The 57,671-nt window shown below is 46.0% G+C and carries 49 protein-coding genes and 1 pseudogene (1 of these 50 cut by a window edge); 28 read left to right on the forward strand and 22 right to left on the reverse strand.

The annotated features are described in order from the left end of the window. Window positions 1-212: 212 nt before the first annotated feature. On the forward strand, window positions 213-1,175 hold the full coding sequence (locus QFZ77_RS33090) for a phosphatidylglycerophosphatase A family protein (RefSeq protein WP_171644827.1): 963 nt from the start codon (window positions 213-215) through the stop codon (window positions 1,173-1,175). 450 nt (window positions 1,176-1,625) lie between these two features. Here QFZ77_RS33090 and QFZ77_RS33095 read toward each other — a convergent pair whose 3' ends face one another. The 3 genes from QFZ77_RS33095 to QFZ77_RS33105 are packed head-to-tail and all read right to left on the reverse strand — an operon-like array spanning window position 1,626 to window position 4,069. After that, on the reverse strand, window positions 1,626-2,606 hold the full coding sequence (locus QFZ77_RS33095) for an MBL fold metallo-hydrolase (protein ID WP_307446778.1): 981 nt from the start codon (window positions 2,604-2,606) through the stop codon (window positions 1,626-1,628). A gap of 10 nt (window positions 2,607-2,616) precedes the next feature. Further along, window positions 2,617-3,348, reverse strand: a complete 732-nt coding sequence (locus QFZ77_RS33100) for a class I SAM-dependent methyltransferase (RefSeq protein ID WP_307446781.1) — start codon at window positions 3,346-3,348, stop codon at window positions 2,617-2,619. A gap of 19 nt (window positions 3,349-3,367) precedes the next feature. Then, window positions 3,368-4,069, reverse strand: coding sequence for a DUF6483 family protein (locus QFZ77_RS33105; RefSeq protein ID WP_307446783.1), 702 nt, complete (start codon window positions 4,067-4,069; stop codon window positions 3,368-3,370). A 194-nt stretch (window positions 4,070-4,263) separates the two neighbouring features. Here QFZ77_RS33105 and QFZ77_RS33110 point away from each other — a divergent pair, with 194 nt between their 5' ends. Together QFZ77_RS33110 and QFZ77_RS33115 are read left to right on the forward strand one after the other, a co-directional pair. After that, window positions 4,264-4,485, forward strand: a complete 222-nt coding sequence (locus tag QFZ77_RS33110; protein WP_028556998.1) for a helix-turn-helix domain-containing protein — start codon at window positions 4,264-4,266, stop codon at window positions 4,483-4,485. 201 nt (window positions 4,486-4,686) lie between these two features. Further along, window positions 4,687-4,872, forward strand: a complete 186-nt coding sequence (locus QFZ77_RS33115; RefSeq protein WP_307446793.1) for a hypothetical protein — start codon at window positions 4,687-4,689, stop codon at window positions 4,870-4,872. Between the two features lie 644 nt (window positions 4,873-5,516). On the opposite strand, the gene QFZ77_RS33120 is transcribed toward QFZ77_RS33115, so the two are convergent. Beyond that, window positions 5,517-7,538: an S-layer homology domain-containing protein gene (locus QFZ77_RS33120; RefSeq protein WP_307446796.1), complete on the reverse strand. Its 2,022-nt coding sequence runs from the start codon at window positions 7,536-7,538 to the stop codon at window positions 5,517-5,519. A 162-nt stretch (window positions 7,539-7,700) separates the two neighbouring features. Further along, a complete protein-coding gene (locus QFZ77_RS33125; RefSeq protein WP_307446801.1) occupies window positions 7,701-8,477 on the reverse strand; it encodes a hypothetical protein in 777 nt (258 codons plus the stop codon). A gap of 195 nt (window positions 8,478-8,672) precedes the next feature. Here QFZ77_RS33125 and QFZ77_RS33130 point away from each other — a divergent pair, with 195 nt between their 5' ends. From QFZ77_RS33130 to QFZ77_RS33175, 10 genes are all read left to right on the forward strand, one after another. After that, window positions 8,673-13,025, forward strand: coding sequence for a DEAD/DEAH box helicase (locus QFZ77_RS33130; protein WP_307446804.1), 4,353 nt, complete (start codon window positions 8,673-8,675; stop codon window positions 13,023-13,025). A gap of 163 nt (window positions 13,026-13,188) precedes the next feature. After that, window positions 13,189-15,486, forward strand: coding sequence for a helix-turn-helix domain-containing protein (locus QFZ77_RS33135; RefSeq protein WP_307446807.1), 2,298 nt, complete (start codon window positions 13,189-13,191; stop codon window positions 15,484-15,486). A 187-nt stretch (window positions 15,487-15,673) separates the two neighbouring features. Further along, on the forward strand, window positions 15,674-18,319 hold the full coding sequence (locus QFZ77_RS33140; RefSeq protein ID WP_307446810.1) for an exo-rhamnogalacturonan lyase family protein: 2,646 nt from the start codon (window positions 15,674-15,676) through the stop codon (window positions 18,317-18,319). Window positions 18,320-18,322: 3 nt separating this feature from the next. Beyond that, entirely contained in the window at window positions 18,323-19,426 is a 1,104-nt protein-coding gene (locus tag QFZ77_RS33145) for a glycoside hydrolase family 88/105 protein (protein WP_373462698.1), read from the forward strand. 215 nt (window positions 19,427-19,641) lie between these two features. Beyond that, on the forward strand, window positions 19,642-20,607 hold the full coding sequence (locus QFZ77_RS33150) for an ABC transporter permease (protein WP_307446815.1): 966 nt from the start codon (window positions 19,642-19,644) through the stop codon (window positions 20,605-20,607). Between the two features lie 19 nt (window positions 20,608-20,626). Beyond that, window positions 20,627-21,508 carry a carbohydrate ABC transporter permease gene (locus tag QFZ77_RS33155; RefSeq protein WP_307446818.1) on the forward strand — a complete coding sequence of 294 codons (882 nt, stop codon included), beginning with the start codon at window positions 20,627-20,629 and terminating at the stop codon, window positions 21,506-21,508. A gap of 131 nt (window positions 21,509-21,639) precedes the next feature. After that, on the forward strand, window positions 21,640-23,196 hold the full coding sequence (locus QFZ77_RS33160; protein ID WP_307446821.1) for an extracellular solute-binding protein: 1,557 nt from the start codon (window positions 21,640-21,642) through the stop codon (window positions 23,194-23,196). A 114-nt stretch (window positions 23,197-23,310) separates the two neighbouring features. Then, window positions 23,311-24,510, forward strand: a complete 1,200-nt coding sequence (locus QFZ77_RS33165) for an oligogalacturonate lyase family protein (protein WP_307446823.1) — start codon at window positions 23,311-23,313, stop codon at window positions 24,508-24,510. Further along, window positions 24,507-26,093 (forward strand): sulfatase family protein, encoded by a 1,587-nt coding sequence (locus tag QFZ77_RS33170; protein ID WP_307446826.1) that lies wholly within the window; start codon window positions 24,507-24,509, stop codon window positions 26,091-26,093. The genes QFZ77_RS33165 and QFZ77_RS33170 overlap by 4 nt, the downstream gene beginning before the upstream one ends. A gap of 33 nt (window positions 26,094-26,126) precedes the next feature. Further along, window positions 26,127-26,828, forward strand: a complete 702-nt coding sequence (locus QFZ77_RS33175; protein WP_307446829.1) for a DUF1961 family protein — start codon at window positions 26,127-26,129, stop codon at window positions 26,826-26,828. Window positions 26,829-26,910: 82 nt separating this feature from the next. Here the strand turns inward: QFZ77_RS33175 and QFZ77_RS33180 are convergent, their stop codons facing one another. From QFZ77_RS33180 to QFZ77_RS33195, 4 genes are all read right to left on the reverse strand, one after another. Beyond that, window positions 26,911-29,019 (reverse strand): molybdopterin oxidoreductase family protein, encoded by a 2,109-nt coding sequence (locus QFZ77_RS33180; RefSeq protein ID WP_307446832.1) that lies wholly within the window; start codon window positions 29,017-29,019, stop codon window positions 26,911-26,913. A gap of 77 nt (window positions 29,020-29,096) precedes the next feature. Continuing rightward, window positions 29,097-29,447 (reverse strand): nitrite reductase small subunit NirD, encoded by a 351-nt coding sequence (gene nirD, locus QFZ77_RS33185; RefSeq protein WP_307446835.1) that lies wholly within the window; start codon window positions 29,445-29,447, stop codon window positions 29,097-29,099. Window positions 29,448-29,479: 32 nt separating this feature from the next. Further along, the gene (gene nirB / locus QFZ77_RS33190; RefSeq protein WP_307446838.1) at window positions 29,480-31,897 is read right to left on the reverse strand and encodes a nitrite reductase large subunit NirB; all 2,418 of its coding nucleotides are present in this window, start codon (window positions 31,895-31,897) and stop codon (window positions 29,480-29,482) included. A gap of 265 nt (window positions 31,898-32,162) precedes the next feature. Next, entirely contained in the window at window positions 32,163-33,404 is a 1,242-nt protein-coding gene (locus QFZ77_RS33195; protein WP_307446841.1) for a nitrate/nitrite transporter, read from the reverse strand. Between the two features lie 455 nt (window positions 33,405-33,859). Between QFZ77_RS33195 and QFZ77_RS33200 the strand changes: the two genes are divergently transcribed. Both QFZ77_RS33200 and QFZ77_RS33205 read left to right on the forward strand, forming a co-directional pair. Further along, the gene (locus QFZ77_RS33200; protein WP_307446844.1) at window positions 33,860-34,510 is read left to right on the forward strand and encodes an ANTAR domain-containing response regulator; all 651 of its coding nucleotides are present in this window, start codon (window positions 33,860-33,862) and stop codon (window positions 34,508-34,510) included. Further along, entirely contained in the window at window positions 34,507-35,538 is a 1,032-nt protein-coding gene (locus tag QFZ77_RS33205; RefSeq protein ID WP_307446847.1) for an anthranilate phosphoribosyltransferase, read from the forward strand. The genes QFZ77_RS33200 and QFZ77_RS33205 overlap by 4 nt, the downstream gene beginning before the upstream one ends. 37 nt (window positions 35,539-35,575) lie before the next feature. On the opposite strand, the pseudogene QFZ77_RS33210 reads toward QFZ77_RS33205, so the two are convergent. The 4 genes and pseudogenes from QFZ77_RS33210 to QFZ77_RS33225 form a co-directional block, all read right to left on the reverse strand. Then, window positions 35,576-35,794, reverse strand: a pseudogene (locus QFZ77_RS33210) (nitroreductase family protein); the annotation flags it as partial. 661 nt (window positions 35,795-36,455) lie between these two features. Further along, window positions 36,456-37,394 carry a glycosyltransferase family protein gene (locus QFZ77_RS33215; RefSeq protein WP_307446850.1) on the reverse strand — a complete coding sequence of 313 codons (939 nt, stop codon included), beginning with the start codon at window positions 37,392-37,394 and terminating at the stop codon, window positions 36,456-36,458. 213 nt (window positions 37,395-37,607) lie between these two features. Then, window positions 37,608-38,366: a peptidoglycan-binding protein gene (locus QFZ77_RS33220; RefSeq protein ID WP_307446853.1), complete on the reverse strand. Its 759-nt coding sequence runs from the start codon at window positions 38,364-38,366 to the stop codon at window positions 37,608-37,610. 367 nt (window positions 38,367-38,733) lie between these two features. Beyond that, complete coding sequence (locus QFZ77_RS33225) at window positions 38,734-39,138, reverse strand: hypothetical protein (protein ID WP_307446856.1); 405 nt, start codon at window positions 39,136-39,138, stop codon at window positions 38,734-38,736. Between QFZ77_RS33225 and QFZ77_RS33230 the strand changes: the two genes are divergently transcribed. Together QFZ77_RS33230 and QFZ77_RS33235 are read left to right on the forward strand one after the other, a co-directional pair. Next, window positions 39,121-39,678 carry an IclR family transcriptional regulator gene (locus QFZ77_RS33230; RefSeq protein ID WP_483874779.1) on the forward strand — a complete coding sequence of 186 codons (558 nt, stop codon included), beginning with the start codon at window positions 39,121-39,123 and terminating at the stop codon, window positions 39,676-39,678. The two genes, QFZ77_RS33225 and QFZ77_RS33230, sit on opposite strands and share 18 nt — an antisense overlap. Before the next feature lie 149 nt (window positions 39,679-39,827). Continuing rightward, on the forward strand, window positions 39,828-40,817 hold the full coding sequence (locus QFZ77_RS33235) for a ketoacyl-ACP synthase III (RefSeq protein ID WP_307446859.1): 990 nt from the start codon (window positions 39,828-39,830) through the stop codon (window positions 40,815-40,817). Here the strand turns inward: QFZ77_RS33235 and QFZ77_RS33240 are convergent. The 6 genes from QFZ77_RS33240 to QFZ77_RS33265 form a co-directional block, all read right to left on the reverse strand. Then, complete coding sequence (locus QFZ77_RS33240; RefSeq protein WP_307446862.1) at window positions 40,797-41,081, reverse strand: hypothetical protein; 285 nt, start codon at window positions 41,079-41,081, stop codon at window positions 40,797-40,799. The two genes, QFZ77_RS33235 and QFZ77_RS33240, sit on opposite strands and share 21 nt — an antisense overlap. Continuing rightward, entirely contained in the window at window positions 41,081-41,428 is a 348-nt protein-coding gene (locus tag QFZ77_RS33245) for an alpha-helical endospore appendage domain-containing protein (protein ID WP_307446866.1), read from the reverse strand. Before QFZ77_RS33245 ends, QFZ77_RS33240 begins: the two co-directional genes overlap by 1 nt. An 11-nt stretch (window positions 41,429-41,439) precedes the next feature. Then, window positions 41,440-41,730, reverse strand: coding sequence for a nucleoside-diphosphate sugar epimerase (locus QFZ77_RS33250; protein WP_307446869.1), 291 nt, complete (start codon window positions 41,728-41,730; stop codon window positions 41,440-41,442). A gap of 85 nt (window positions 41,731-41,815) precedes the next feature. Next, the gene (locus tag QFZ77_RS33255; protein WP_307446873.1) at window positions 41,816-42,544 is read right to left on the reverse strand and encodes a glycosyltransferase family 2 protein; all 729 of its coding nucleotides are present in this window, start codon (window positions 42,542-42,544) and stop codon (window positions 41,816-41,818) included. Between the two features lie 6 nt (window positions 42,545-42,550). Continuing rightward, window positions 42,551-43,648, reverse strand: coding sequence for a glycosyltransferase family 2 protein (locus QFZ77_RS33260; protein ID WP_307446877.1), 1,098 nt, complete (start codon window positions 43,646-43,648; stop codon window positions 42,551-42,553). Window positions 43,649-43,652: 4 nt separating this feature from the next. Further along, window positions 43,653-44,447: a glycosyltransferase family 2 protein gene (locus tag QFZ77_RS33265; protein ID WP_307446880.1), complete on the reverse strand. Its 795-nt coding sequence runs from the start codon at window positions 44,445-44,447 to the stop codon at window positions 43,653-43,655. A gap of 849 nt (window positions 44,448-45,296) precedes the next feature. On the opposite strand from QFZ77_RS33265, the gene QFZ77_RS33270 reads away from it, so the two are divergent. The 9 genes from QFZ77_RS33270 (at window position 45,297) to cysC (ending at window position 53,011) form a co-directional block, all read left to right on the forward strand. Continuing rightward, on the forward strand, window positions 45,297-46,283 hold the full coding sequence (locus QFZ77_RS33270) for a polysaccharide biosynthesis protein (protein WP_307446883.1): 987 nt from the start codon (window positions 45,297-45,299) through the stop codon (window positions 46,281-46,283). Then, a complete protein-coding gene (locus tag QFZ77_RS33275; RefSeq protein ID WP_307446887.1) occupies window positions 46,280-47,146 on the forward strand; it encodes a dTDP-4-dehydrorhamnose reductase family protein in 867 nt (288 codons plus the stop codon). The genes QFZ77_RS33270 and QFZ77_RS33275 overlap by 4 nt, the downstream gene beginning before the upstream one ends. After that, window positions 47,143-48,138: an NAD-dependent epimerase/dehydratase family protein gene (locus QFZ77_RS33280; RefSeq protein WP_307446889.1), complete on the forward strand. Its 996-nt coding sequence runs from the start codon at window positions 47,143-47,145 to the stop codon at window positions 48,136-48,138. The genes QFZ77_RS33275 and QFZ77_RS33280 overlap by 4 nt, the downstream gene beginning before the upstream one ends. Window positions 48,139-48,162: 24 nt before the next feature. Next, window positions 48,163-48,888 carry a glycosyltransferase gene (locus tag QFZ77_RS33285; protein WP_307446891.1) on the forward strand — a complete coding sequence of 242 codons (726 nt, stop codon included), beginning with the start codon at window positions 48,163-48,165 and terminating at the stop codon, window positions 48,886-48,888. 26 nt (window positions 48,889-48,914) lie between these two features. Further along, the gene (locus tag QFZ77_RS33290) at window positions 48,915-49,493 is read left to right on the forward strand and encodes a hypothetical protein (RefSeq protein WP_307446894.1); all 579 of its coding nucleotides are present in this window, start codon (window positions 48,915-48,917) and stop codon (window positions 49,491-49,493) included. Window positions 49,494-49,904: 411 nt separating this feature from the next. Further along, on the forward strand, window positions 49,905-50,630 hold the full coding sequence (locus QFZ77_RS33295) for a glycosyltransferase (protein WP_307446896.1): 726 nt from the start codon (window positions 49,905-49,907) through the stop codon (window positions 50,628-50,630). Window positions 50,631-51,029: 399 nt separating this feature from the next. Further along, window positions 51,030-51,665, forward strand: coding sequence for a glycosyltransferase family 4 protein (locus QFZ77_RS33300; protein WP_307446900.1), 636 nt, complete (start codon window positions 51,030-51,032; stop codon window positions 51,663-51,665). Window positions 51,666-51,982: 317 nt separating this feature from the next. Continuing rightward, a complete protein-coding gene (locus tag QFZ77_RS33305; protein WP_307446903.1) occupies window positions 51,983-52,390 on the forward strand; it encodes a hypothetical protein in 408 nt (135 codons plus the stop codon). Window positions 52,391-52,477: 87 nt separating this feature from the next. After that, window positions 52,478-53,011: an adenylyl-sulfate kinase gene (gene cysC, locus QFZ77_RS33310; protein ID WP_307446906.1), complete on the forward strand. Its 534-nt coding sequence runs from the start codon at window positions 52,478-52,480 to the stop codon at window positions 53,009-53,011. Between the two features lie 63 nt (window positions 53,012-53,074). Here cysC and QFZ77_RS33315 read toward each other — a convergent pair whose 3' ends face one another. Further along, window positions 53,075-54,145 (reverse strand): glycosyltransferase family 4 protein, encoded by a 1,071-nt coding sequence (locus QFZ77_RS33315; protein ID WP_307446909.1) that lies wholly within the window; start codon window positions 54,143-54,145, stop codon window positions 53,075-53,077. A 189-nt stretch (window positions 54,146-54,334) separates the two neighbouring features. On the opposite strand from QFZ77_RS33315, the gene QFZ77_RS33320 reads away from it, so the two are divergent. Then, entirely contained in the window at window positions 54,335-54,457 is a 123-nt protein-coding gene (locus QFZ77_RS33320; protein WP_307446912.1) for a hypothetical protein, read from the forward strand. A 405-nt stretch (window positions 54,458-54,862) separates the two neighbouring features. Further along, the gene (locus tag QFZ77_RS33325; RefSeq protein WP_307446915.1) at window positions 54,863-55,558 is read left to right on the forward strand and encodes a sulfotransferase family 2 domain-containing protein; all 696 of its coding nucleotides are present in this window, start codon (window positions 54,863-54,865) and stop codon (window positions 55,556-55,558) included. A 258-nt stretch (window positions 55,559-55,816) separates the two neighbouring features. Here the strand turns inward: QFZ77_RS33325 and QFZ77_RS33330 are convergent, their stop codons facing one another. Beyond that, on the reverse strand, window positions 55,817-56,839 hold the full coding sequence (locus tag QFZ77_RS33330) for an SDR family NAD(P)-dependent oxidoreductase (protein WP_307446917.1): 1,023 nt from the start codon (window positions 56,837-56,839) through the stop codon (window positions 55,817-55,819). After that, window positions 56,829-57,671 carry the 3' portion of a non-hydrolyzing UDP-N-acetylglucosamine 2-epimerase gene (gene wecB / locus QFZ77_RS33335; protein WP_307446920.1) on the reverse strand. It continues 252 nt past the right edge of the window, so only the last 843 of its 1,095 coding nucleotides appear in the window; its start codon lies off the right edge, out of view; the stop codon is at window positions 56,829-56,831. Before wecB ends, QFZ77_RS33330 begins: the two co-directional genes overlap by 11 nt.

Consider the following 57,671-nt stretch of genomic DNA (forward strand, 5'->3'; position numbering starts at 1 on the left):
ACTGCTTTTTCGTATTATTATGTATACGAGGCTTTGTCCGATTTATAACTACTTTTTGTCCCAATTTGAAAAAAAGTCATGCACCTGGATTTAAACCCTGCGCCCGTTGGACATAGCAACAAGTAAAATCTTGGGAGTTAACTTCCTTCGGCATCTTTTAAAGATATGCTATACTCAAAAATAAAGAATTGACCTAATTTGGAGGCGCTTCAATGAGAACATTCCTTAAAGAAAAAGCAAACATTTTCAACGAATTCCGTGAAGAGGTTTTCAGTCACTATTCCCAAGCCGTCATCGAAGAAGCCGTTGCTCGCTTACTCGTCGAAATCAAAGGAATTAAGAAAATTCCCTATGAAACGATCACAACGACTCTACTTGGTGTATTAAGTAAAACAGAAACCTATAACGTTATGTCCACGCTCATGGAGCTCCAAAAGAAGGTCAAACATGATTCCGAGCTTCTAGCTAGCATGAAGGACCCAGCCTATAATGTTCATCGCACCATTGCTATGTCCATCTGCGGACTATATGGCAGCGGGGCGATTTCTCTTTTTGGATTTATGGATTGTAAATTCCGTTTCTTCTTTCCGACCAAACGTCCTAAATCTTTTATTTCCAAAGGGATCTGTGCCATTGTTGCATCAACTGCAAGTTCAATCATTTCTGAAAATGTGAAAGAGGACTATACAGCGCGTAACCTGGCTCTGTTCGAGTCGAGAGGCGTGGCTTTGGAGGATATGGTGGATATTCTGGATCAGCTTCAACGCCCCTACAATCCGGATATGGAGCGCAGCCTTTGTGAAGAGCATGTGCTTGCCGTATTACGAAAACAACAAACGTTCCACGCCCTTCAATTGGCGATCAAAATTGATACAGCCGTCGAAGCAGGAGAATTCAACCCCCAATATAATCATATTGTCGGACAAGACGAAGGGCTTTTTGGGGTTGATGAAAGTATAGCAACAGCTGTCCCACTCATGTATGGGACCATTGCACTCACGAATTTCGGATACCTTGACAAAGAGAAAATCGGGATTATTAAAGACCTCGATAGCGATCATTCCGAGGGAAAATGCAATACATTTATCGATGATATGGTATGTGGAATCGTAGCTGCCGCCTGTGGCCGTTTGGCGCATAATAATATTCCTACCTATAGTAAGCCTTTGAAGTGAGTAAAATGCTTTATTGAAGAGTTGCCGTAGAGTGGTGAGTTGTTGGGAGAATTGAATTTAGTTTTGTAAGGAATCGAGCGACGGGCTTCAGCAATAGCCAAGGATACTGACTAGTGTTAGTCGGAACTCTATTAACGGAACGTGAAAGCCTTATTTGCCGTAAAACGCCTATTTTTATGAGTAAGAGGAACGAGGATTCGCTAATTCACTGTTTTTCATCCGAACAGCCTAATTTTCTTGGAAATAGCGTCCTCTAGTTCCGTTAGCCATCGAGATACGTAGAATTTCCTAAAAATAGCGGATTCTGGTTCCGCTAGAATAGAAATACGTGCGTTTCTCCAAATATAACGGATGCTAGTTCCCCAAAATGTAGTGGACTGGACGATGCACTTCCCCTGAAAGTAATAAAGCCTCCAACCACTAAATCTGTGGTTGGAGGCTTTTCGGCTGCTACTTCGATATCGCGATATATTGAATGAGCTCCGCGGTTGGGTCTACCTGCTGGATCCGGCCTTCTACTTCTAACAGGATGAGGTGAGCGATCGTCTCCGACAGCGCGAACCTCATCTGATGTATGCTCAGCCGGTCGCCGAACGTCGCCCGGCACACCTCATAAGCGCTAAGCGGCGCGCTTAGCTGCCCCTCCATGAGCGCAAGCCGCTCATGATGATGGCGCACAAGCTCCTCTGCGCGTGCGCCAAAGCCGGACCATGGCTCCCGGTGCCCCGGGTAAGCCATCTTCACAGGCAGCCTGCCAATCTCCTGCAGGCTGCTGAGGTACGCGCCGAGCGGGTTTTCTTCCACCTGCGGGAGGAAGGAAACGTTCGGCGATATTTGCGGCAGCACATGGTCGCCGCAAAAGATCACCTCCGCCGCGGCGTCATAGAAGCACAGATGACCCGCGGCATGGCCGGGGGTATCGATGGCTTCGTACACGCGGTCCCCGAGGCGCACAGGCCCTTCACGCAGCACCGTCGTCATCAGTGGCTGCGGCGACACCAGCGAGACGAAGCTCACCATGTGCTTCGTCATCTCGATCAGCCCGGCTTCCGGGAAGCCGTGCCGGGCAAAGAGCGTCAGGAGCAGCGCCGACATCGGCTGCTCCGGGCCCCACAGGAGCTGCACCTGCGCTAGTCCGGTCTCCGAGAGGAGAACCGGCGCGCCCGTGCGCTCCTGGAACCAACCTGCCATCCCATAGTGGTCAGGATGGTGGTGGGTGAGCACGATCTGTTCCACGTGCTTGAAACCGATCCCGCGCTCCTGCAGCACCTGCTCCCAGAGCGCTTCCGCATCCGGGGTATGAAGCCCCGGATCAATCACGGTATACCCGTCGCTACCTCGAACGAGGTAAGCATTCACCCACCGCAGAGGAAAGGGCAGCGGAACTTTCACTTGCGTGATCTCATCCGTATGTTCAGTCACGATGTTCATCTCCGAGTACTCATCCTTCCTTATGCCCCACAAAAATTAACCGGCTAGATGCTTCAGCATCATAAGCCTGTCCATCATATTCACCGTATACATGGTCAATATGTAAACCAGTTTTTAACAGCATAGCTTCAAACGCCGTTCGATCATACAACTTAACCTGCTCCAGATAATGCCGATCAGCCGTACCCTTTTGCGAAATCACAATCCGTTTACGCACACAACCATCTTCAATGGTTCTTGCTTCACGAATCAATAGATCTTCTTCCGTTCGCTCCGATTGAGGAACGAGATTCGACTGAACGTAAACCGGATTCAAGAAATCGATGATGAAACGGCCGCCCTCTTTTAGAAGCCGATGAATTTCATGAAGCACCTTCTCATTTTGTTCATCCTCATCAAAATAGCCAAACGAAGTAAACAAATTCACGACAGCATCGTATTGCCGGTCGAGAGGTACCTCACGCATATCTCCGCGCAGCCATGTTACTTGCTTTCCTTCATCTAGCTTAACCGCCTCATTCAAAAGCACCTCGGACAAATCCACGCCCGTTACATCGTAACCGAACTCAGCCAGCGCCATCGAGTGGCGGCCCATCCCGCAGCATAAATCAAGCACTTCGGCCCCTTGCTTCAGTCCCAACCAATCAATCATCTTCTTCACTTCATGGTAAGCACCTTGCAAATCTCTGTGTTTATAAACAATTAAATAATCATTCCCAAAACTTTCCTGATACCAAGCCATTTCTTCACACCTTCAATTTCTACGATTTATACAGGTTAGGAATATCAAATGATTGCAATTTTTGCTTCACAATACGCAAACCATCGAACACTTCTTCTTTGCTAAAATTGCCTGCTTGCAGGAGTTCTTCTTCCATATCCATTAATTTCTCGTAAAAGATTACACCTTGTTCGAGTATTACGGATCGGCCCGGATGGTCTTCCATATAGTGGAATAAAACATCCTCTACTTTGGCGTAATTGCCCTGTTTTTCATAATGCGCGAAAAGAAGCCTCTTGATCTCCTCCGGGATGATCCATCCTTGAAGACGTTCCAAGCTCTGATTCAAACGGGACTTGATCTCATCGTTCACTTCATCCATAGGTTCAACTTCGGATGAGAGCGAAAGGTGAAGCAGCAAATCAACGGATTTCAGATAAGCATGATAAGCTTCATCAGTCTGGTCATGCCGCTGAAGCAGGTCACCTTGTCCTACAAACATATCGCTAAGCACCAGTGCTTTGGCGGTATCCAAGCTGCCATGATAGGACAATAATTCAAGGATATCCTTACTCGATAATGCTTGCAAAGAGCGAATATTCAACCCCAATAGATGGCGACTTGCTTCATCCAGCTGCTGCTGGGCATCTTCTAAAGGGATGTGTTCCTTATTAAAAAGTATGCGATGCAGCACCACGGTCATTTGCTCAATCTGCCGCATAAAATAATCACGCTTGAACATCTTTTGAGCCTCCTTTGTTCAAAGAAATGCTTCATTTTAGCTTACCACGCCTCGGAAAGAAACTCAAAAGCGGATATCGCCTATTTTTAAGCATATACCGCACCATTGACAACAGCCCTTCATAAACTAATTTTGACTGTATCCCTAAACCTTGTATTTCCCAATACCCGAGCAAGGAGGGGTGACACACATCCATGGGCAGCGACCACAAAAACAAATTTCTACTTACTAACCGCGAAAGAGAAGTATTCGAACTCTTAGTACAAGACAAAACCACGAAAGATATCGCGCAGCAGCTTTTCATAAGCGAAAAGACTGTGAGAAATCACATTTCTAACGTCATGCAAAAGCTGAACGTAAAGGGTCGTTCACAAGCGGTTGTAGAACTGATCAAGCTTGGGGAATTAAAGATCTGATTCCATCAGCAGAGGGATCCATGTAAGCCTTTGAGCCTCCTTATGGAGGATTCAAGGGCTTTTATGTTTGGCAGAATGGTTAAAAGCCATATATAGCACCAAATATTGAAATTTTTGTTAACCCGACATTTCGACAACAAGTGACTTCAAGCATGTACTATGATACATATACAATTCACTCTAAGGAGGTAATTATGCTAAATGGTTGAAGCAACCAATGATCAAAAAAACATTTTTTCACTTTCAACGCTTTTGAACATAGATCCCAAAATTCTGCTTAGACTCTGTAATTATATTGAATCTAGAGGATATTTCTTTACGAAAACAGAAGAAGGTACCCTTCAATTTAATGATAGAGATATCGCTGTTATCTTAGCCCATTATTGAAGGGCTTTTTTCGTTGTGCTTCCATGTAAAAAGAATATCGTAATCTTAATAGTCCTTCTTAAGGGCCAATTAGTTTCGCAATATATAGATTGAACATTCCAATCTAATAAAACTTATAGCACGAGCTGAAGCTCGTCGACAGAGTCTGAGAAGCCGGAAATCGGCTTCTCGGCAGACTGTCTCGCGCGTCCATGCAGATTAAGCTCGGAAAACGCGCTTAATCTGGAGCGCCCGAACAATTAAGCGCGAAAACCGCGCTTAGAGTGAGAGCTCTGCGAGCCGAAGCCCGCCCACAGAGTCCGAGAAGCCCGAAATCGACTTCTCAGCAGATCATCCTGCGCGTCCATGCTGATTAAGCTCGGAAAACGCGCTTAATCTGGTTCGCCCGAACAATTAAGCGCGAAAACCGCGCTTAGAGTGAGAGCTCTGCGGAGCCGAAGCCCGCCCACAGAGTCGAGAAGCCGGAAATTGACTTCTCGGCAGACCGTCTCGCGTGCCCTTGCTGATTAAGCTCGGAAAACGAGCTTAATCAGGTGCGCCTGAATAAATAAGGGGTAAGCTTTGCTTACCCCAAACCCAAAACATTAAATTCTTATATGTTAAAAAAAGAAGCCCCATTATGATGTGGGCTTCTTTTGTGCATATTATTTGATCGTAATGGAGGTTACGAGCCTATTAACACCTTTAAGCTGTATTAGATTCCCTTCCTTAAATAAGGCCAAGTTGCCGGAAAGCGTGACACCTGAGGATACCTGATAGATCGTTGTTTGTTCCCTACCATTAATGGTTTGAGTGATGGAAATCGTTGCAAGTTCACCTTGGGCATTGAGGGTAGTTCCTTTTAACTTTCCTAAAAGCTCAAATGGTAAATTCGCATCGATCATTTTGGTCACTTCAATGTAAATGACTTTATTATCAGAGGTGCGAATATCAACTTCATCGCCTACTTTTAAATCAACAGCTCTGACCTTCACGCCATTTCGATAGACAACGACATCCGGATGAAGTGTGAATACGGTTGTAACTCCCGACTTCGTGAGTTTCAGTTCATTGTTGCTCACCAGAGAGCTTACCGTACCGTTGTTTGTAATGGGTTGAACCATTTTGGTCACTTCAATATAAATGACTTTATTTTCGGTCGTGCGAATATTGACTTCGTCTCCAACTTTCAGATCTGATGCATTGACTTTCAACCCATTGCGATAGACGATAACATCCGCGTGAAGTGTTAACTCAAATGTAACACCTGACTTCTGCAGCTTAAGCACGTTATTGCTAACAACTGCGCTAACTGTACCGCTATTTGTAATGGCTTGTGCCGTTTGTGTTACTTCAATGAAAATGACTTTATTGTCGGATGTGCGAACATTCACCTCATCGCCAACCAGCAGGGAGGAAGCATTGACTTTCACGCCATTCCGATAAATGACCACATCTGGGTGTAGGGTGTATGAAGTTGTAACTCCCGATTTCGTAAGCTTCAGCACATTGTTACTAACGGTCGCGCTAACTGTTCCGCTGCTTGAAATAGGTACAATCGATTTGGTGACTTCGATGTAGATGACCTTATTATCCGAAGTGCGAATGTTAACTTCGTCACCAACTTTTAGGTCATACGCACTCACTTTAATGCCGTTACGATAAACGACGACATCCGGATGAAGCGGTAGTGTAGAGGTAGCTCCAGATTTGGTTAGCGTCAATGTATTATTCGTAACTGCCGCACTTACAGTGCCGCTGTAGATAATCGATTGCACGGCATTGGTCACTTCGATGAATACAATTTGACCATTAAATGTGCGTACTTTCACTACGTCCCCAACTTGCAAAGCAGATGCGTTTACTTTGGCCCCGTTCCGATAAATGAAAACGTCTGGATGCAGCGGATAGGTTGATGTTGTGCCTGAACTCGTGATACTAAGCGTATTGTTGGTAACAACCCTGCTTACAGTTCCATTCATCGTGTTATTCCCTTGGTCTGGCAATTGACCGCCCGTACGATCAAGCAAAGCTGCGAGCTGAGCCCGTGTTACCGGTTGATTAGGCCTAAACGTGTTGTCTTCGAAACCATCGACCAAACCTTTCTCGATGGCAACCGCTACATAACCCACAGCGCCAGCAGGAATTTGTTTCGCATCTTTAAATGGCAGCGTCGTGTTCATTTTCGCCTTCGCCTGAGCATCCAACTTCAACGCTTTAACTAAAAGTGTCGTCGCCCAAAGCCGGTCACCTTCCTTTTGAGGCTGAACCATGTCGTCATTTTCCGAAAACAAATCATTTTCTAATGCTACAGCTACATAACCGACAGCCCAAGAAGGAACTTTATCCGCATCTTTAAAATTCAGATGAGTGCTCATTTCTGCTGATGATTCTGCTTGGCTGCGAAGTCCCATCAGACGAACGGCAGCCGTAATCGCTTCAATGCGGGAAACCGTATTATGAGGTTTAAAGGTACCATCCTCGTACCCTTCAAACACACGCTTCGATGCTAAGCTCGCGATATAGCGTATTGCCCATTCTGCCGTTTGCAAATCGTCAAAGGTAAGATGAATCTCAACCTTACTGTCATCTTTTTTATTTCCATTGTCTTTGGCTAGAACGGCTGTGCCGCTTCCCATGATCATAATGAAAGCAAGACCTGTCGCGATTATTTTTTTGAACGTCACGCTTTTACACACTCTCCTTTTTCACTTGAATTCTATATGTATCAGAAGAATTCGTTTGAATGGTTATTTTTAGGAGGGTGCGCTTTTATTTTCCAACATTTTTTCTTTATCAAAAGAAACAGGATAAAGAAGCCCCCCCCCGAGAAAAGAAGTGCTTAGGCATTATTTTTTTATTATCTTACTTAGATCATTGTTAATCTGATTGAAAATAAGGCGGTGAATATGAGCATCATCGTCAATCGTAACATGTGAAGCACGAAGGCGAACTCGGCCTTGACCTAAACAATTCACCGTTCTTATTGTCCCACCAGCAGTTCGCAGAAACTCTACAGGTTTACGTACCGCTCCCGGGACGTCTTGAAAACCACAGGAAATCCCATTTACTAGAGGCGTGCACGGTCTAGTCTTATCAAGACACATGCTAGGGATACTGATGCCATTATCTTGAAACCAATTCGTAATTACGCTCCCTCGGGGCACATCCCTAGGTTTCATCAAAGTATTACTAATACCAAATACAGGATCAACGAGTCCTATAAAATTTGGAGTTTTATTTGTTACTTTCGATAATCTACAAGCGGCCCAACCACCAAAGGAATGACCAATGATAGCCAAATAGCTTGGGTTCGAATTTCTTCTATTGATTTCCCAAATCAGATCGTTAACCAAAGGAAAAAACAGAGGATCATTACTATGATTGATATTCCAACTTCTATGAAATATGTTATCAGGATTAACTCCATAAGCTGATCTAAGCCTGTTTCTCAATGTATCCCGTAATCTGGTCATACCATTTTTAGTACCACCACGAAAACCACTAATGCAGACGATAATTACATCATTATTAGGGACTGGGAATTTCCTTGCAGCAGCGACTCGTGGATTTAGTAACGGCTTCCTTACACCCATGCGCCTTCGTCTAGCGATTAATTTTTTCAAAGAGCTTGCACCCCCCTTAATAATTGGATGCTGTATAATATGGGACATCCAAAAAGGGGGAACGGGGTACATGCGGAAAATACGTATGAAAAACAGAGGTCCATTGCTATTCATAACTGTCATATTCTGTATCGCTGGCGGTGACCCTCACAATATGCTATGTTGGAAGAAATTGTGAGCAAGGGAGCGAAGGTAATGACGGAAATAGCGCTGGATCTATCTCATTTTCATCCCATTCTGAGGGCTTGGTTTGCTTCTCGTTTCGGTGAACCTACGGATGTTCAGAAGCAGGCGTGGAAACAAATACGTTCTGGCACACACACTCTCATCTCTTCCCCGACAGGCTCAGGTAAAACACTGGCAGCTTTACTGCCTTGTTTGGACGGAGTTCTTAAAAAGAAGCAAGAACTTGAGGAAATTTACTCAGCAGGTGTTCGCGTGCTTGTCGTGACACCACTCAAAGCGCTGAATAACGATATTCATGATCATTTGATTCATTTTATGGCAGAAATAGAGGAGACAGCTTCCTCATTCGAAAAGGAAAACGCCTGGAGGGGACTCACGATTGGGGTTCGTACCGGCGATACCAAACAAAGCACTCGGGCATCGATGCTGAAGCACCCGCCAGATCTGCTGGTGACCACACCAGAATCGTTGTATTTGCTGCTTACTTCCCCGCGTGCGAGAGAAATGCTAAAGAGCGTGGAACAGATCGTCGTCGACGAAATCCACGATCTGGCAGCGGACAAGCGCGGTATGCACTTGTCGCTCACGCTGGAACGGCTGAACGCGTGGTGCGGCCGATCTGTCCAGCGGATCGGCGTGTCAGCCACGCAAAAGCCTATCGAGCGGGTCGCTCGGTATCTTGGCGGCTGGGAAGCTGACCAGCCGCGGCATGTAGCTATTATCGAGAGTAAAGCCGAGAAACAGTACGCACTTCAGGTGACGATGCCGGAACCTGCGCAGGCTGGGGCTGATCAAGAGGCGATATGGACGCCTCTTGTCGAGCGCCTGCTGCAGCTCATGGAAGGCTGCAGCACAGTGCTTATCTTCGCAAATAGCCGTAGGCTTTGCGAACGCCTGACCTTGCGACTCAATGACTATGTCGGTCATGAGATCGCGAGTAGCCACCACGGCAGCGTTGCCCGCGAGAAGCGGCTCGAGGTCGAGCGCTTACTCAAGGCCGGCGAGCTTCGCTGCCTGGTTGCCACGTCGTCGCTGGAGCTCGGCATCGACGTCGGCCATGTCGATCTGGTGATCCAGATCGACTCGCCTTTCACCGCTGCCGCAGGCATCCAGCGGATCGGCCGGGCCGGCCACGCCGTCGGCAGCGTCAGCCGCGGCGTGCTGCTAGCGCGCAGCCGCAGTCTGCTGCCGGAGCTGGCCGTGCTCAGCCGGCGGATCGCGGCGCGCGACATCGAGGCCATCCGCATCCCGCGGGGCAGCCTGGATGTTCTCGCACAGCAGCTCGTCGCCATGGCAGCCATGGGCGACGAGCTGGATGTGCCGCGCCTAGAGCGCCTGCTCGCGCAGAGCGACTCCTTCCGCGAGATGCCGCGCGAGCGCTGGCTCGCAATGCTCGAGGTGCTCGCAGGGCTATACCCCTTCGTGCGTCCGCTCATCGCATGGGATCGTGAAACCGGCCGCTTAGAACGGTTGGCGGCCACACAGATGGCCGCGCTCACTGGCGCGGGCACAATCCCTCAGAGCACGGCATATCCCGTGCATCATAACGAAACCGGACTTCACCTTGGTGAGCTGGATGAAGAGTTCATCCACGAATCGTCCGTCGGCGACGTGTTTCAATTGGGCACGGCTTCTTGGCGCATCGTCCGCAAGCGTCCAGAGCGCATTTATGTCCAGGAAGCCGACAACCGTTACAGCGAAGTCCCCTTCTGGCGTGGGGAAACCGGCGGAAAGTCGTTTGAGCTCGGCGTTCAAACGGGTCAATTATGGCGAGAGCTGCGCGATCGTTTGCAGCCATTTCCTCACACTCAAGCTGATCTTGACGTCCAAGACTGGCTCATGGATCATTTTCACTTTGATTCGGAGGCTAGCCAAGCTCTCATCGGTATCGTTCGCAATCAAATCGCTGTAAATACAGTCCCAACAGATACAACGGTTGTCATAGAAACCTTTGCCGATGAAAACAATCAAACACACTATATTTTGCACAGCCTATTCGGTCGCAAACTGAACCGTACTTGGTTAATGGCCATTGATCGGCACCTTAAACAAAAAGGGCTAACCGCTATCTATACCAATGCGAAAGACAATGGCATCGAGCTCATTTTCCCCAGCTTCCAGGAATCGATTTTGCATGCCATCATGTCCATCTCTTCTATAGAAGCAGAACAGTTCATCATTGAAGCTGTAGCCGAATCCGGTATGTTTGGTGCTGCTTTCCAACGTCTGGCAGAAACATCCTTGCTTCTTTCCCGCAGCTTCACACGTATCCCCGCTTGGATTAAGCGACTGCGTGGACAAGAACTCATGAAGGAAGCTCTTCCATTCAAAGAACGCTTTCCTTTGTTTCAGGAAGCTATGCGAGAATGCCTGGAGGAGCATGTCGATATCCAGCATCTTCAGCGCATTTTAGAAGCTATTCATTCAGGAAATATCCAATTTGCCGTTCATCGCAACCATTTCCCATCGCCGCTCGCTGCGCAATTCAAGTTCGACTACGTGTCGCAGAAATTATATGAATCCGATGCGTTAACGCAGGATTTACAGGTTGAATTACTTGGCTTTAGCCGTCAAATGGCAGCCGATATTTTCGGATCTGAGGCAATCCGCAGCGCCGTTAGTCCTCAAGTCATCGAGGCAGAGAAACATAAACTCGCCCTGACGGATGAACCGCTAGCCTCTGCACAAGAGTTGTTTCGTTATTTGAAAGAACGTGGTGATTCCTCTTTGGATGAACTCGTCAAGGCTAGTTCAGCCTCCCCTACAATCGTTACAGCATGGATCAATGATCTCCTTGGGCAAGGCAAGACAGCAACAGCCTTCTTTACGAAAGAGACCCGATATATCTGCAGTGATGAATTAGAGTTCTATTCTTCACTCTCGGATTCTATGGTTGCCAAATCGTTTGTATTTCAAAGATTTGCTGACGGGAAGCTCTCTTTCACAACAGAAGAGTTGGCAGCCCGCTTTGAGGTGGAACCTGCAATTGCAGCCGTTTGGGTTCAAAGCGCTGTTCAATCCAATACGTTAACTATCGCACCTTTTGCCGATCCAGAAATCGAAGAGCTGTGGACGAGCAGTAAGGTAGCTTCCCGATTAATTCGTCTGTCCCTTCAGTCCTATCGACGTAGTGGCGAGGCCGTATCCCCTTTCACTTATATGACGCATATGCCGCTTAGGCGCAAACTCGCAGATAGAACTGACGATCCTGGAATGGAACATCTTCGCGAAATTATTGAAGATTTGCAAGGCTTCTTCCTGCCCGTCTCACTTTGGGAGTCTGTCTTATTTCCGACGCGTCAGCTATCGTACCGCAAACAGGACCTAGACACCCTATGCTCCTCAGGTCAAATCGTCTGGATAGGCCGCAAAGAGCCCGACGAAAAAGAAGGCCGCATTGCCTTCTTTCTGGCAGAAAGCAGTTCGCTATATGAGCCCTGCCTCGCTGTAGCCAACCAAAGACCAGCCTCACACCCTGAGCTCCTTAGCCTTTTGCAGGAAAAAGGGGCCATCTTTCTGAGCAAGCTGGGTATTGAAACAGGGCGAGCTCCATCTTCCTTGTTAGAGGAGCTGCTGCATTTAGTGTGGGATGGACAGGTCGCCAACGACCAATTCGCTCCGCTTCGACTACATGCCGCAGGAGCTTCTAAGAAACCGGATAAGTTCCAGTCAGGCCTTGGTCGTTGGTATCCTCTCGATTCGCTGCTTAGCCCTGCCTTCGATAGGCAATCGTCCGCCATGCAGTGGACGCATCATCTGCTCGAGCGTTTTGGCATCATCACCAAAGATCTCGTCTCTGCTCTGTGTCCGTTTCCATGGGAAGCCATTCAGACAGCGCTCCGTCAGTTGGAAGAGTGGGGTCTTGTTGTCCGCGGGCTATTCATTACCGATTTACATGCTCTGCAGTTCGCATCCAAAGAATTCATCACTCTCTTGTACCAACAAACAGGTAACGCTTCTGCGAGTCAACATAAATTCACGCTATTAAGTGCTGTTGATCCGGCGAATCCCTTTGGACTGATTGTCCCATGGCCAGAGGTTTCAAACATTTCATTTTCACGCAAAAGCGGCAATTACTTAGCCCTGAAAAGCAGTGAATGGTTGTATTGGATCGAGAATAATGGCAAGCGGATTTATCATATTGCACCAACAACGAACCAAAACGACGATCAGATGACCATCGTCCACGAGTTAAAAAGTATGTTTCGCCAGTTCCTTAAACAACATCAACTACGAAAAATCGTCATCGAAACCTGGAACGGTGTACGCATCTCAGAAGCGCCCGAACAGGAATATTTAAAACTTCTAGGCGCAGAAAAAGACCGCACCAGCTTAGTTCTTTGGCCAAGCCAACTAAGCTGAGTGCGGCCTACTCTTACCTTCTGCTTTAACTGTGGTTGAAGAATTCTCGATTGACCATTCACATGGTATATTATAAGAAGAAACCTTATATCGATGAAGGGTTACAGCTGCAAATTATCCATTTCCATACAGGTTTAAAAGAAGAAATCAGGGGGAATTAAACGTGTTCAGAAGTAAGCGCTTCCGAGACAATTGGATTTTAATTCTGATCATCTCCAGTATTCCCGGACTTATCTTCGGCGGCGTGATTTATTGGCTTGCCGGCGAGCGTCTTGAGAACGAGCTGCTTCAGATGCACAATAAGCAGATTCAACTAAGAGCAGCCAATATTGACGAGCAGTTCTCTTACTTGGAGACGTCGGTTATGCATTGGGCATTCGATGCAAATTTCGGTTACTCATTGTCGAACATAAGCTTATCGCGCGATTTCGAGATTGCTCGCAACATCACACAAACGTTAAGCATTATGCAGGGTTCCAATCCACTGGCTAAGAAAGTTGAGCTGTTCTTGGAAGGGCCAGCCCCTGTGAGGTTCCATCCACAATACGAGGCATTAACGAATGCTGTGCAGATCGACGGATACAGGCAATTGCTCGCGCATGATAAGAAAGTGTTTTGGTCGCAGCATACGTCTGAGTCCGGTTCTCCCAGTGATAATTCATTATCTTTAATGATAAAAATACCTGAAGCCGATGAGAACCCTTTTGGCATCATTGCCGTTCGGATTGACACGACGAAGGTCGCCAAACTGCTGCAAACGTTGGCCCCTTACGGCGACGGGGGTACGTTCCTGTTGGAGGAAAATGGGGATCTACTGCTGTCTAGCTCAGGGAAAAAGCCAGCGTCGCAGCTTGATGAAGCTATTACGAGAGAGGTTCTTGCCAGCAAGACCAGATCAGGCTCATTCCTATTCGATTGGAACCAAACGACATACACCGTATCCTTCGGCACGATGTCTCGCATCGATACCGAATGGACATACGTCTCTGCATCGCCGATCAGCGCGATTACAAGGCCGGTCGTTTTTATTTCTCAATTGATCTTGACGTTAAGCATTGGGATGCTGCTGCTCGCGTTCGTGTTATCTTGGCTGGCTTCACGGCGTATCTATTCACCTATCGCCCAGTTAGTCAGCTTGCTGACGGGAAATACGGCTTTATCGGCATTGGGGAAAGAACAAAATGATGATTTTAAGATTATTGAGAAAGAATGGCTGCATCTGACTAGAGAAAGCATGACGCTTCAGAATAAGTTGGAGCAGCAGCTTCCTCACCTCAAGGAGGGCTTCTTGCTTCAACTTGTCCAAGGGTATCTCTATTCCTACTCTGAGCAAGCTCTTCTTGAGAGGATGCGCAATTTCGGCTGGTCGGTGGATAATCGGCAATACGCCGTGTTGTACATCCAATTAAGCGGATTTGAAAACTTGGAAGGACGCTTCTCGTCTGGCGATGAAGGACTCGTCACTTTCGTTGCTGCCAATATTACGATGGAGCTCGCATCGAGCCATTTCGAGCAATCAGAAGTGATGAATTTCCACGATTTGTCTGTCGGTCTCCTCATCATCGTTCCGGAAGAAACCGAACAGAAGGAAGCGATCAGAGCCTTTAGTCAAGAACTGACTCATGGGATTCATCACGTGCTCAACATGTACGTATCAGTCACGATAGGCAGTCTCGCTTTGTCCGTCGTTCATGTGCCCTCCCGCTTCGAAGAAGCGATGCAGGCGTCAAGCTTGCGCCGTTTCGAAAGCCGGAACCAAATTATCGATCTGGAATCTCTGGATGAGTATGATAAAGAGAACCACGAGATTCATTATCCATTTGCACTCGAAAGAGAGATCATTCAAGCGATTCGAACCGGGCAGATTGAAGAAGCAAAGCAGCTCATTCAGGCTTTCTTGGAAGAACTGCTTGAACGCGGAGCCAAGGTGATCGACATTCAGCAAGGAATGCTCCAATTGCTCGGCAGCATCCTGCATGCCATTCGGCTTACAGGTATGGATCCGAATCGCATTTTCAAATCGGCAAATTTGTACGAGCAATTGATGCAGTTCGGAGAGCCACAGAAAATGATTGCTTGGTTCCACGACAAAGTAGTAGGCCCCTTCATGCAAGAACTGGAGTCACGTTCCGACGTGGAAGTGAAAAGGACTGTGGAAACTGCGATGATTTATCTGCAGAACAATTACATGAAAGAAATATCTCTGGACAGCTGCGCCGACTACGCAGGCACGAATACGGTTGCGTTAAGCAAAGCGTTCAAGCAGGTCAGCGGTAAAAATTTTATTGACTATTTAACCGAGCTGCGCATTGAAAAGGCGAAGGAGCTTTTGCGTGATACGGATATGAAAATCAACGATATCGCCGAAAAGGCTGGATATCAGCCCAGCTATTTTAACCGGATCTTTAAGAAACAAGAAGGCATAACGCCAAGCCAATATCGGGAATTAAACCGGAATTAATAGCCCCATGCCCCAAACCGCCAGTAATGGCGGTTTGGTTTTTTTGCAGTTGCAAAAAAGTCCTATTCCCTGAAAAAAGTGAATTCTCCCCTCATAATATAGAATTTAAAAGTGTGGTTGAAGGAAATTCCCATAGATACTAATCTTGAACCAAGACCTAAACAATTCGGAGAGGGGTAAAGAAAACATGGGAGAGAAAAAGCAACTCCGCGTGCATTGGTTGGAGGAAGAACTTCCAAACTCTTGCGGTGTTACATGGGGAGTACCTTGGCACATAGGTGAATTGAATCGGTCGCAAGCTGGCACTTTCACCCTTATTGATCCGTCAGGAAACCCGCTCGCGCTTCAAAGCTGGCCAACCGCTTATTGGCCTGACGGCAGCGTGAAATGGACAGCGCACGCCGCATCGTTCGATAAGCCTGAAAGTGAAGGCTATATACTACAAGCCGCCGATGAACAGTCTCTAGCGATCCACGCGAAATCCCCTATGAAGGTTACTCAATCGGCTGATGAAGTGACCGTCGATACCGGAGTCATCCGGTGTATCGTCGGAAAACAAGGAAAGTCATTCATCCGCGCTCTATATCACGGGGAGAAGCTGATCAGCTCGAATGGTTCACTCGTCTGTATTCGCGAAGAACGACGAACGACATCGAGAGGGCGTCTTTACCAGGAAGAATCGTTTTGTGGCGAGGTTACATCCGTAACGATCGAACAGGATGGCCCCTCACGGGTCGTACTCATGGTGGAGGGCGAGCATATCTCCAAGGAGGCCGATCGTTCTTGGCTCCCCTTCCGGCTGCGTCTGTATTTCTATGCAAGCCAAGCATCGATTCGGATTGTCCACACCTCATTGTTCAATGGAGATCCACAGGAGGACTTCGTGAAAGGGCTTGGCATCTCTTTTGCTTTGCCGCTGAAAGCCCCCCTTTATAACAGGTACGTTCGTTTTGCGGGCGATACTGGCTTTTTCAGTGAATCGCCCCGGCATTTGTCGACATGGCGGACGAAGGGCATCTACATGGACATGTTCTGGCGTCAGCAAGCTGGAGAAGCGATTACATTTGATCATGAGAAAGATGCGAAATTCAAAGCGCTGCTTGATGATTCCGCTGCCTGGGACAGCTTTAAGTTGACGCAGCTTTCCGCCGACTCCTATTCTGTCGTCAAGCAAACATATGAGGAATGCAGCCCCGTAAAGGCCGTCAGCGGTAACCGTGCGAAAGGGCTCGTATATGCCGGAGACACTCACGGCGGGCTTGCAGCAGGGCTGCGCAATTTTTGGCAGAAGCATCCATCGTCTTTGGAAGTAACCGGTATGACGAAAAATGAAGCCAAGCTCACACTCTGGTTCTGGTCGCCGGACGCGGCAGCTATGGATATGCGTCATTACGATACGACAACATACGTGGAATCCGCCTATGAGGGATCGGAAGAGCTGCGCAGTACACCATACGGAATCGGAAATACGAACGAGCTTATGCTGTGGTGCTGCGATGGGACACCCCCTGCTGCCGACCTTGCAAACATGGTTAGCCATGTTCAAACCCCGCCGCAGCTCTTATGTGAGCCTGCACGTTATCATGATACGAACGTATTCGGTATCTGGAGCTTGCCTGACCGCAGCACGCCTGCTAAAGTTTGGATCGAAGATCAACTCGACGCCTGTTTGAGCTTCTACAAGCAAGAGGTTGAGGAGCGGCGGTGGTACGGTTTCTGGGATTATGGAGATTTCATGCATACGTACGATGCCGTACGTCATGAATGGAGGTACGACGTAGGCGGGTTTGCCTGGCAGAACACCGAGCTTGTGCCGAACATCTGGCTTTGGCTCTCGTTCTTGCGGTCGGGGCGTGCAGATTTGTTCCGTATGGCGGAGGCCATGACGCGTCATACGAGTGAAGTGGATGTCTATCATTCCGGAGAATATGCCGGGCTCGGGTCTAGGCATAATGTTGTGCACTGGGGTTGCGGATGCAAGGAAGCTCGCATCGCAATGGCGGGTTTGCACCGTTACTATTACTTCTTGACTGCAGATGAACGTATTGGAGATATTTTGGCGGAAGTGGCCGATGCTGATTTCGCCACTGTCGGAATCGATCCGATGAGAGCCTATTTCCCTAAGGACGAGCATCCTACCCACGTGAGGAGCGGTCCGGACTGGGCAGCCTTCAGCTCGAATTGGATGTCGCAATGGGAACGCTTTGAGAATTCGAAATACCGAGATAAGATCCTGCAAGGGATTAAGAATTTGAAGGCTGCACCGTTCCGGCTCTTATCAGGCACGACATTCGGATACGATCCGAACACTGGGATTCTTACCCATATCGGCGACGGTAACTACGGATATCATATGGTCATTTCCTTCGGCGCGCCGCAAGTGTGGATAGAGCTTTCACAACTGCTTTCCGATCCTGAATGGGATGACATGCTCGTAGAGTTTGGGGAATTTTATTACCTAGAACCTGAGGAAAAGTTAACCCGAACGAATGGGGTCATCGATCATAATAAATTCAGCTGGCCGATGTTTGCGGCATCGATGGCGGCTTACGCAGCCAACCGACGCAGTAATGCTGCTCTGGCTGCGATAACATGGCGGATCATGCTGGAGAATCGTCTGCCGGGGGGCAGCGAGGACGCGACGCGAACCTATCGAGTGCCAGAGCACGCATATGTCCGACCTATTCAAGAGCTGCCGAGCATCACAACAAATGTAACGTCGCAATGGTCCTTGAATGCGATCATGTGCCTGGAGCTAATTGGGAACGAGCTGCCGACGGAGCTGAATGCTGAATATCTGAGCGCTTCCTATGCCGCGAATCAGAAAAAATAATCGATGCAGTCTAAGATTTCAAATTTCAATGTTCGAGGAGGAACTGTTTTGAAATACGTAACGATCAATGAAACGGATATTAAACAAGCCATCGACCAACTAGTAACCAGAACGTTTCAGATGGATATGACATGGGATTGGCCTGCCGGAGTCGCTTTCTACGGCGTAGGCCAAGCTTATCTGGCTACTGGCGAATCAAAGTATTTGGATCAATTGCAAGCGTGGATCGATGAGCAGTTGGAGGACGGTATTCCTAGGCTAACCGTCAACGCTGTATCCATTGGTCATACATTACTTACACTGTACGATCAAACCAAATCGGAACGTTATCTGGATATTGCGGTCCAAATGGCGGAGTTCTTGAGAACGGATGCGATACGATTCGCGGATGGCGTGTTTCAGCACACCGTATCGCAAAATTACGATTTCCCACAGCAGGCTTGGGTTGATACGATGTTTATGGCCGGATATTTTCTGATCCGCATTGGCACTTTACTTGAAAGAAACGATTGGCTGGAGGATGGCTTACTGCAGTACCATGCACATGAGCGCTTCTTGCAGGATCGTGAAACAAATCTATATGTTCACGGTTGGGATCATATCGCCCAGAACAACATGTCCGCTGTCTATTGGGCGCGTGGCAATTCATGGGCAGCTTATACGATGTCGGAAGCGTTACATATCGTAGAAGTCACACATCCGTCATATATGAAAATGTACGATTCGCTGCGTGATCAACTTAGCAGCATCGTCCGACTCCAATCTGATCATGGGCTCTGGCACACCGTGTTAAACGATCCGACCTCTTATGAGGAAACATCGGGCTCTGCGGGTCTTGCCGCCGGATTGATTCGATATAACGAAGCCATCGGCGCCCCTATGTACAATAAGTATATTCAGAAGGCCGTGCCTGCCGTATTATCGAAAATTTCGAATAACGGTACAGTTCTGGACGTTTCGGCTGGAACGGCTGTAATGAAAGACGCTAATGGCTACAAAGGGGTCGCCAATGAACGGATTCAAGGCTGGGGACAGGGGCTGGCATTAGTATTCCTCTCTTCGCTTCTAAAGTACAAATGGTTGAAAGACATTTCACAAACCCCGTAAAGGAATGTTCAAACAATTCATACTGCAATAGAACCGGCTGCCGTGGCATCCGGTTTTCTATTTACCTACGGTGATAGCACTTTTTTTCTAAGTTCATACTTTTCTAAGAAAGCGGTTTCAAAATAGTGTTATTGTCAGAAATATTTGAATCTTATAGTGTTTAACTTACAAAGCCATAAGCTAAAATTTCAATTCAATTGCGAAGGAGTGAAAATATGATCAAAACATCAGGTACTGAACAGCACATAGCACCTGTCGCCGTAAGAACTTCCAAGCGCAATACGCTAATAGGCAAAGTTCTAAGAGATAAATATTTATTGCTGCTGCTTCTGCCGGGATTGGCCTACTTTATTATTTTTAAATATGTTCCGATGTGGGGGGTCCTCCTTGCCTTCAAAAACTATCAGCCTTACGTCGGTTTTTTTAAAAGCGAGTGGGTCGGACTAGATAATTTTAAGCAATTTTTTCAAGATCCCGTATTTTTCAGATTGATACGCAATACGCTTTTGCTTGGTTTGTACGATATGGTGTTTTTCTTCCCGGCCCCAATTATACTGGCCATATTGTTAAACGAAGTCCGCAAATCTTTTTACAAACGCTTTATCCAATCACTGATTTATATCCCGCATTTTATTTCGATGGTTATTGTTGCAAGTATTTCCTATCTTCTTTTGACGACAGAAGGTGGAGTCATCAATGAAATGATGCTTAAGTTATTCGGGTATAAAATCGACTTTCTGACAAATGAAAACTGGTTTCGTCCCATGATTATCACTCAGAGTATTTGGAAAGAGATGGGTTGGGGAACGATCATCTTCCTTGCAGCGCTTGCGGGGGTGGATCAAGAGCAGTATGAAGCGGCCATCGTCGATGGAGCAAACCGGTTTCGCCAGCTTTGGCACATTACGCTGCCAGCTATTCAGGGAACGATCATTGTCGTGCTGATTTTGCGAATGGGTCACTTTATGGACCGTGGATTTGAACAAGTTTTATTAATGATTAACCCGCTAAATAGGCCGGTTGCTGAGGTGTTTGACACTTATGTTTACACAGCGGGGATCATTCAGGGCGCTTTCAGCTACAGTGCGGCAGTTGGGCTGTTTAAAGCCATCATCGGTGTCATTCTCGTTTTTACAACCAATTATATAGCAAAAAGGGCTGGGCATTCCGGCATATTCTGATTGAAAGGAGGAGAGCACGATGAACACGCGTCATTCATCTGTAGGCGAAAAATTGTTTGATATCGCCAATTATCTGTTTCTTGCTGCCGTTGCACTTACCATGATCCTTCCGGTTATGTATATCGTGGCGGGATCGTTCGCAAGCGATCTGGAGATAGGAAGCAGATCCTTTTTCCTTATTCCCAAAGACATCACATTTGATGCCTATAAATTTGTTTTTAAAGATAATACGTTACCGCGAAGTTTGTTAGTATCCGTATTTATAACCGTTGGGGGTACTCTTGTAAATCTATTCTTTACCTTTACGATGGCCTATGCTTTATCGCGGCGGCATATGATTGGTCGAAATGTCGTCTTGAACATTATTATCTTCACGATGGTATTTAGCGGCGGGATTATTCCTACGTACCTGGTTGTTAAAGGCTTAGGACTATTGAACTCCTACTGGGCGGTCATGCTGCCAGTCGCTATCAACTCCTTTAACTTGATTGTCGTGAAATCATTTTTTCAAGAAATTCCTAACGAACTGATTGAATCGGCCCGAATTGATGGGAGTAACGATATTGGCATACTGTGGCGAATTGTTCTTCCACTCTCTAAACCGGTTATCGCAACATTTGCTCTTTTCTACGCCGTTGCCCATTGGAACGATTTTTTTAATGCTTTGATCTATTTATCTGACGCCAAAAAGTGGCCGATGCAGGTTCTTTTGCGGCAAATTGTACTTCTGGCAACGGGTGCGCTTGAAATGGGAACTTATGACCCCACTTATGTAAAACCACCTGATCAATCGATTAAAATGGCGATTATCGTGGTAGGTACATTACCGATTTTGATGGTTTACCCGTTTATTCAAAAGTATTTTGCCAAAGGGGTTTTAATTGGTGCGGTAAAAGGGTGATCGATTTCAAAGTGTCAGAGGACTATTTTCGGATTGTCGCAGCATCGGTTCAAGACCGGTAAGGGGACGACAGGTGCATGCTTCATCATAAACAAGTACATTTTTGATAAGACAAAGGGAGGAAAAAGAATATGAATTGGGAAAAAAAGAAAAAACCATTGCTTGCCACTACTAGCATCATAGTAGCTGTTACAGTTATAGCGGGGTGCAGTTCGGGAACTGACGGTTCTAAAGCGACAGACACACCTAAGGCGAGCGCAGGAGCGACGACGGCTGCAAAAGAGAAGCCATTACCTATCAGTATCATGTTGAAGAGCTACTACAATGATACGGCTACCCCGGAAAGTAAAGTATGGAAAAAAGTAGAAGAATATACGAACACGAAGTTGGACTTCCAATTTGTTCCTGATGCAAGCTATAACGATAAACTGAACATAACGCTTGCTTCCGGCTCTATTCCCTCTCTTCTATTTGTTAATAATGCGAAATTGCCCGCTGTTGCCAACGCCATCAAAGGAGGCGCATTCTGGGAAATAGGCCCGTATCTCAAAGATTATCCGAATCTTAAACAAGCGAACCCAACTGTTCTTAACAATACGTCGGTGAATGGTAAATTCTACGGCCTCTATGTATCCCGCCCGATCGGACGGATGGGGATAAGCTACCGTAAGGACTGGCTTGATAATTTAGGCATGAAGGAACCGAAGACGATTGATGAATTTTACAATATGTTAAAGGCATTCGCCAAAAACGATCCAGATAAGAATGGCAAAGACGACACTTACGGCATGGTCGTAACGAAATACGCGGGACCCTTTGATATTATGCAAACTTGGTTCGGGGCTCCGAATAAGTGGACTGAGAAAGACGGCAAGTTGATACCCGCCCATTTGACTACGGAATACATGGAGGCACTCAAATTTTTCAAAAAACTGTATGACGAGAAGTTAATCAATCAAGATTTTGCGGTATATGATTCAGCGAAATGGAATGATCCGATTATTAACGGACAGGCGGGTGTAGCGGTCGACGTTACGGAACGCTCCTATCAAATTGAAGAGAAAATGAAACAAGTCAATCCGAAGGGCAGTATAGATTTAATAGGAGCTGTAAGCGGCCCTACCGGCCTTCATAATCAACCGACAGCTGGACACAACGGCATGTTCCTCATCTCTAAATCTAGCGTTAAAACAGAAGCCGACCTGAAGAAAGTGCTTACTTTCTTAGATAAGACCAACGATAAAGATATGCAAGCGTTACTCAACTTTGGTATTGAAGGTGTTCATTATAAAGTGGAAGACGGTAAACAGGTTATTCTTATCGTTCCAACTGACCCCATGGCTCCTGACATTAATAACAAGAATATGAACCAGATCTTATCTTCGATTCCGTACATTATAAATGACATGTTCAAACCATCTACACCGCTTCGCACGAAGTCTATCGAAGTTCAAAAGGCAAATGAGAAAATCATTGTTACAAATCCTGGAGAACCATTTACAACTGCGACCTATACGCAAAAAGGCGCGCAGTTGGATCAGATGGTGGAAGACGCACGAATTAAATTTATTGTCGGCAAAATTGATGAAGCCGGCTTTAAAGCCGACATGGATTTGTGGAAAAAGAGCGGTGGCGATGACTATACAAAAGAAATAAGTGAAGCCTACGCTGCAAGCAAGGCTAAGTAAGTTAAGAAGAATAGAACTTTTGAAGATAAGGTCCAGTCGCTCAGTAGGACTGGACTTTATCTCTAAAAAGTTACGGTTGGAATTTATAACGGTATAACGAAAGGAGCGATTGCGATGACAATGGCAAGATCAAGAGGCAGTAAAGGAACGGTTTGGCCTTCGGAACGGCGCAGTTATTCAGATTTGATAACAGGCGTAACCGTAACTCAGTTAACGAATCACTGCTCGCACAGTCACCATATTTATTTTACGAATAACGGCTTCTATGGGAATGGGAAATTAATCTTCGGATCGGATCGCGAGAATGTTACCAATCTGTACAGCATGGATCTTCACGATGGAATCATTACCCAATTAACGGATTTGGAACGCGGCCGTGAATCTCGGATTCAAGGGACCTTTCTTCACCCTGACGGACATGAGGCCTATTTCTACTATGACAATTCGATTATGGCAATCGACCTGGGAACGATGGAAGAACGGATTCTCTATACGATTCCAGAATCATATAAATTCGGCAGCTTGAGCTGCTCCGCGGACGGGCAATGGTTATGCTTCGGCCTGAACAAGGATTTAACTCAAAGCATCGCGATGGACACTAAGAATGGTTACTTGGGTTTTGAGGAGTATTTCCGAGCGAAGCCGCACAGTATGATTATGGCGGTTTCCCCGTCAAACGGAAAAGTGAAAAAGCTTCATGAAGACCAGCTGTGGATCGGCCACGTCAATACGTCACCAACGCAAGCTCATCTGTTAACATTTTGCCATGAAGGGCCTTGGGAACAGATTGATCATCGGATTTGGGTGCTGGATATCGCCACCGGACATTCTTGGAAGGTTAAGGATAAGAAGCCCAATGAATATGTCGGTCACGAATATTGGCTGTCAGACGGTATTCATATCGGTTACCACGGTTTTACCAACTCTCTTGAAGATCATACTAGGAAAATTATCGGAGCCGTCCTTTTTGATAATAGTCATGTGGAACAATACGAGTTTCCTTTTCAAAATATGCATGTTCATTCCAATGATCTATCGCTTGTCATCGGTGACGGCCAGCAAACGAGTGCTTATCATGGGCAGCAATTTCAAGATACGCTGCAGGTATGGCGGAATGATGGATCCGGGTTTAAAGGTCCACGTATACTATGTAAGCATCGAGGAAGTTTCCATTCGCAAATTCTGCATGTTCATCCGAGGCTAAGCCCGGACGGTAAGCATGTGCTATTTACGAGTGATATGTCGGGATATGGTAACTTGTACATGGTCGACATGCCGGAATTCGAGTCCTTGCCGGAGATGCCAGTTACATGAAGACACAACCGAATCTACTTCTCATCTTTACGGACCAGCAGCGATGGGATACGTTGGGGGTTTACGGAAATAAAACGATTCAAACGCCGCATTTGGATCGATTGGCGCAGGAAGGGGCCGTATTCGAAAATGCGATTACCCCTTACCCTCTCTGTGCTCCTGCCAGAGCCTGCACGATGACGGGGTTTGCCGCGGGAAAGACGAATGTGTTCAACAACGAATCAGCCCCTGCTATTGCCGCCGATGAATCAATTGCGGCTTATTTGTCCAAAGCAGGATATCACAATCAGGCGATCGGAAAGATGCATTTTACACCGGATGAGCAAACGTATGGCATGGATCATCTCATTTTATCGGAAGAAATGAGGGGCGTACGTACGGCTGAACGGATACAGGATATCCGTTTTGATGATTATGACCGATACCTGATGGCCCATGATGCCTGGGGGTGGGAGAAACCTCCGGAGATCGGTTATAACGAACTAAAGCCGCTTGTGAACGGACTGCCCAAAGAGCTTCATATCACACAATGGTGCGGGGACCGAACGGTTGAGTGGCTTAAAACGGAAAGACCCTCTAACAAACCTTTTTTCTTATGGACGTCGTTCGTCAAGCCTCATGCTCCTTTCGATTGTCCTTCACACTTGACGGATTTATATACGCCGGAAGAAATGCCGAGGCCTTGGGTGTCCGATAAGGATGGAACGTCGAAAAATCCTTATTTGAAATCACATCGTCAAGCAATGGAAGCCGATCTGTACTCGGAACACGCTAATCTCACAAACAGGGCTTATTATTATGCCAATATTACGTTTATCGATGAACAAATAGGTCGGATTATGCAAACGCTGGAGGAAGAGGGACTTGCGGACAATACACTCGTTATTTTCACATCGGATCACGGAGAACTGCTTGGCGACCACCGATTATGGTTTAAAAACTTAGGGCACGAGGGCAGTTTGCACATCCCGATGTTAGCATGGTGGCCCGGCGTTATTCATCCGGGTACCCGCTGTGATGAATTGACTACCCTGCTTGATATTTTCCCTACTCTCGTTAATCGGTCCAGTGAAAATTGCAATTACGACGGAAGGCCCGGTTTGGATCTATTGGAACTGCTCACGGAACCATCCTTGGTACGCCGAGATGTAGTCTGTTCTGAATTCTATGTGGCCCCCAACTATATGCTCCATGTCCGCAGCAAAGAGTGGAAATACCTCTTTTATCAGAATGGCGGTTACGAAGAGCTGTATAATCTCCTGAGCGATCCACACGAGCTTGTTGACTTGGCAGATGATCCAGATTTTCAGCATGTTAAAAAAGAGCATCAGACGGCAGCCGTTGGTTGGGTCAAAAACTATGGAAATCCTAAAATTGCCCTCGATGAAACAGGCTGCAAGTTGAAAGTAATTCCTTTTCAGCCTCAGGAAGCCAAAACTAACCCTAGGCCGTTCTCGCGAATGCCTTGGGATTCCAGAGTTCCGCCTTCGATGCTTCCTGAACAGCAGCGCTCCTGGTTTTGGAAGGCGTTGGGTGGAGATTGGAGCAGCCTTATAACCTTGTTTGGATCAAAAGATAAGTAATCCACCAATTGATGAGTGAGGGTGACGTACAACATGGATTGGAATAAAATATTCATGCTAGATGAGCTTTTATATCAAAATCCTTTAGCCGTCGAAAGCGATGTGCTTGATTTCAAAATGGAAGGGCAGGCTGTTGCCAGTTTTCCACTGAATCGAATGCGGATGGAAAATAAGCTTGACCCAAAGCTTGGGCAAAAATCGAATTTCGTTTATTGGTGTCCGGTTGAATTTCCAGACAACATCGCGATCACTTGGGATTTTTGGCCGATTCATGAGCCGGGGCTTTGCATCTTGTTTTTTGCCGCAAAAGGGAGCCGCGGTGAAGATTTGTTTGACAGCCGGCTTTCCGTAAGATCAGGTGCTTACGACCAATATCACCATGGAGATATCGATGCTTTCCATGTATCCTACTTCAGACGCAAAGAAGAAGAGGAGCGGAGTTTTCATACGTGCAATCTGCGTAAAAGCTATGGCTTTCACCTGGTTTCGCAGGGCGGAGATCCGATCCCGTCCGTTACTGATGCCAAAGGTCCATACCGGATGAAATTGTTTAAATGGGGAAGTGAAATTTTATTCGCCATCAACGATCTAACTGTCTTGCATTGGACCGATGACGGAAAAACATTTGGAGAGCCCCTAACTGGCGGAAAAATGGGCTTTCGCCAGATGGCCCCTCTTATCGCCGAATACGCCAATCTTACTGTATATTCACTTTCAAGAAAGCATTCTTTGTAATATCTCATCCAACTATATTACCCGCAAATAAAAGACCGCACCAGCTTAGTTCTTTGGCCAAGCCAACTAAGCTGAGTACGGTCTACTCGACACGTTCTACTTTTACTGCGCAAATTTTAAACTCCGGCATCCGACTCGTGGGATCCAGCGCATCATTCGTTAATTGATTAATCGAATGCTCATCGCCCCAATGAAAGGGCACAAAAACCGTACGAGGCTGAATGCCTTCCGTCACTTTGACATCGAAAACCAAGGATCCACGGCGGCTTGTAATGCGGACTTTGTTATCCATACTCAGTCCAATTCTCTTAGCGAGCCATGGATGAATCTCGGCAACGGGAACGGGAGCCTTCTTATTCAACGCTTCCGTTCGGCGTGTTTGTGCGCCGCTTAAATAATGGTTCGCAAGCCTCCCCGTTGTCAACACGAAGGGATAATCCGAATCGATTGGTTCTGCCGGCATTTTGGGCTTAATGCCGAACAATCTGGCTTTGCCATCGGAATGATTAAAATGATTCTCAAATAATAGCGGTGTACCCGGATGATCAGGAGCAGGACACGGCCAGAATATGCCTTTCTCCTCCTGAAGCCGCCCATACGTAATACCGCTGTAATCCGCTTTCCCTCCAGCCGTAGCAGCTGCTAACTCGCGAAACACATCTTCAATACCCGCATATTGAAAATAGGCGCCCCTACCCAATGCTTCCGCTAGCTGACAAATAATGTGGAAATCAAGTCTGCTGTTTCCCGGAAGCTCCATCGCTTTCTGGCGGTGAAACACGCGTCCTTCCAGATTGGTCATCGTTCCTTCTGCTTCCGCAAAGGATGACCCTGGCAACAAATAATGGGCATAACGAGCCGTTTCGGTTTCGAACATGTCAACGACAACAAGCAACTCCAGCTTCTGCAGTGCCCGCTCCACCATTCGGTTATTAGGGCTGGATACGAGCGGATTCGATCCGAGGACGATCAAGGCTTTGATTTCACCTTCATCTATCTTTTGCAGCAGCTCATAGGCAGAAACCCCTTTACCCGGCAGTTCACTCGGATCGATTCCCCATACCTTGGCAACATGCTCACGCGCAGCTGGGTCTTCGATCAAGCGATAGCCCGGCAGTTGGTCCGCCTTTTGCCCATGCTCGCGTCCGCCTTGCCCGTTTGCTTGGCCAGTTACGGCGCCATAACCGCAGCCTTTGCGCCCTATTTTGCCAGTGATCAAGGCTAAATTAATGTAATTCAGCGTGTTCTCTACACCGTTCACTTGCTGTTCCAAGCCGCGTGCTGTAAGCACAATCCCCGTCTCCGCCTTCGCGAATCCACGAGCAATCGTACGAATTACGGCTTCTAGAACGCCGGTTAGCTCCTCCACTCTCGCTGGGGTGAAAGACTTAACAGCCTCCTTCAATTGCTCAAACCCAACCGTACGATCTTCAATGAATCGGTTATGGACGAGTTTCTCTTCCACCATGACATGTAGGAGTCCGTTTATAAATACAGAGTCAAATCCCGGTTGTAGACGAACATGGATATCCGCTACCTTCGAAGTCATGGTATTACGCGGATCAATCGTAACGATCACTGCGCCTTTTTTCTTCGCTTCAAGTAAATAAGGCATCATCGTCGGCTGGCATTCCGCAATATTCGTTCCTGCGAGAATGATATATTTCGCATTTGGAATTTCGGTTAGGGGCATTGTCATCCCGCGATCGATCCCGAAAGCCTGATTACTGGCTGCGGCCGCTGAGGACATACAGTATCTACCATTATAATCAATGTATTTAGACTTGAGTGCTACTCGGGTAAACTTGCCAAGTAAGTAACTAACTTCATTGGTAAGTGAGCCCCCACCATACACGCCAATGGCATCGGGTCCATACGTCGCTTGCAGTCTTTGGATCCGCTCAGCAATATCTGCAAACGCATGGTCCCAAGTCACGTTTTGCCACCGCCTTGGCTCCCCACTCGCCCTAACCAATGGCTCAAGAATCCGATCGGGATGAAGCACATGATCCAGTGCATTCAATCCTTTCTGACAGAGACGGCTAGTCGCCACAGGAAAGTTTGGACTTGGTTTAATCGTGAGACCTGACGTCTTCTCACTCGGCATAATCTCCAATCCGCATTGCATGCTGCAGAAGCAACAATGGGAGGAGGGTTGTTCATTAGGTAATGTCAGTAGTGCAGATTTCAACGCACTCCACCCCCGATGATAAAGCTCTCTCTAAAATTTCAATGTATCTTATCATGCCTTTGTGGCCAACAGAAGCGTTAGCAGGCTAATTCTTTGTTTATTGGAAACCCAATAAACACCGTTCCTTCATGTATTTTCGTTGAATACGTTTGTACACATCCTGTATCCGGTGCTTGAACCAAACCGGAAGGAAGATGAATCTTGCGATCATGCATCGGACAGAAGACGTGGTCATCACAAACAATTCCTTCTGCCAGAACGCCCTCTTTATGCGGACAGCGGTTCTGAATCGCATGAAGCTTGCCGCTTTTCAGCTTGAACAGTGCAACCTCTTCCCCTTGATAACGAATCGTTTTCCCTGTGTTTACAGCTAAATCCTCATAAGATACGGCCTGCACCCATACCATTTGCTCTTCTTGTGTTTTCATTGGTTTGCTCCTCCCGGGCTTATCTTCTTTGTCTAATTAAGCTCTACGACTTCATACAGATCACGCTGAATTTTTTTGCTATCAATCGCTTGTTTCCAAGGGTCTTTCGTCACTGAAAGTGCTTGATCCATCCGAGCACACAATTGTTTGCGCTCTTCTTCATTTTCTACGACTTCGCGAATATGCTCGATACCAAGTCGGTGTACCCACTCACTTGTGCGCTCACCATATTTACCGGATTCACGATAGTATTGCAGATAAGCTTCCGTATATTCGATAATTTCTTGTTCCGTTTTGACAGTGGTCAAGAGATCACCAACACGTACCTTGACACCGCCGTTTCCTCCGGCGTAAAGCTCCCAACCGCCATCCACTGAAACCACTCCTAAGTCTTTAATCCCTGACTCGGCACAATTTCGCGGACATCCGGATACGGCCAGCTTCACCTTGGCAGGCGTGTTCAAGCGTTCAAAACGTTTCTCCAGCTCGATACCTACGCCCATCGCATCCCCCGTACCGAATCGGCAGAAGGTTTCTCCCACACATGTTTTTACCGTACGTAAGGCTTTTCCGTAAGCATAACCTGAAGGCATATCCAGGGCTTCCCACATCGCGGTAAGATCTTCTTTCTTCACACCTAGTAAATCTAGACGTTGTCCGCCTGTAAACTTCACAGTAGGGACATTAAATTTCTCAGCTACTTCTGCAATGCGTTTCAATTCAGTAGGATTCGTTACACCGCCATAAATCCGTGGAACAACCGAATACGTACCATCCTTCTGAATGTTGGCGTGCATACGCTCATTAACAAAGCGTGAGGTACTATCGTCCTTATAAGTCTCAGGGCTTACCATGCCTAAGTAATAATTGAGCGCAGGGCGGCATTTCGAGCAGCCTTCTTCATTTTTCCAACCAAGCACGTTCATCACTTCACGCACATGGGATAACCCTTTTTCACGAATCGCTGCAACGACTTCATCCCGCGTATGGTCTGTACAAGCACAAATCGTCTCTTTCGCAGCGTTTTTATCATAAGAAGCTCCTAGTGTAAATGCCAACAAATCACTAACGAGTGGTTTACAACCACCGCAAGAACGAGAAGCTGTCGTACAATTTTTCACTTCATCAACGGTCGTTAATCCTTGATCCTTGATCGCTGAACAAATCGTTCCTTTTGTAACACCGTTACAACCGCATATGATGGCATCGTCTTTCATGTCGGCAACACCAGATGCCGCTCCGCCTCCTGATGAATCCGTCAAAATGGCTGTTTTTTCCAAGCCGCTAACATCAGTTTCTTCCCGAATCATTTGCATAAGTCTCGTACCATCCGCCGTATCTCCGAAGAGAACCGCACCGATGATTTTATTGTCTTTAATCACAACTTTCTTATAAACACCAGTGAACTCATCATGAATACGGATGGCTTTCGATCCTTCCTCATCGCCGAACTGTCCGCCTGAGAATACATCAACACCAGATACTTTAAGCTTCGTATAAAGGATAGATCCTTCATAAGGACTCGTTTCCACGCCTGCCAAATGTTTAGCAAGTACAGCCCCTTGCTCGTAGAGCGGCGCTACCAATCCGTAAGCAATCCCTCGATGCATGGCGCATTCCCCTACTGCATAGACATTTGGAACACTCGTTTGCAAATAATCATTCACGATGATACCGGGATTACACTCAACTCCGGACTTCTTCGCAAGCTCTACATTGGGACGAATACCTACAGCCATAACGATAAGATCTGCCTCTGCAACGGTACCATCTTTGAATTTCAAGCCGGTTACCCGCTTGTCGCCCACGATCTCAGCGGATTGCTTCTCGAGCAGGAAGTTGATGCCTTGTTCTTCAAGTGCCGCTTGCAGCATTTTGGAAGCCGTACGATCGAGTTGACGCTCCATAATTGTATCTAAGATATGAACAACATCGACTTTCATCCCTAAGTTGAGGAAGCCCCTAGCTGCCTCTAATCCAAGCAAACCGCCACCGATCACGATCGCTTTTTTATACTTCTTAGCGGACTCGATCATAATTTCACAATCACGAATGGTCCGGTACGCCATAACCCCTTCTTTATCAGCTCCAGGCAAAGGAATCATGAAAGGATTGGACCCTGTAGCCAAAATTAATTTATCGTAGGAAACCGTTAGCCCTTTATCGCTCGTTACCGTTTGGGCGACCGTATCGATGTCAGTAACCGTTTGGTTTGTGTGCAAGGTAATGTGGTTATTCGCATACCACTCATAAGGATGAATGACGATATCCTCTACTTTGGAATCTCCGGCAAGTACATAGGACAACAAGATTCTGTTATAGTTCGGATGCGGTTCACTTCCAAAAATTGTAACCTCATATTTGTCAGGTGTAAGTTTAAGCAAATGTTCAACAGCGTTAACACCCGCCATTCCATTTCCTACTAATACCAATTTTTCTTTTTGAGTCATTGCCATCTTCCTCTCTAATATATCTATCTCTATATCCCATTTTTCTTATCCACATCCGATTAAAAAGGGCCATTCGGGAGCTACGATTAAAACATGCGCCCCCAAATGACAAAATTGGGATATGGAGCTTGAGTAGTCCAATCTGAACTACCAAAGACGGTAAGTCGTAAACGTCTTTGCGCATGCAGCCTGACAATCAAGCTGCATGCGCAAAAGCATTTAATTATATGCCGCTGGCCATAAGACCAGCGGCTTGAACTTTTACTTAAGCATGGATACTATCCATTGAAGCTGGAGCTACCTTCACTTTGCCGCCTTCGCCGATCCAAGTTCGCTTCCATTGACCTTGTACTATGGCAATCAACAAGAGACATGTAATCGCAATTGCACTTAGAATTAGGAACCCTGGAGTGAATGAGCCTGTCGATAGTTTCAGATTACCGAGAATCTTGGGTAAGAAGTAACCGCCCAAACCACCTGCGGCTCCTACGATTCCAGTTATAACACCAAGTTCCGTCTTGAAACGCTGCGGAACGAGTTGGAAAACGGATCCGTTCCCCATACCGAAAGCCATCATAGCAATGAATAGCATGACTGTTGTCAAAGAAAGTGATGGAAGTGTGGAAATACCAGCCATCATCAAAGCCACCACGCCGTATAAACCCATTAACATCCGAATGCCGCCTACTTTGTCTGCAAGCCATCCGCCTACCGGACGGAAGAAGCTCCCGCCAATCACGCATATTGTTGTAAAGTCCGCGGCTTTAACTGGAGCTAAGCCGTATTGTGTATTAAAGAAGATGGTCAAGTACGATGCCATTCCAACGAAACCACCAAAGGTTACACTGTACAAAATACAGAACAACCAGGAATCTTTCTGTTTCAATACCTTGCCGTACTCCTTAATCGTTTTCGGTGCTGGTTTATTCGGGCTATCCTTTGCCAGTACACTAAAGACGATTAATGTTAATGCAATCGGAATCATCGCAATGCCGAAAACAACATGCCAATCTCCATAATGCTGCGCTATTCGGTTTGCAAATAAGGTAGCAAAGATCGTTCCGCTGTTACCTGCCCCTGCAATCCCCATCGCTAAACCTTGATACTGTGGCGGGTACCAACTGCTGGCAAGTGGTAATGCTGCCGCAAAACTTGCCCCTGCAATACCAAGCATCAGAGCAACGAAGTACATATCACCCATTGTGTCTGCAAACTGCCATCCCCAGAATAATGGTACTAAAGTTAACGTTAGTCCGATTTGTCCTGTAAGCTTAGGACCTATCTTATCTGTCAAAACACCCAACACCAGTCGAAGCACCGCTCCCCCTAAGGTAGGTAAAGCAACGAGATTCGCCTTTTCAGCAGCATCCAGATGAAAATCATTCGCGAGAATAACCGCCAGCGGCCCAAGAAGTACCCAAACCATGAAGCTCATGTCGAAATACAAGAATGAACTGAACAATGACCCTTTGTGCCCCACTTGCATGAAACTTTTCCGATCAACCATGATTTCCCTCTCCTTTTGTGAGGCTTTTCGCCTTCTTTTTTCCTACCCAGATGTGTTGCTCTTTGACAGAAAAGGCCGATAAACATACCCCAACATGTGTGGGATGCTTATCGGCCTCTTTGCCACTGCTGTCACATCATCGTGAACAGCATGTTAGATGATTTTCAGTAAATAGAACATAAATAGCCTATCCGATTACGTATTTGTAAGGGGATAGGCGCCATTGCCTTCGTTAGTGGCACATCATTGTGCCGATTTCTAACTTGATTATAGTACCACAATTGATAGATGTCAATAAACATAACACAAAAAAATTTCATGTGAGATTTCTATAATATATCGACAAATTTTAGATACATATGCTATAGTAATGCCGTATAATAAATCATTTTACCAAGAAAACCTTACATGAAGTTGCCATTGGAAAAAAGCTACCCACGATAGGAGGTATTCAAATGTTACAATCATTTATACTGATCGACGAGTTTAAACAAACTCGCTCAGCTACCTCCTCCTCGTCGTCGACTACCGCACTGAATGTTACGGATAATGAAAAGGAATCCTTGCCTGAAGAGATACTGAAGGATTTGGGATTTCGTATATATGTAGCATCTAATGTAAAAGAAATTTCATTTATGATTCCCAAAGTCGATGCGGTATTATTATCAGTAGGCCCTGATCAAGTAGAGCCATGGCGCTCGCGTGTGCTTGCTCATCGCAGCCTTCCCCTATTCTGGTGGTGTGATGCTCGCACTTTTCCTTCTAATGAATGTAAAATGGACGCGGGTATTGATGGTTTAATCGGTTCTGCGATGAGTCCTCTAGAAATTCACTGTGCGCTGCTCCTTGGTGTGAATCATTATTTCCAACGAACCGAATGGCAGCAAGAGCGCGAACAGCTTCACTCTAAACTTGAAGAGCGCAAATGGGTCGATCAGGCTAAGCGGATCTTATGTGAAATCAAGGGTATCTCTGAAGCAGAGGCTTACGATTTCTTGCGTAAACAAGCCATGAATGAACGTAAACGTATGGTAGACGTCGCTACCTCCATCGTCAAGGTGTATCAAATACTAAAGGATCAGAACCAAGGAGGCCGCAAACGATGATATCCTTATTAAAAGAAGTAGGCCGCGGAAAGCGCGGAGCCAGAGATCTTACTTATGAAGAGGCTTCCCAAGCAGCGGAGCTCATACTAACCGGAGCGGCTACACAAGCTCAAATGGGTGCTTTTCTCGTTGCAGAACGCATCAAAATGGAATCCCCCGAAGAGATAAAGGCCTTCATCGATGCCTTGCGCCAGCGTATCCATACCTATCCAATACCCGGCAGCATGGATTGCGCCGGACCTTATGATGGACGCACCCGCTCGTTCATCGCGACTTTACCGACCGCTTTCGTTCTCGCGGCCTGCGGACTTCCCACTACGCTGCACGGCAGTCCGAGCATGCCGCCCAAATGGGGCATCACGCTGTCTGATGTGCTAGCGGCACTTGATGTACCCGCGCTTGACGCGTCACGTGAAGCGCTCGTATCAGCTGCAGCGCGAACAGGCTTCCTGTTCGCACCAACGGAGAGCTGGTGTGTACCGCTCGGCGAGCTGCGCGAACTTCGCAAGGAACTAGGTCTGCGGACCGTGTTCAACACAGCAGAGAAACTGCTGCGCTTTACGGAAGCACCCTTCATGGCTGTCGGTGTGTTTCACGGTACTGTGTTCGAGAAAATCACCAATTTATTAATGGAATTGGGCGTCTCTCGCGGCATTGTTGTGCAGGGCATGGAAGGCTCCGAAGACCTTTCCGTAAACAAGCGCACACGGACATACCTAATTAAAGAAGGCGCCAGTGAATTATTCATTGTTGATCCTGAGATTTACGAATTAATGGTCGAGGTGCCGGAGATTGAATGGACCGCTCAGCTGCAAGGAGAAACTGCATTAGCCGTTCTTCGCGGAGAAGCCGAACTTCCTTACTTGAATATGGTACTACTCAACAGTGCCGTACGATTGTGGGTTTCTCAGAAAGCTGGGTCCATAGAGGAAGGTATTTATTTAGCCCGGCACGCCATTGAACGAGGCGCTGCTCTGCAGAAATATACGGAGTGGACAGAAGCGATTAAGCCGGTATCTGCCACCTAATATAAAAGAGCCCTTGGGGGCTCTTTTTTTTATGTACTCATTTTATAACCGTCAAACGTTCGCTGGCCGGTATGCGTTTTTGTCCAGGCGGAATTTTTCCAGGGTAGCCGACATGCAAACTGCCAATAATTTTCTCCCCAGGCTTTACGCCGAAAGCTTCGCGGAACGCTTCCATATGCAGCAGTGGATAGGTGTCCCACACCATGCCAATCCCATGCTCCCAGGCAAGCAGGCTGAAATTGTGAATCAGACAGCTCGTCGATGCATAGTCTCATAGTCCTCATATTCGATAATGATTATCATTGTCAATTATGATAGGGGCGTTTTCTAGTAATTATTCGTTTAACCCACGTTTCATCCTTCTCATTATTAATGAATGACAAAAACGTTCGTGTACTTAAAATACCTAACCAAGTAAAGAATAAGCCGAAAACAAGTGTAGCTGTGATGTAACCGAAAAGACTTAAATAATGATGTTTCAATATAAATTCAAAATTGTTTAAACCCCTTAACCAACCGCTAAGGGGTTTCGTCATTAACCATTGTAATTCGTCAGTCGAAATTTTCTTAATATCCTAGTTGTCTCTAGGTACCTTGCTTATTTAAGTTCCATCAAAAAAATGACTCAAGTACAGAAGCCCTTGAATCAAACTGATTTCGTCCAGGTTTCTAGTTCCATTTTCGATTTTCTATCTAAAGTCTTTAAGCGATTTTCGAAATTTTCTTTTGCCCATTCATATAGTTGTGTATCTAGATCATTCGCTTTTACTATTTGTTTAATGGTTTCCTTCGATATAGTTTCTTTTTTTGATTTTTTGGTATTTACATTTTCTTTTGTGTAATGAATGTTTTCAAATACTCTTTCGTTAATATCAGTCTTGATGGGGACGATACAATGATTCCAAGTATCATACTCGTTAACCAATACGCCCTAGAAATGCATTAATGTAAGAGACAAGTTGTTGTGCTCTTATCGCAGTAGTATGATTGCTTCTTATAAAATGATAACCGTTTGTTGCTATTCGATTACGCTCTATTTCATTGTTTACATAGTATATAAACTTCTCATAAAAATTGTGTTCGTTAATCTCGACGAAGTGCTCACCAGGATTAAAACCTAGTTCCGTTAAATCTGAGCATGTGTCTGCTAGAAGTAAAGTTCGACTACCTAATGTTTCAAAATATTTTAAAAGTGGATATTTGAGCAAGGAGCAACAATTAAAAAATATTTTTGATTGATTAATTAATCTGGAGTATTCTTCACCTTCTATCCATGAAACTTTGGAAGAATTTTGGTCATATGGATGAACAAAGTAGACGAAGCCAGGATGACCATTCATTTTTTGTAATATTTTTTTGCGTAAAGAATAATAAGGCTGATTAACACGACCAATTAATAACGCATCTGTATCTTTAACCAAATTATAATCCTTAAATATTTCTGTATTTACATGGTGTGGGAGCCAGCGTAGTTTATCCGTAAATTCAGGATAGAGTCTTAGAAAACTATTTTTATATAATGGGAATATCAAGCTTATTTTGTTTTGATGCAAGTATTTCCTCCTAATATCTACATACGAATCTACATCGTGTGGCAAATAGCCAATAGGAATATTTACTTTTTCTAGACCTTTCATGCTCCATTGATGATGATCATTAACGAACTCGTTTATTATAATAAAATCCGGCTTGAATGGACACATATCTACTATATCATCTAGCTTTATGGTCGGATTATACTGTGTAGGAGTTAAGAGCACACAATTGGTTAGTTTTTTTAATTCATTCCATAGATATACCGAATTCTTATAATAGGAGTGTGAGAAATCATAGTCTAAAACTAATATATTTAACATCAATATGCCTCCTTATAGGCTGTAATGGAGAGGTAATTAATACAGCATAAATCTACTATACTGTATTCAAAATAAAACAATAAGTGCTACGCATTTTCTCTATCTTTCCACCAATAACAGCCTGAGAAATAACCAATCCATATGGGACTCTGGATGTACATGAAAAAAGCCTCTCACCCTTCGTTCAGGCAGAGGCTTGTATTGATTCTCTTCTTATTTCCCGATAAACTGCTGGGTAAACATTTTACCGCAAGGACCGCCGTTCACGATGCCAATCCCAATATGGGTGTAATCTTTGCTTAATATATTCGCTTTGTGGCCCGGAGAATTCATCAGTGCCTCATGAGCGGCTTGCACGCTTTGATTGCAGGCAATATTCTCCCCCGCCGCATTATACGTAATGCCGAATTTCTCCATCATATCGAATGGTGAGCCATACGTCGGTGAATCATGGGAGAAGTAGTTGTTATCGACCATATCTTGGCTTTTTAGTCGAGCCGTTTTGGTAAGCTGTAGGTCAACAGCCAGTGGGGAAAGTCCTACTGCAGCACGCTCCTTATTAACCAACTCCAGCATTTGCTGCTCCTCCACCGTTAATTCCGTAGTCGGTGGGACTTGCGGTTTAGGTGTAGGCTTAGGTGTAGTTGGTGTTGGTATTGGTGTCTGCTTCTTGGCAATTTTTAAATTACCGTAAGCCCACAGGATGGATTGCAGCGTTTGATCATCTACATTCCCGGTCACAGGAAGACCATATCTGCTTTGAAACGCTTTAACACCAGATTGTGTTTGATTACCATAGTAGCCTGTAATAGGTCCGCTATAGTAGCCAAGGGACTTCAGCATCCCTTGCACCGCATAGACATCAGGTCCCTTAGCCCCTTTACCATAGGCAAAAGCGGTGGTTGTGGATGAGCAGAACAATGCGATACAGATTAGAATAATCCAGACATGCTTTTTTTTACCCTGTAACATGCGTTTACGTTCACTCCCCGTCATCAGCATCATTCGTCGCACAGTGGACGATAGCATTAGAATGACCAAATTCACGACTATTATCCATAATAATGAAATATGCTTTGGATGCCGTTTCAAGGTAATGGGAGAACCAACTCAAAGCCCGGCAAACCCGCGTGGTTATGCCTTTCGCGCATTAAAAAGGGGTAACCTCTCGGTCACCCCAAAACTTATAAATGCATATATGTCAAAATAAACGGCTTAGGCATCACTCCAAAATTCAATTTTAGAGTCATTCAGCTTTCGTGAGGTAGATGGGCTAAGCGAGAATAGGAATTCATTCATCCGGAACCTGAAAAGAGCCTATATGACGATGGATTCCGATTTAAGAAGGCGTATTAATTCGCAGCGGAATCGGGCCGTTCGTTCCCTCAATGTTCTTGTAAGCGTTCGCAATTTCAGTCTGAGTGATTTCCTCGTTCTTCCATCCCATCATGGCCCTCATCGTTTTAACGAAATTCGGTATATCGGAAGGATCGAGATTCGGCCTCTTAGCCGATGCCATAGCCCCCGCCTGTTGCTGCTGACACGGTACACTCGCGGGTCTAATTGGCCCGCGGCATCCGAATCGGGAATCGGTTTGATGGAACAGTAATTTGAAAACAATAATCGGAGAGGGGCTTACATCAACTCGTGCCGAATACAAATCCGCAAATACGAAGGGTTTGTCTTCCAAGATCCAATCACTCATAAATACAGGCTCGGTCAGCGAATCGTTTCGCTTTACCACGTTACGGTCACATCCTATTGGGACTTATCGGAAGCGGCAAGCCCTATTATACAACGTCTCGCCCGCGAAACTTCTGAAGCACTCCGTGTAGCCGTTTTAGAAGAAAACGAAATCGCATACATCCATCAAGTAGAGGGTACAAAAAAGGAAGATGTCGGCTCCTACGTAGGAGGAAGAAATCCCGTCCATTGTACGAGTTCCGGTAAAATGCTGTTGGCCTTTCAAAATGAGCTTGAACAGAACAAAATAGTGAACAGCCCCCTTATCAAATATACACCCAGGACCATTACCGACCCGACCGAGTTGAAAGAGCAGCTTAAACATATACGTAAACAAGATTATTGCATCTGTATCGGGGAATTCATCGAAAATATGGTCTCCATCTCATCTCCCATTCGGGACTCGGCCGGTCAGGTCATATCCGCACTTACTTTAATTGCTCCGACGCATCGTATAGATGAGAACCAAATCGTCTCGTATACCAATAAAGTCGTAAAGACAGCGAAAGAGATATCGCGTCAGTTCGGTTTTCTGAAATGATCTGGTAAATGTCCTATATTATGAAGAGTTATCTCCTGCTGCGTTTTTTTATCCCGCTCATCATTGACTTTACCCTGAGTATCCGATAAAGTATACTTATATTTAGTACCTAGTACTAACATCAGATACTAATAAGGAGTGAATCATTGATGTCAACCGCTTCCCCTTTGCAAGCTAGAGTCACAGCAATCGGCAGCTACGTGCCGGATCGCATACTAAGCAACGCGGATCTCCAAGGTATGGTAGATACGAATGATGAATGGATCGTTCAACGCACAGGGATTCGGGAACGTAGAATTGCAGCCGCGAATGAGTTCACAAGTCATTTATGTATAGCAGCCGTACAAAATATGCTCACTAGATATCAGACATCACTGAGCGATGTTGATTTAATCATTGTCGCTACCCATACACCGGATCTGCCTTCCACTCCAGTCGCTTGCCAGATTCAAGCCCATTTCGACATCCCTGAATCTGGCGCCTATGACCTCAATGCCACCTGCTCCGGGTTCGCTTATGCCCTGCATACAGCAAGCAGCCTTGTCGCTGCGGGGGTACACCGTAAGGTTCTCGTCGTCGGCGGGGATTCCGTATCCAAAATCACAGACTACACGGACCGTTCCACCTGCATTCTTTTTGGTGATGGTGCCGGAGCCGTGATGGTTGAAAGAGAGGAAGAAAATCCTGCTTTCCTTGCTCACCATCTTGGATCGGACGGTACAGGCGGCAAGCACGTATACCGAACCGGACTTGCCTCAGAATTGAACGGAACGCCATTAACGGGTGAAGGCAAGCTCGTCCAGAACGGCCGCGAGGTGTACAAATATGCCGTAACGACTGTTCCGCAAGGAATCGATAAGCTGCTCACAAAAAGCCGTTTACCACATACGGCAATTGATTGGTTCATTCCTCATAGCGCTAACCTTCGGATTATTGAGTCTATCTGTGAAAAGAGCGGTATCCCATTCGAAAAAGCGCTGTACAGCCTGGAATACTACGGCAATACATCCGCGGCTTCCATTCCTCTTGCTCTGGATTTGGGCATAAAAGCGGGTAAGGTAAAGGTCGGTGATACGCTGCTGCTTTTTGGTTTTGGCGGAGGTCTTACTCACGCGGGTTTAATCATGCGTTGGGGATGATCCGCGAGCGACATTCTTGCTGATCCACGGCTTGCCGGGTGTTCCTAACCGGCGTTGACGTGGACTTTGTCTCGTTATTTTCTGAATCATCGAACGCTGGTATTCACTTATCGTCTTGAGATTCTCAGCCATATGGACAGCAAGCTGCTCGGAGACCGCTACTTGATCCGCGATCGTCTCTATGATTCGGCATAAGGCTCGCTGGCTTCTAGCCAGCGAGGTTAACATATGCAATTCAATTCTCTCACGATTCGATGCTTTCATTATTTCTCATCCTCACCAAACGAAAATAAGTTACCCATTCCGTTCGAACCGTCTCCCCCCGCTCCTGCTCCCGATTCATTTTGTCTAAGAAGAGCCTGCATATGTCGGTTTAAGGAGTTCTCCATCTTCGTCAAGCCATCGATGAGCTCAATCACATACTCATGAATCTCTCCGGATTGTTTCATCTGATGTTCATGCCCCTCTAAATTCGTTGAGTTAATATGATGGCAAATCCAGTTGCGCGATTTCTCTGCTTCTACAACTCTAGCTTCCAACATCAAAGCTATTTCTTGCTGCAGCTTTGCTGTAGCATCCAACATTTTCAAATACAGATCATTTCTATTCAAGGCGTATCCCTCTATTCTTCATCTTCAGGGTCTTTCATTTCTTTCATGACAATTTCCGTTTGCTGCGCGATTGCCTCTTCCAAATTAGCTAAGCTATTTAAATAAGCCGTTATATTCTTAGTTAGTTGTAATGCTTGCTCCTGCAGCATGCCTATGCCATCGAAATTAGGATGCGAGTCAGGTATATCGTTGGCAATGGTGGCCATTTGTGTCGAAACACTTCGATGCGTCTCCAAGATTCTAGACATCTCACGATGCGATGCTGCAATGTGAGAAATAATCTTTGTCACTCGCTGTTCCAATCTCTTTCGCCTCCAACTCCACTTTTTCACTCTAAGTTATGCAGCAATGCAGAGAACGGTGACTCCAGAAGCTTCACGCCCGGCCTTATATGAAGCTGTGCGGGTCAACGCCCCATTTATCAATAAACTTCTGGCGATTTTGCTGCAGCAGCCCTTGCACAGCCTCTTGACCCTTTTTGCTAAAGCTTGAACTGCCATGATGGAAGATGAAGCAATCCCCTGTTATAAGCAATCGATATCCTGCAAGCCGAGCCCGATAGCATAAATCATCGTCTTCGAAGTGCCCCGGGGAGAATCTTTCGTCCATAAAGCCGACTTTATCTAACAATTCCCTTTTGAAAAGTAAGCAAATCCCGACCAAGCGTTCTGTTTCCTGCCATAAAGAAGTATCCACATTGTTATATTTCGCTGCCATGTCGGCTATGTTCGTAAATGGTTCCTGAATCTGCTGTTTACCGCTCGCATAATTCGTCACAGGACCTACCATACCTATGTCCTCACTGCTGTATAAACAGCTCAGCAGGTTATCCAACCAATTCGGAGTCACGATGGTATCGTTATTGAGCAGCATCAAGGTATTTCCAGTCGCAATTTGAAGGCCATAATTACAAGCAGCGGGGAAGCCGCGATTCGTTGGAATTGAAACCAGCTTCAATCGCTCTCTATAGCAGTACTCCAGGGTTCCATCCTGTGATCCATTATCAACTACGATAATTTCAAATGGAACAGAAGTATGGCTGCGAATTGATGCTACACACTCTTTTAGCAAGGTAAGGCCATTGAAAGTTGGAATCACGATACTGGTTACCTGCATGCCCCTTCACCTCTCCAGAAATCCCCTTTTTCTAATGATATCAGGAAACACGATTCGCTCACCTTTCAACTTCATCGCAAGCTGCAGCGCCTCTACATGATCGCCAATAATCAAACGGGCAACCGGGTTGTTTTCCCCTTTATTGTGACTTCGGATTTTGTTCATAGATATGACGTTAACACTTGTTGGCGCAGTAATTCGTAATCCAATCAGAATCGCGTTTACCTGTGCTTTGGGTGGAACCATTAACTCGGAACATCCGATCTGCTTCAGCGCATTCCTTGATAGAGCATGAGGAACTGCCGTGAGCGAGTTCGCATTCAATTCTGGTCTATTCAACGTTATGTTAAGAAACCGCTTCATCACGGTTACGGAATCCCAGAGTGAAAATGTAGGTAAATATGGTGTTATGTTGTTTAGAGCAAGATCTGAGCCACGTTCAACATCATAGATAAAAGGAATAAGTTTCTCGGCCTGCACGACAAAATCTCCATCCAAAAAGAGCAAAATATCCGAATGCGACAGTTTGGCACCTATCGATCTCCCGACATCATGGCCCAATGGATCGGGGAAGTGAACGATGAGAGCATGCGAGTGCGCTCTTACTTTCTCTAAGGTGCGATCACTCGAGCCATTCACAATAATAATGATCTCATCTAATGGTAATCGATTCAGCTGCTCTATCACCTTCACGATGGTGTGCTCTTCATTCATCACACTCACAATAACGCCAACGGAACGGGCTGTTGGCATGAGTACCCAATTGGGTACATGCAATTTAGCAGCTTTACAGTAGCCATGCACATACCCTTTTGACGCTGCTTCATAGCTTAGTTCGTTGGTAGCGAGCAATTGAGAATTAGCCCTGTGCACCCAAAGGTTATTGAGTGCTTTCTTTTGGTAAGCCTCCTTCGTAATATCGTGTTCGCGTGCATCTTGTTTACCCGCCCGCGATCCCCAATTTCTCCAGTATAATTGGGTTCTTGTTAGGGAAGGAGTGTGTTTAGCGGGGGAACGGAGCACGGATTTCTTAAGCTGGGTTCGTTCTTTTTTCACTACCAGTGACAAGGGTTGAGGGTTTGGTTTCTTGATGCTTAGCTTCATGTGATCACCTCATCATTTCTCTAATACGCAATTGGTCATGCATACTCGCTCTTTCATCAGAGGCTTGGATCAGCCACCCAATGGCTTCCAAATGATCGCCGATAATTAGATCACCTACAGGATCTACATCTTTAACCCTACTTCGGATGCGATTTCTGAGCCCGACTTGGATAAGCTGCGCTGCCTTTATATGAAGTCCGCGTTGTACAGCTATTGCCTGAGCCAGAGGTGGAACAGCTAAATTCTCAGCTCCAATGATGTCGAGCGCTTTGCGACTAATTGCGTGTGGGATCGTCGTCATGGAGGCGCCTTGTAAGTCTGGTCGGCCTAGTATCGCGTTAAGTGCGTGTTTGGCTAGAACGACCCTATGAACATTCGCTTTTGTTACGATTCCGTTATATTTATTTAATGCTACATCCACGCCTTGCTGCACAGCTCGGATCAGTGGGATCGTTTCCTTGGCAGATACAACAAAATCGGCATCAAGAAATAATAGAATATCCCCTTTAGCTTCCATCGCACCAATGCTTCTCCCAACATCATGTCCTAGCCGTTGACTAAACGAGATAACCCTTGCCCCTAATTGCGTCGCTACACGCTTACTACCATCCGTTGAACCATTATCAACCACTATAACTTCTGTTTGTGGATGCACGCGGAAAGCTTCCCGAATGACTTTGGCCAAGGTACGAGCTTCGTTGCAAACCGGAATGATGACCGATACTTTTGGCTGATGCTGATGCAAGGTGACGGAGGAGATTAGCTGCTTCCGTTTCCGCTGAATACGCTGGTTACTCAATTCGTCCTCAACTCCTGTCCATGGCGGAATGCCTGCTTTATATATTCTATGATTGCAACAGAAAGGGGACAGGGCAGAAGCCGTACTAGTAGAAAACAGGCATTTGTACAGCCTATCCCTGACTAGTCCCAAGTAGAATAAATAGAAGATGAAGTAAGCCCATTTGTTCAACCTTGAATCCAGTTTATAATTTGTACGAATGAACAGGGGTAAATGTCGTGCCGATACGATTGCCCCACTAATATATTATAGTGACCTATGACATTGAATTAAAACGGAGGTTAGCACCCCTCCCTGTCCGTTAGCAGGCGGGCAAGCGATGTGTCATCCGAAGAGCATGCTATTTTCCCTGTATATAGTAAACAAAAAATAACAAGTGTGTAGAAATATTATTCCCACATCCTCAATACCTCATGGAAATATGAAATGGACTTGATTATGGTAGCGGGGTATCTCAACCGCCGCATCATCTACAGCATTCATCCCCGTATGAAATCCCGTACCGCCCAAATGAAAGCTTCGGCATAGTATCATCATTGGAATTCCATGAACCTTTCGGCTCTTTCGACTTTGTTCAGTTGGAGAAGCACGCTTTGCGCGCTCAACCGACAACGGAACTGGAAAGGAGAAATGCTGTATTTTTCACGTTTCTACTATACTCCGAAACAGCACGAAAAGACCGAAGTCGATCGATTGCAGCAACGTTGTTATCGGTCAGAGGCGCAGCCCTTGCCGATGCTTGAAGTTTCATGTTGCATATGCCGAGCCTTACTCGGCAATACCCTCAAGGGATTTGGGTAAGGATATGTCGATCAAAGTCATTAAATATGTACTGGGAGGTAAATGACTATGTATAAAAATAGCACGATTTTAGTGACGGGAGGCACGGGGTCTTGGGGGCATGAGTTGGTCACGCAGCTTCTGAAGCATGACCCGAAGAAAATCATCATATATTCACGGAACGAGTCTGCACAAGTCGCTATGAAACGGGCTTTCGAGGATCAGCGGCTCAGCTTTTGCATTGGAGAAGTGCGTGATAAGGAAGCGTTAAGCCGGGCTTGCCGAGGCGTCGATTATTTGTTCCATCTGGCGGCGCTTAAGCACGTTCCAGTCTGTGAGGACCAGCCTTACGAGGCGCTGAAAACCAACGTGCTAGGTACGCAAAATGTCATTGAAGCCGCCATTGAAAATGGCGTTAAAAAAGTCATCAACATTTCTACAGACAAAGCAGCCAATCCTTCAAACTTCTACGGGATGACCAAATCGATCGGCGAGAAGCTGATCATTTATGCGAATTTGCTTAAGACTCCGACCAGATTCGTGTGCGTACGCGGGGGGAATGTTCTAGGTACGAACGGTAGTGTAATCCACTTGTTCAAGCAGCAAATTCGGGAAAAAGGCCAAATCGGTCTAACGCATAAAGATATGACTCGATTTTTCCTTACGCTTCAAGAAGCGATCGCCATGCTGCTGAGAGCGACAGCCGAGGGAAGCGGCGGAGAAACGTTCGTGATGAAAATGCCAACCTGCCGTATCCTAGATTTGGCTGAGGTTCTGATGGAATCCATGGGTAAAACCGAGGTAGAGGTGGTAGAGCTGGGGGTACGGCCTGGAGAGAAAATTCATGAGATTCTCTACTCAGAGTACGAAGCTCAAAACACGGTTGTTTTCAATGAAGAGTACTTAATTATCCTGCCGACGCTGGATATTCCTGGACTGAAGGAGAAGTATGCTGGATTCCCGCGGGTGGCCGCAGATGAATACACATCCGCCGAGGATTTGATGAACAAACAGCAAATTCGGGATCTTTTGGAAAAAGGCGGTTTTTTGACATGAGAATACTCGTTATCGGTGGAAACGGAATGGCCGGGCATATGCTTCTGCAGTATTTAACCAAACGTACAGATTATGAGGTATTCTATACGGTTCGTTCGACATCGGCCTCGGTATGTGAAGTTGTAAAGGCAGGCCGTGCTACACAGCTTTATTTGGATACGTTGGACGTTCCTGCGGTGAAAGAGACAATTCGACTTGTAAAACCTGATGTAATCGTGAACTGCGTGGGCATTCTTAATGATTTTGCCAGAGAGCATGCATTAGAAGCCTACCAGATCAACGGTAAGCTTCCGCATGAGCTTGCCAAGACCGTCGAAGCGTACGGAGGCCGGCTTGTGCATATCAGTTCGGACTGCGTCTATTCCGGGAATCGGGGAAACTACGAGGAACACCACATACCGGATGGGACTTCCGTATATGCCAAGACAAAGGCGCTCGGGGAAGTGAAGGCATATCCGCACATCACGGTGCGGACCTCTATTATAGGGCCGGAAATCCGCAAGGATGGCATTGGTCTTATGCATTGGTTTTTCCGTCAGCAAGGAGCGGTCAAAGGCTTTACTAAGGTACCATGGAACGGTGTAACGACCTTGGAACTTGTTAAATTTATTCATCATGCAATAGAACGGGGCCCGGAACTGCACGGTCTTGTGCATTTGACAGCCGCTGAGACGGTGAGCAAGTGCGAGCTGCTGCAGCTGTTTCAGCAAGTTTTCGGGAAGAAAGATGTCGTGATTGAGCCTGACGATGCAATTGTGTTAGACCGTACGCTGATATGCACGCGCAACGATCTCGGTTACCAAGCGCCGGGTTACGAGGCTATGCTCGGAGAGCTGCGCGATTGGATGTGTGCAGTACCATGACAAAGGGTCGGATCTTAATAACCGGTGCGAGCGGATTTACCGGCCGCCACGCATGCACGCACTTCGCTCGCCTTGGCTACGAGGTAGTTGCAGTGGTACGGCGGCCCGGCTCTCTCGAGCAGGACTTGGTGCGCGAGGTTGTCTGTAATCTCGCGCAACAAGCTGAAGTGCAACGGCTTCTTATGACGGAACGTCCACAGCTACTGCTGCACCTGGCCGGCCTTAACGCGGTGGCAGACTCGTGGGCGGAGCCGCTCGCGTACATGAGCGGCAATGTCATGTCGACCCTGTACCTCATCGACAGCTTGCGTGAACTCAGCCTGCATAGCTGCCGAGTGCTGGTGGCAGGCTCGATGCTGGGCCCCCGCTTCCAAGAGGATGATCAGCCACAGCCCTTGCATCCCTACAGCCTGAGCAAAACCGTACAGACGCTGGTCGCCCGTGCTTGGGGTCATCTTTTCCGACTACCTGTCATGATTGCCCAGCCTTCTAACTTGATCGGCCCAGGGCGGTCGAACGGCCTCTGCGGTCTCATCGGCGCGCACTTAGCTCATTTGGAGGTATCCGCAGCCGACGCGGGAACCGATTCTCTGGAACTAGCTCCCGCACCGTTTCGGCTCTCTTCCCTTACCGAAGCGCGCGATTTCATAGATGTGCGCGATGCGGTGCACGCCTACGAGCATATCCTTCACCTCGGAGAGCCAGGCCATGTCTACCCGATCGGCTCCGGACGGCTGCGCTCGCTAGGTGAGACGGCCGCCTGCTTCGAGTCGCGGGTAGCGGCTCCTGTCCGCTGGCTTATCGGTGCTGACGTACAAAATCCGGTGTCCTTGGTCCAGGAAATGGATGACGGGCTGATCATCGATCCACCGCCACCAGAAAAGCAGTCATCCGTCAATACGGCACCAATGCAGACGCTAGGCTGGTATCCATCCATCCCGTTCGAACAATCGGTCGAGGACATCTTGAATTACTTTCGGCGTAATAGTTGAATTTAAATAGAGGAGTGGGACCCTATGATGCCTAAAGTCTCGATCGTCATTCCGTTTTATAACGACTCCTATGTCGATCAAGCCATTACCAGCGCACTAGCACAAACTTATCCGAATGTGGAGATCATTGTGGTCGACGATGGCTCGACCCGATACGCAGAGAAGATAACCCCTTTCACAGGTCATGGTCGAAATGTCCATTACTTGGGCAAAGCCAATGGCGGGACAGCCAGCGCACTGAACCACGGCATTCGCATGGCATCAGGGGAATATATCGCATGGCTAAGCTCGGATGATTTGTTCTATCCGCATAAATTGATGATGCAAATGCAATACATGCTGGCAGCCAAAGCGAAAATAAGCTTTACGGCCTTTGATATGATTGATGAACATAACCGGATTACACAATCCGGCATAGCCGGACGGTTTCCGACGGTTCAGGCATTTTACAGAGCGATGCTTACTACGAATCCTATCAACGGATGTACGGTTATAGCGAGCCGTAATTTGTATCTGCAGATGGGACTATTTAACGAAGGTCTGACATACACGCACGATTACGACTTGTGGTTACGGATTATTTTGGCCAGGCACGATGTCGTCTTCCTGGATCAAGCGCTCATTAAATACCGCTGGCATTCCCAGATGGGAACGGTTAAGTATCGACCTGCGATCGATAACGAAATCCGTATGGTACAAAATGCACATACGCCGGCCATGCTGTCTTACTTATCTGAGCTTGGTGTTTAAGCTATGAAAGGCGGAGAATAAATCGAATGATACAAGAATCTGACCGTAAAGATGTTATGAATATCCTGTATCAGCTCGTCAACGGGCAGGCTTACAGCCTGCTTGATGTGGGCTGTGGGTTATTTTCCCACGTCGAAGGCTTCGAATGCCCGGTTATTGTCGGTGTTGATGCTCATAGACCTTATCTAGCCAACCGGGTCAACCGCTCACCGCACTTGATTCCGATTTGGGCGGACGCAACGCAATTGAACGCTTTTCTGATGCCCAAATCATTCTCGATGGCGCTGTTCAATGATTCGCTTGAGCATTTCTCCAAGCAGAACGGTTTGAAGCTCTTAGCCATGGCTGAGGAAATTGCCGTAAAACGGGTCATTGTCTTTACACCCCGAGGTTACTTTAAGCAGGCCGGGTACGATTACTACAACATGCAAGGGGAAACCCACCAGGAACATCGCAGCGGGTGGGAAGCGGAAGAGCTGGAGGAGCTCGGCTATCAAGTGCTTATTTTGAAGGGGCTGCACGATCGGACCAATCTATCTTTCGTTAAATCTTACGGGGTGGATCATCCGCCCATCGATGCCTTGATTGCTTGGAAAGATCTATGAATTATTATGCCTTTGAGTGACTTCAAAGTCCTTTGCCTGCAAGAAGGAGAGGTCCAACGGATGCTGGCGAAGCCGATAGGCTGCTAACATCCGGCTGGATCCATTCTTTTTCCCAGAAAGATCTGATCGATAACCGTACTTGGACGAGGTTGTAGTTCGGTTTCCATTTTTCTCATCGATACATAAAACGGAAGGAAATACAAAAATACTACCGAGAGCTGCAGCCAAAAAGGAGGTTCCGTATAGTTGGCATATCCCTTGCTATCAGCCCAGACGAACTGGAATGCTCCCGGCTCTAAATCATATAAACCCTAGAATTAGACGAATAGTCGGGGTACATCTACCGAGTCCAACAGGGTACCCACGCATAGAATAATATAAGTTAAATCTATTAAGGAGGTGTATGCACTTGTGCTTGCAAAAGTGACCATCGTAATTCCCTTTTACAATTGTAATTATGTTGGGCAAGCCGTACGCAGCGCTCTTAAGCAATCATATCCGAACAAAGAGGTTCTTGTTGTGGATGACGGCTCTGACAACAGGTATTTCAAAGAGCTTCGGCCTTTTTTAGGGGAAATCACATATATTCAAAAAAAAAACGGGGGTACAGCCAGCGCGTTAAACTTAGGTATTAAAAAGGCTTCCGGAAATTATATCACTTGGCTCAGTTCTGATGATTTATATGCCCCGGAGAAAGTCGAAAAACAAGTTTCATTTATGCAAAAGCATGGCGCGTTGTTCAGTTTTAGTAACTATTGTCTCATCAATGAGACTAATGAAGTCATAGCACGCGTTGTAGGACCCCGCTATCGTACAGTAATCGAGTTTTACCGTGACTTTTTAAAGGGAAATACCATCAACGGATGCACAGTCATGATGCATAAGCAAATTTTCAACGATGTGGGACTTTTTGACGAAGCTCTTCCTTTTACGCATGATTATGATCTGTGGCTTCGCATCATGCTTGCAAGACACGATTTGTATTATTTAGACGAATCATTAACGATGTACCGCTATCACTCCGAAATGGGTACACGTAAATATGGTGACAAGATTGCTAAAGAAATTGAAATCACCCGAGGCAAATATCAGCTTCGTTTGTCCAAGCTTATCGATCAAATCATCGGGGGTGAATAAGGATGAAATTTACAATTCCCGTATTAACGTTATGTCACGGCGGGGCCCAGCGGATGCTGGTCGAACTGGCGAACGGATTAACCCGCAGGGGCCATCAAGTTTGTCTGTTGATGCCATCCGGCAGTATCGTGGAGTACGAGATAGAGGCTCAGGTTCTGCATACCAACCAACACCGTTTTACGTGAAAGTGACTATCCCTACTCGGATGTTATTGTATCCAATTATTATTTAACTGTACCCTCGGCTCAAGCGGCCAGCAAGCTGGGGAAAGGCAAGCACATCCGGCTAAGCCTCTGTTACGAACCGGCCTTTCTTCCAGATAATCATATTTCTTTCCCTACCTATCATTTAACGGATTGTCTGATCGTTCTATCCTCGTGGCAGCACCGCTTAATTCAATTGCTGCATGGCATACAAAGTACCATTGTCCCTGTAGGTGTCGATCCTTTCTTCACAAATCTGCATATCCGTGAAAATAACCACAAACTCCGAATCGCAGCAATTCTTCGAGAGCCGGAGGGCTTCGCCTTTCACCGCAATCAAGAGCATCTAATTTCCCAGCTTCAAGAGATTACCAAGCGTTACCCGAACGTGGAAGTTTCTCTTATCTCCCCCCCTGGTGAAATGGCTCGATCCCCAGAGCTGAACCGATTAAGGGCAGTGACGGGGTTCATATTCTACACCCCCGCTAATGATTACGAGCTTAGATATCATTTCAATCAAGCGGATATATTCGTAACCTCCTCCTTATACGAAGCAGCTAATTTACCTGGTCTGGAGGCTATGAAGTGCGGCGCTGCTCTTGTCGCGGTCAATTCAGGCGGTAATGAGGATTATTGCAATCATCTAAGCAATTGTTTAATCTCCTATCACTATCAAGATCTGATGGGGGAACACCTTAGCCGATTAATCGAAAATCCGGGATTACGCCATCGCTTGGCAAAGGAAGGCGAGCTGGAAGCAGCAAAGTGGACCTGGACACGATGCCTGAATCTGTTTGAACAAGCCGTTTACACTTTCACCAGAAAAAATTGAAGGAAGATTCTCTTGACCAATAAATGGCCGGAGCATCCCCTCAGCCTGCCTTTTCGAACTCGTTATTTTATGTTTAAAGACCGAGCCCGGTTTTTTTCTCATTCGAGCAATTAATCGCTTCAGATGAAACACGCCGTATGAGCGTGCCGGGCAATTAATACGAGATACGAAATATGTGTAACCGGTATCCCTGATAGCATAAGCCTTTATTGCTTTCTGCAGTATATTGGTCCAAACCAAATCTATCATTCTCTCATAAGATATTAATATGGGAAATGAAAAAATCCCGTTATTTTAATAGAAGGAGGAATTTTCAAATGGCTATCATCATTATGGACATTGGTTCAAGCATTCCCTCAAGCGGAAGCGAAACACTAAACCGCGAAATTACGACGGGTGGTATCACTCTAGCCTTGTTTGGGCTGGCCACAACCGCTTCAAATCGGGTCATATTAAACGCGACGGTCTCTTTCGCCTCCCTGTTGGGTGCACCAGAGATTTTGTTTACTATGATGCGGGACACGGCAGTGATCTTCACTGCCCGAGGGGGTACTCTGGCTGTGAACGAGAACCGGACTACTACGCTTCATATGATTGACACGAATGTGCCGACAGGGTACCACGCCTATAGACTTCTGGCCCAAGAAGTATCCGGCAGCCCCCTCAATCAAGCACAGGTTACCGGACCGGTTACGTACTCAGGTGTCAGTTACGAAATCTCGTAAACGAGATAAGGAGCACCAGTGAGGGCAAGTTTAAAAGCCAGATTTCTACGACTGCAACCTTCGGTACACGAGGAGGGGATAAACATTTTGCAAAAAGGTGTTACACTATGGTTTACCGGTTTATCCGGATCCGGAAAATCGACGGTTAGCCGGGCCGTAGAAGCCAATCTAAGACAATGCAATATAAAGGTAGAAGTACTTGACGGGGATATTCTTAGGGAAGAAGTGTTTCAAGGGCTTGGTTTCTCTAAAGAGGACCGCTCTATGAATGTGAGAGCTGCGACTTATTTAGCCCATGTGCTGACGCGAAATGATATTATTGTACTGGCGACCTTTATATCCCCTTATCGCGGGATGCGGGAAGAAAGCCGTAAAAAGATTGGTTCCTTCCTCGAGGTTTATGTTCATTGCTCCCTCGAAGAATGCATCAGAAGGGATGTTAAGGGGTTGTATCGCAAGGCGCTGAACGGTGAAATCAAACAGTTTACCGGCATCACGGATCCTTATGAAACTCCGGAATATCCAGATCTGATTCTGGAAACGGACCAGGAAACCGTCGAGCAATGTACAGAGCAGGTGGTCGAATATTTAATCCGACACAGATATATCACTTTATTATAATAAAGCCCGCTCCATTCAAGGAGCGGGCTCTTTTCGTACACTCTGCATCGAATAGATCTAGGGCTAATTGCCTACCAATTCCCTGATCATCTTGTTTAAATTCCATCCATATGCATCGAGTGTAAATATGGACTTGACATGCTGTTCCGCCTGCAGAATCAAATCAGCGCGTAAGGCATTGTTATAAAGCACCTCTTTTGCTTCAGACACGGCCTGATTGAGTTCATACTGGTCGATGAGCTTACCTGTTACATTATGAATTACCATACTACGGATCCCGTCCGAATCTGTTACAACTACAGGGCAACGGCAGCACATCGCCTCAGCAACAGCGTATCCAAACCCTTCACAGATAGAGGTCGAACATAAAAAGCCTCCTGAATCCCCAATCATAGAATAATAGTGGTCCATCTCATGATACGGCACGTTGGCGTGCCACGTCACCCTTGATTGAAACGGAGAATTGACCATCAGCTGGTTGAAAACTTGTCTATCCTTTTCAGATCCTAAATTCTGTTCTCCGATCATCCAAATGTTGATTAGCGGATTTTCCTCCAGCAAATGCCTTGCAATCTGAAGAAAATATTGCCAATTTTTATTTGGCTCGATGCGGCCAACCCAGCCGATCAGCGGATTCATTTTTCGGGGCAATGTACGGTATTTAAACTGCTCCGTATCCAACCCATTATGAAAGCAATACCTCTTCAACCCCGGGAATATGGAATTAAATAATGCGACCAAGTGTGATGTTACCGGATAAAGCGCAGCATTACAATGAGCATGTATGAAGGGTATCGCTTGATGTAATATCTCCCTAGCTTCATCCCAAGTACCTAATCCTTGGACTTCATAAACTACCGGCCCTGCAAACCCAAACTCCCTTATGAGCCTCAGCATATAAAAGTTGGAGCAAACAATCACGAGGTCAAAATTTTCTCTCCTCAACAAATTCTGAATATATTCATAATCTTCAGATACATGTACCGGAATATCATACGCATTCGATATTCCGCCGCCTGTCCATTGGTAAAGGAAATGGCAATCGATGCCGTATTTCTGTAAAGCTTTATATTTCATTCGGTTTAATGTTTCAACACCACCACTGGCAATATAATAAGTGACGAGGATTTTCATATCAATTCCCCTCTCTTCGGATCGATCCGCCTGCTTATTATTATATGAAAAGCAAAAATAAGAGTTTGGACTAGAATATATAAAATCGCCTTTTTTTATAACATAAAATAAATTTGTCCAAGCATTTATTTGGCGGCAGCATATAAAAAATTATACGTTCATATCGAAGCGAAGGAGGTTGGATGAGAAATGAGATTAGATTATAAACATCATTTGTTGGTCACCTGTTGTAATCAACTCGGCGGTCTATTTCGGCTTAACCTTATACCGGGGAATACGTTAAGCTGTTGGATGAAGATTGCCGAGGTCTGACTGCATATAGATCAGGTATAATCGTGGCCACAAATAGCTCTGGTATTATGATTCTCGATCATCAGGGAAGCGTACTCCAATGCAATAAGCTGCTTGGGAAGGATTAACACGGGATTGCACCGATCATTTAGGATAAAGGGCCAAAAGTAACACAATCTTTAACTGTGAACCGAATCGATGTTGTAATTTTTAAATGCTGCCATATCCGCTGTTGCTGTTTTGCCAAGGAATTCGGCCCATCCTTCTTGTTGTTCTTGCTCGGATGCAAAATGATAAAGTATCAATTCTTCGCCGTGACGATCATTTTAGCCTATACCGATCTATTTTTGCTGCATACATTGATAGAAAAAACGATTGTTTTCTTGTTTTGGTATTGGAAATTTCTAAAAAGAGGTGGTCTTCTGAATGAGTGGTGATTCAACTCAAACCAAAAAACTATTGATATTTATGCATATCCCCAAAACTGCCGGCAGTACATTGGGAGAACTGATTAATCAACAATACACTAAGAATATAAGCTGTTATAGAGGGGATGAATCGGAAAACGAAAAGGACGTAATACGCTTAAAGGATGAAATTGAAAAATCCGATTCCTTAAAAGGTCACTTTTACTTTGGCGTACATCATTATCTTTCGAAACCGTCCATCTATATAACGATGTTTCGAAATCCGATAGAGCGCATAATTTCGTTATATTACTATATTCTTAGAGAAAAAAATAATAGATTGTATGAGAAAGTAAAAAACATGAGTCTTGACGAATTTGTAAAAAGTGAAGAGCTGGCAATTGAAAACGTCAATCAGCAAACTCGTTACCTCTGTGGAGGACGGACTCCTGACTTGGAGACGGCTAAAAAAAATCTTTCCGCACACTTTTCTTTCGGCATTATGGAATTATTTGACGATTCCATCAGACTAATGAGCAAAGAGTTAGGTTGGAAAAATATTCATTACATCAAGAGAAATGTTAACGGCAACAGCCCACCGATTACTTCTATAGCAGAAAAAACCATCCATAAAATAATAGAAAATAACACACTGGATATTGAATTATATCATTATGCGCGACAATTGCTCATAAATAAAAAAAAAACGAAATGAAATTGTAACATCCGCCTGCACGCCAATATCCCCGTGGTCTGGCCTTTAAGGACAGTTGGCTCTATGTTGGCAACAGCACCAGAGTCCCAGATCAACATAACCCGTGTGCCGGAGTGTACGCCCTTTCGTTGAAGGACAAAACTTCAAGTTTTTTTCCACTCCCCGCGTTAGAAGTCTATGGCATTATTTGCTGTTAACAATAAAAGGCTGTCCCCCAAACAGATCTCTGCTTGGGGATTCAGCCTCTTTTTTTATTCTCTAACCCTTCAATCCGGCGCTACTATGTAGCTCCGCATCTCCCAGAAAACCTCCTTTAACGAGCATTTTTTTAATTTCCGCTTTTGTCATCAGCGGTCCTTCCGAGCTGAAGCTCTCGTACGGCACTTTCAGGTAATGTGCATATGTCTCTTTAAGTCCGGGGATGTCAATGGTAGGCAGAATGACCAAATGCTCATCGTCAAAAGTAACAGTAAATTGGCTTTCAAACTCAGAAAGTAAAATTTCATGGATTTTTTCCCCCGGTCGCACACCGAGCTCAACTACTTCCACATCCTGTTTCCCGAGCTCTTGTATAAGAACTTCAGCTAAATCAATAATTTTACATGTAGGCATGGTAATGACGAATATTTCCCCCCCACGCCCTACTTCCGCTCCCCGAAGCATTAGCTTGATCGCTTCCTGCTTGGTCATAAAAAAACGAGTCATATTTTTATCTGTGATCCCAACCTGATTCTTTTCCTGAATTTGCTTTATAAACAAGTGAATGACACTCCCGTTCGTTCCTAGCACATTGCCTCCGCGAACGTTCACGAATTTCGTATGCGGGCTCAGCAGGTTGCCATACACAATCAATTTCTCCCCGATCGCTTTCGTAATTCCGTAGAAGTTGGATGGGTTCGCAGCCTTATCGGTCGAAATGTTAATCACTTTCTTCACTTTGTTCTCAATAGCTGCCTCGATGACGTTTTGTGTGCCAATCACATTCGTTTTCAATGCTTCGAATGGCTGATCCTCACATACGGGAACATGTTTGAGTGCCGCCAAATGAAACAAGTAATCGACTTGTTCGCAGGCTTTCATCAGAGCCTCTTTATCTCTTACATCCCCGATACAGAAGCTTAGCCTAGGGTCATTGAATGCTCTTTTCATCGCTACCTGTGTCGATTCATTACGGGAGAATACAATAATCTTCTTGGGATTTTCCCGAAGCAGCTGTTCTATGAGTTCATAACCCCAGGACCCCGTCCCACCGGTTACTAAGATTGTCGCTTTAGCAAACATTCTCTTTACCTCCTAATAAATATTGAACGACTTTCTGCGATACATTTGTATCCAAATAGCCATCCGGGCAATGCCATCCTGTTGGGAATCTCACCATAACTTTAACCGCGTTCAATATTTGCTCAGCTCGGAGACCAGAAACTACATTGCTTCCGCAATCTACGGTTTCTGGCCGTTCTGTCGTCGTTCGAATGGTCACCGTTGGCACATGGAAAATACAGCATTCCTCTTGAACGGTGCCGCTGTCTGTTAAAACACAGAGAGCATGCTTCTCCAGGTGCACAAAGTCGAAAAATCCAAATGGCTCATGAAATTGCACGAGTGGATGCATTGTGACCTTGCCATCCTTCTCGAGTCGCGATTTGGTTCGGGGATGAATGCTGCAAATGACTTTATGTCCAAAGGTTTCAGCTACCAGATTAAGTCCTTTGAGAATTTGCTGGAGTCGTTCAGGATGATCCACATTTTCAGCACGATGCGTTGTAACCAGAAAATAAGGTTCACCTTTCAGATCTAGCTTTTCCAGAATGTCGCTTTGCTCAATGCGTATTTCATAATGAGTCAGCACTTCATAAATGGGATTCCCTGTGACGATAATGCGATGACTTGGTACGCCCTCCCTAAGCAGATTGTCTCGGCTGTAACGGGTGTAAGGCATATTAATGCTAGAAATCGCATCGATCACTTTTCGGTTCTTCTCTTCAGGTACAGCGAGATCGAAACAGCGGTTACCCGCTTCCATGTGGATCACGGGAATACCCATTCGCTCAGCAAGTATGCTGCTGAGTGCACTGTTCGTGTCACCCAGAACAAGTACTTTATCCGGGCGTTC

It is taken from the genome of Paenibacillus sp. V4I3, from assembly GCF_030817215.1.
Classification (GTDB): Bacteria; Bacillota; Bacilli; order Paenibacillales; family NBRC-103111; genus Paenibacillus_E.

Excerpts from the sequence above, each read along its gene's own strand:
- QFZ77_RS33145 (WP_373462698.1), top strand. The coding sequence starts at position 18,323 with ATGCAGTCTAAGATTTCAAATTTCAATGTTCGAGGAGGAACTGTTTTG.
- QFZ77_RS33330 (WP_307446917.1), bottom strand. The coding sequence starts at position 56,839 with ATGTTTGCTAAAGCGACAATCTTAGTAACCGGTGGGACGGGGTCCTGG.
- QFZ77_RS33160 (WP_307446821.1), top strand. The coding sequence starts at position 21,640 with ATGAATTGGGAAAAAAAGAAAAAACCATTGCTTGCCACTACTAGCATC.
- QFZ77_RS33155 (WP_307446818.1), top strand. The coding sequence starts at position 20,627 with ATGAACACGCGTCATTCATCTGTAGGCGAAAAATTGTTTGATATCGCC.
- QFZ77_RS33220 (WP_307446853.1), bottom strand. The coding sequence starts at position 38,366 with ATGTTACAGGGTAAAAAAAAGCATGTCTGGATTATTCTAATCTGTATC.
- QFZ77_RS33235 (WP_307446859.1), top strand. The coding sequence starts at position 39,828 with ATGTCAACCGCTTCCCCTTTGCAAGCTAGAGTCACAGCAATCGGCAGC.
- QFZ77_RS33320 (WP_307446912.1), top strand. The coding sequence starts at position 54,335 with ATGAGATTAGATTATAAACATCATTTGTTGGTCACCTGTTGTAATCAA.
- nirD (WP_307446835.1), bottom strand. The coding sequence starts at position 29,447 with ATGAAAACACAAGAAGAGCAAATGGTATGGGTGCAGGCCGTATCTTAT.
- QFZ77_RS33325 (WP_307446915.1), top strand. The coding sequence starts at position 54,863 with ATGAGTGGTGATTCAACTCAAACCAAAAAACTATTGATATTTATGCAT.
- QFZ77_RS33095 (WP_307446778.1), bottom strand. The coding sequence starts at position 2,606 with ATGAACATCGTGACTGAACATACGGATGAGATCACGCAAGTGAAAGTT.
- QFZ77_RS33270 (WP_307446883.1), top strand. The coding sequence starts at position 45,297 with ATGTATAAAAATAGCACGATTTTAGTGACGGGAGGCACGGGGTCTTGG.
- QFZ77_RS33200 (WP_307446844.1), top strand. The coding sequence starts at position 33,860 with ATGTTACAATCATTTATACTGATCGACGAGTTTAAACAAACTCGCTCA.
- QFZ77_RS33140 (WP_307446810.1), top strand. The coding sequence starts at position 15,674 with ATGGGAGAGAAAAAGCAACTCCGCGTGCATTGGTTGGAGGAAGAACTT.
- QFZ77_RS33215 (WP_307446850.1), bottom strand. The coding sequence starts at position 37,394 with ATGTTAAATATATTAGTTTTAGACTATGATTTCTCACACTCCTATTAT.
- QFZ77_RS33115 (WP_307446793.1), top strand. The coding sequence starts at position 4,687 with ATGGTTGAAGCAACCAATGATCAAAAAAACATTTTTTCACTTTCAACG.
- QFZ77_RS33130 (WP_307446804.1), top strand. The coding sequence starts at position 8,673 with ATGACGGAAATAGCGCTGGATCTATCTCATTTTCATCCCATTCTGAGG.
- QFZ77_RS33305 (WP_307446903.1), top strand. The coding sequence starts at position 51,983 with ATGGCTATCATCATTATGGACATTGGTTCAAGCATTCCCTCAAGCGGA.
- QFZ77_RS33260 (WP_307446877.1), bottom strand. The coding sequence starts at position 43,648 with ATGAAGCTAAGCATCAAGAAACCAAACCCTCAACCCTTGTCACTGGTA.
- QFZ77_RS33110 (WP_028556998.1), top strand. The coding sequence starts at position 4,264 with ATGGGCAGCGACCACAAAAACAAATTTCTACTTACTAACCGCGAAAGA.
- QFZ77_RS33290 (WP_307446894.1), top strand. The coding sequence starts at position 48,915 with ATGATACAAGAATCTGACCGTAAAGATGTTATGAATATCCTGTATCAG.
- QFZ77_RS33195 (WP_307446841.1), bottom strand. The coding sequence starts at position 33,404 with ATGGTTGATCGGAAAAGTTTCATGCAAGTGGGGCACAAAGGGTCATTG.
- QFZ77_RS33205 (WP_307446847.1), top strand. The coding sequence starts at position 34,507 with ATGATATCCTTATTAAAAGAAGTAGGCCGCGGAAAGCGCGGAGCCAGA.
- QFZ77_RS33165 (WP_307446823.1), top strand. The coding sequence starts at position 23,311 with ATGACAATGGCAAGATCAAGAGGCAGTAAAGGAACGGTTTGGCCTTCG.
- QFZ77_RS33150 (WP_307446815.1), top strand. The coding sequence starts at position 19,642 with ATGATCAAAACATCAGGTACTGAACAGCACATAGCACCTGTCGCCGTA.
- QFZ77_RS33090 (WP_171644827.1), top strand. The coding sequence starts at position 213 with ATGAGAACATTCCTTAAAGAAAAAGCAAACATTTTCAACGAATTCCGT.
- QFZ77_RS33315 (WP_307446909.1), bottom strand. The coding sequence starts at position 54,145 with ATGAAAATCCTCGTCACTTATTATATTGCCAGTGGTGGTGTTGAAACA.
- QFZ77_RS33170 (WP_307446826.1), top strand. The coding sequence starts at position 24,507 with ATGAAGACACAACCGAATCTACTTCTCATCTTTACGGACCAGCAGCGA.
- QFZ77_RS33280 (WP_307446889.1), top strand. The coding sequence starts at position 47,143 with ATGACAAAGGGTCGGATCTTAATAACCGGTGCGAGCGGATTTACCGGC.
- QFZ77_RS33105 (WP_307446783.1), bottom strand. The coding sequence starts at position 4,069 with ATGTTCAAGCGTGATTATTTTATGCGGCAGATTGAGCAAATGACCGTG.
- QFZ77_RS33240 (WP_307446862.1), bottom strand. The coding sequence starts at position 41,081 with ATGAAAGCATCGAATCGTGAGAGAATTGAATTGCATATGTTAACCTCG.
- QFZ77_RS33285 (WP_307446891.1), top strand. The coding sequence starts at position 48,163 with ATGATGCCTAAAGTCTCGATCGTCATTCCGTTTTATAACGACTCCTAT.
- QFZ77_RS33275 (WP_307446887.1), top strand. The coding sequence starts at position 46,280 with ATGAGAATACTCGTTATCGGTGGAAACGGAATGGCCGGGCATATGCTT.
- QFZ77_RS33175 (WP_307446829.1), top strand. The coding sequence starts at position 26,127 with ATGGATTGGAATAAAATATTCATGCTAGATGAGCTTTTATATCAAAAT.
- QFZ77_RS33255 (WP_307446873.1), bottom strand. The coding sequence starts at position 42,544 with ATGCAGGTAACCAGTATCGTGATTCCAACTTTCAATGGCCTTACCTTG.
- QFZ77_RS33100 (WP_307446781.1), bottom strand. The coding sequence starts at position 3,348 with ATGGCTTGGTATCAGGAAAGTTTTGGGAATGATTATTTAATTGTTTAT.
- nirB (WP_307446838.1), bottom strand. The coding sequence starts at position 31,897 with ATGACTCAAAAAGAAAAATTGGTATTAGTAGGAAATGGAATGGCGGGT.